General features: G+C 70.5%; 40 protein-coding genes. 22 read left to right on the top strand and 18 right to left on the bottom strand.

Translation table 11 applies throughout. From position 1 onward, the window contains the following. From FAF44_RS25750 to FAF44_RS25730, 5 genes are all read right to left on the bottom strand, one after another. On the bottom strand, positions 1 to 642 hold a 642-nt coding region (locus tag FAF44_RS25750; RefSeq protein WP_308193373.1), incomplete at its 3' end, for a thiamine pyrophosphate-binding protein. After that, positions 629 to 1,408 (bottom strand): ABC transporter ATP-binding protein, encoded by a 780-nt coding sequence (locus tag FAF44_RS25745; RefSeq protein ID WP_237105827.1) that lies wholly within the window; start codon positions 1,406 to 1,408, stop codon positions 629 to 631. The genes FAF44_RS25745 and FAF44_RS25750, both read right to left, overlap by 14 nt. Continuing rightward, complete coding sequence (locus FAF44_RS25740) at positions 1,401 to 2,126, bottom strand: ABC transporter permease (RefSeq protein WP_237105828.1); 726 nt, start codon at positions 2,124 to 2,126, stop codon at positions 1,401 to 1,403. The genes FAF44_RS25745 and FAF44_RS25740 overlap by 8 nt, the downstream gene beginning before the upstream one ends. Positions 2,127 to 2,164: 38 nt before the next feature. Continuing rightward, positions 2,165 to 2,953 carry an ABC transporter permease gene (locus FAF44_RS25735; protein WP_237105826.1) on the bottom strand — a complete coding sequence of 263 codons (789 nt, stop codon included), beginning with the start codon at positions 2,951 to 2,953 and terminating at the stop codon, positions 2,165 to 2,167. Then, positions 2,950 to 3,891 carry an ABC transporter substrate-binding protein gene (locus FAF44_RS25730; RefSeq protein WP_237105825.1) on the bottom strand — a complete coding sequence of 314 codons (942 nt, stop codon included), beginning with the start codon at positions 3,889 to 3,891 and terminating at the stop codon, positions 2,950 to 2,952. The genes FAF44_RS25735 and FAF44_RS25730 overlap by 4 nt, the downstream gene beginning before the upstream one ends. A gap of 105 nt (positions 3,892 to 3,996) precedes the next feature. Here FAF44_RS25730 and FAF44_RS25725 point away from each other — a divergent pair, with 105 nt between their 5' ends. Next, the gene (locus FAF44_RS25725) at positions 3,997 to 4,767 is read left to right on the top strand and encodes an IclR family transcriptional regulator C-terminal domain-containing protein (protein WP_237105824.1); all 771 of its coding nucleotides are present in this window, start codon (positions 3,997 to 3,999) and stop codon (positions 4,765 to 4,767) included. Between the two features lie 28 nt (positions 4,768 to 4,795). Here FAF44_RS25725 and FAF44_RS25720 read toward each other — a convergent pair whose 3' ends face one another. Together FAF44_RS25720 and FAF44_RS25715 are read right to left on the bottom strand one after the other, a co-directional pair. Beyond that, positions 4,796 to 5,656: a MurR/RpiR family transcriptional regulator gene (locus FAF44_RS25720; protein WP_237105823.1), complete on the bottom strand. Its 861-nt coding sequence runs from the start codon at positions 5,654 to 5,656 to the stop codon at positions 4,796 to 4,798. Beyond that, positions 5,653 to 7,083, bottom strand: coding sequence for a glycoside hydrolase family 3 protein (locus tag FAF44_RS25715; RefSeq protein WP_237105822.1), 1,431 nt, complete (start codon positions 7,081 to 7,083; stop codon positions 5,653 to 5,655). Before FAF44_RS25715 ends, FAF44_RS25720 begins: the two co-directional genes overlap by 4 nt. An 89-nt stretch (positions 7,084 to 7,172) precedes the next feature. On the opposite strand from FAF44_RS25715, the gene FAF44_RS25710 reads away from it, so the two are divergent. Further along, a complete protein-coding gene (locus tag FAF44_RS25710; RefSeq protein ID WP_237105821.1) occupies positions 7,173 to 8,717 on the top strand; it encodes a glycoside hydrolase family 10 protein in 1,545 nt (514 codons plus the stop codon). Between the two features lie 240 nt (positions 8,718 to 8,957). Here FAF44_RS25710 and FAF44_RS25705 read toward each other — a convergent pair whose 3' ends face one another. Then, positions 8,958 to 9,605 (bottom strand): FHA domain-containing protein, encoded by a 648-nt coding sequence (locus tag FAF44_RS25705; protein WP_237105820.1) that lies wholly within the window; start codon positions 9,603 to 9,605, stop codon positions 8,958 to 8,960. A 181-nt stretch (positions 9,606 to 9,786) separates the two neighbouring features. Between FAF44_RS25705 and FAF44_RS25700 the strand changes: the two genes are divergently transcribed. From FAF44_RS25700 to FAF44_RS25685, 4 genes are all read left to right on the top strand, one after another. Continuing rightward, positions 9,787 to 10,908 carry a citrate/2-methylcitrate synthase gene (locus FAF44_RS25700; protein ID WP_237105819.1) on the top strand — a complete coding sequence of 374 codons (1,122 nt, stop codon included), beginning with the start codon at positions 9,787 to 9,789 and terminating at the stop codon, positions 10,906 to 10,908. Then, positions 10,905 to 11,207: a DUF3017 domain-containing protein gene (locus tag FAF44_RS25695; protein WP_237105818.1), complete on the top strand. Its 303-nt coding sequence runs from the start codon at positions 10,905 to 10,907 to the stop codon at positions 11,205 to 11,207. The genes FAF44_RS25700 and FAF44_RS25695 overlap by 4 nt, the downstream gene beginning before the upstream one ends. Positions 11,208 to 11,260: 53 nt before the next feature. After that, a complete protein-coding gene (locus FAF44_RS25690; RefSeq protein WP_237105817.1) occupies positions 11,261 to 12,475 on the top strand; it encodes an NADP-dependent isocitrate dehydrogenase in 1,215 nt (404 codons plus the stop codon). Positions 12,476 to 12,649: 174 nt separating this feature from the next. Beyond that, entirely contained in the window at positions 12,650 to 13,678 is a 1,029-nt protein-coding gene (locus FAF44_RS25685; RefSeq protein WP_237105816.1) for a polysaccharide deacetylase family protein, read from the top strand. Between the two features lie 27 nt (positions 13,679 to 13,705). On the opposite strand, the gene FAF44_RS25680 is transcribed toward FAF44_RS25685, so the two are convergent. Continuing rightward, on the bottom strand, positions 13,706 to 14,833 hold the full coding sequence (locus FAF44_RS25680) for a trans-acting enoyl reductase family protein (protein WP_237105815.1): 1,128 nt from the start codon (positions 14,831 to 14,833) through the stop codon (positions 13,706 to 13,708). Between the two features lie 162 nt (positions 14,834 to 14,995). On the opposite strand from FAF44_RS25680, the gene FAF44_RS25675 reads away from it, so the two are divergent. Together FAF44_RS25675 and FAF44_RS25670 are read left to right on the top strand one after the other, a co-directional pair. Further along, positions 14,996 to 17,146: a serine/threonine-protein kinase gene (locus tag FAF44_RS25675; protein ID WP_237105814.1), complete on the top strand. Its 2,151-nt coding sequence runs from the start codon at positions 14,996 to 14,998 to the stop codon at positions 17,144 to 17,146. A 59-nt stretch (positions 17,147 to 17,205) separates the two neighbouring features. After that, positions 17,206 to 18,192, top strand: coding sequence for a malate dehydrogenase (locus FAF44_RS25670; protein WP_237105813.1), 987 nt, complete (start codon positions 17,206 to 17,208; stop codon positions 18,190 to 18,192). A 78-nt stretch (positions 18,193 to 18,270) separates the two neighbouring features. On the opposite strand, the gene FAF44_RS25665 is transcribed toward FAF44_RS25670, so the two are convergent. Continuing rightward, positions 18,271 to 18,423, bottom strand: a complete 153-nt coding sequence (locus FAF44_RS25665; RefSeq protein WP_237105812.1) for a hypothetical protein — start codon at positions 18,421 to 18,423, stop codon at positions 18,271 to 18,273. A 37-nt stretch (positions 18,424 to 18,460) separates the two neighbouring features. Then, entirely contained in the window at positions 18,461 to 19,408 is a 948-nt protein-coding gene (gene galE / locus FAF44_RS25660) for a UDP-glucose 4-epimerase GalE (protein ID WP_237105811.1), read from the bottom strand. Positions 19,409 to 19,494: 86 nt separating this feature from the next. On the opposite strand from galE, the gene FAF44_RS25655 reads away from it, so the two are divergent. Both FAF44_RS25655 and trpS read left to right on the top strand, forming a co-directional pair. Further along, on the top strand, positions 19,495 to 20,808 hold the full coding sequence (locus FAF44_RS25655; RefSeq protein ID WP_237105810.1) for a hemolysin family protein: 1,314 nt from the start codon (positions 19,495 to 19,497) through the stop codon (positions 20,806 to 20,808). Positions 20,809 to 20,822: 14 nt separating this feature from the next. Beyond that, positions 20,823 to 21,827 (top strand): tryptophan--tRNA ligase, encoded by a 1,005-nt coding sequence (gene trpS, locus FAF44_RS25650; RefSeq protein ID WP_237105809.1) that lies wholly within the window; start codon positions 20,823 to 20,825, stop codon positions 21,825 to 21,827. A 28-nt stretch (positions 21,828 to 21,855) separates the two neighbouring features. Here the strand turns inward: trpS and FAF44_RS25645 are convergent, their stop codons facing one another. From FAF44_RS25645 to FAF44_RS25635, 3 genes are all read right to left on the bottom strand, one after another. Continuing rightward, positions 21,856 to 22,122 carry a hypothetical protein gene (locus FAF44_RS25645; protein ID WP_237105808.1) on the bottom strand — a complete coding sequence of 89 codons (267 nt, stop codon included), beginning with the start codon at positions 22,120 to 22,122 and terminating at the stop codon, positions 21,856 to 21,858. Next, positions 22,119 to 22,313 carry a hypothetical protein gene (locus FAF44_RS25640; RefSeq protein ID WP_237105807.1) on the bottom strand — a complete coding sequence of 65 codons (195 nt, stop codon included), beginning with the start codon at positions 22,311 to 22,313 and terminating at the stop codon, positions 22,119 to 22,121. Before FAF44_RS25640 ends, FAF44_RS25645 begins: the two co-directional genes overlap by 4 nt. A gap of 110 nt (positions 22,314 to 22,423) precedes the next feature. After that, positions 22,424 to 23,614: a helix-turn-helix domain-containing protein gene (locus FAF44_RS25635; protein WP_237105806.1), complete on the bottom strand. Its 1,191-nt coding sequence runs from the start codon at positions 23,612 to 23,614 to the stop codon at positions 22,424 to 22,426. Positions 23,615 to 23,827: 213 nt separating this feature from the next. On the opposite strand from FAF44_RS25635, the gene FAF44_RS25630 reads away from it, so the two are divergent. Further along, on the top strand, positions 23,828 to 24,889 hold the full coding sequence (locus FAF44_RS25630; RefSeq protein ID WP_308193372.1) for a YhjD/YihY/BrkB family envelope integrity protein: 1,062 nt from the start codon (positions 23,828 to 23,830) through the stop codon (positions 24,887 to 24,889). Here FAF44_RS25630 and FAF44_RS25625 read toward each other — a convergent pair. Beyond that, on the bottom strand, positions 24,878 to 26,014 hold the full coding sequence (locus FAF44_RS25625) for a D-alanyl-D-alanine carboxypeptidase family protein (protein ID WP_237105805.1): 1,137 nt from the start codon (positions 26,012 to 26,014) through the stop codon (positions 24,878 to 24,880). The genes FAF44_RS25630 and FAF44_RS25625 overlap by 12 nt on opposite strands. A gap of 83 nt (positions 26,015 to 26,097) precedes the next feature. Between FAF44_RS25625 and FAF44_RS25620 the strand changes: the two genes are divergently transcribed. Continuing rightward, positions 26,098 to 26,337, top strand: a complete 240-nt coding sequence (locus tag FAF44_RS25620; RefSeq protein WP_237105804.1) for an SCO4848 family membrane protein — start codon at positions 26,098 to 26,100, stop codon at positions 26,335 to 26,337. Here FAF44_RS25620 and FAF44_RS25615 read toward each other — a convergent pair. Then, positions 26,309 to 27,661 (bottom strand): peptide ligase PGM1-related protein, encoded by a 1,353-nt coding sequence (locus FAF44_RS25615; RefSeq protein WP_237105803.1) that lies wholly within the window; start codon positions 27,659 to 27,661, stop codon positions 26,309 to 26,311. The genes FAF44_RS25620 and FAF44_RS25615 overlap by 29 nt on opposite strands. A 539-nt stretch (positions 27,662 to 28,200) precedes the next feature. On the opposite strand from FAF44_RS25615, the gene FAF44_RS25610 reads away from it, so the two are divergent. After that, positions 28,201 to 29,424, top strand: a complete 1,224-nt coding sequence (locus FAF44_RS25610) for a M20 family metallopeptidase (protein WP_237105802.1) — start codon at positions 28,201 to 28,203, stop codon at positions 29,422 to 29,424. A 44-nt stretch (positions 29,425 to 29,468) separates the two neighbouring features. On the opposite strand, the gene FAF44_RS25605 is transcribed toward FAF44_RS25610, so the two are convergent. Then, entirely contained in the window at positions 29,469 to 31,367 is a 1,899-nt protein-coding gene (locus tag FAF44_RS25605; protein ID WP_237105801.1) for a Xaa-Pro dipeptidyl-peptidase, read from the bottom strand. A gap of 287 nt (positions 31,368 to 31,654) precedes the next feature. Here FAF44_RS25605 and FAF44_RS25600 point away from each other — a divergent pair, with 287 nt between their 5' ends. From FAF44_RS25600 to FAF44_RS25575, 6 genes are all read left to right on the top strand, one after another. After that, positions 31,655 to 32,722, top strand: a complete 1,068-nt coding sequence (locus tag FAF44_RS25600) for a BMP family protein (protein ID WP_237105800.1) — start codon at positions 31,655 to 31,657, stop codon at positions 32,720 to 32,722. 80 nt (positions 32,723 to 32,802) lie between these two features. Next, positions 32,803 to 34,347: an ABC transporter ATP-binding protein gene (locus tag FAF44_RS25595; protein WP_237105799.1), complete on the top strand. Its 1,545-nt coding sequence runs from the start codon at positions 32,803 to 32,805 to the stop codon at positions 34,345 to 34,347. Next, positions 34,347 to 35,489 (top strand): ABC transporter permease, encoded by a 1,143-nt coding sequence (locus FAF44_RS25590; RefSeq protein ID WP_237105798.1) that lies wholly within the window; start codon positions 34,347 to 34,349, stop codon positions 35,487 to 35,489. Before FAF44_RS25595 ends, FAF44_RS25590 begins: the two co-directional genes overlap by 1 nt. Then, the gene (locus tag FAF44_RS25585) at positions 35,486 to 36,754 is read left to right on the top strand and encodes an ABC transporter permease (protein WP_237105797.1); all 1,269 of its coding nucleotides are present in this window, start codon (positions 35,486 to 35,488) and stop codon (positions 36,752 to 36,754) included. Before FAF44_RS25590 ends, FAF44_RS25585 begins: the two co-directional genes overlap by 4 nt. Continuing rightward, the gene (locus tag FAF44_RS25580; protein ID WP_272895004.1) at positions 36,751 to 37,146 is read left to right on the top strand and encodes a cytidine deaminase; all 396 of its coding nucleotides are present in this window, start codon (positions 36,751 to 36,753) and stop codon (positions 37,144 to 37,146) included. Before FAF44_RS25585 ends, FAF44_RS25580 begins: the two co-directional genes overlap by 4 nt. Then, positions 37,146 to 38,426, top strand: coding sequence for a thymidine phosphorylase (locus FAF44_RS25575; protein WP_237105796.1), 1,281 nt, complete (start codon positions 37,146 to 37,148; stop codon positions 38,424 to 38,426). Before FAF44_RS25580 ends, FAF44_RS25575 begins: the two co-directional genes overlap by 1 nt. A 25-nt stretch (positions 38,427 to 38,451) precedes the next feature. On the opposite strand, the gene FAF44_RS25570 is transcribed toward FAF44_RS25575, so the two are convergent. Continuing rightward, positions 38,452 to 38,838 carry a MarR family winged helix-turn-helix transcriptional regulator gene (locus FAF44_RS25570; RefSeq protein ID WP_237105795.1) on the bottom strand — a complete coding sequence of 129 codons (387 nt, stop codon included), beginning with the start codon at positions 38,836 to 38,838 and terminating at the stop codon, positions 38,452 to 38,454. 232 nt (positions 38,839 to 39,070) lie between these two features. Here FAF44_RS25570 and FAF44_RS25565 point away from each other — a divergent pair, with 232 nt between their 5' ends. The 3 genes from FAF44_RS25565 to FAF44_RS25555 all read left to right on the top strand — a co-directional run. Then, on the top strand, positions 39,071 to 39,451 hold the full coding sequence (locus FAF44_RS25565) for a YbaB/EbfC family nucleoid-associated protein (protein ID WP_237105794.1): 381 nt from the start codon (positions 39,071 to 39,073) through the stop codon (positions 39,449 to 39,451). Next, positions 39,448 to 39,759: a hypothetical protein gene (locus FAF44_RS25560; RefSeq protein WP_237105793.1), complete on the top strand. Its 312-nt coding sequence runs from the start codon at positions 39,448 to 39,450 to the stop codon at positions 39,757 to 39,759. The genes FAF44_RS25565 and FAF44_RS25560 overlap by 4 nt, the downstream gene beginning before the upstream one ends. Beyond that, a partial coding sequence (locus FAF44_RS25555; protein ID WP_237105792.1) for a hypothetical protein occupies positions 39,756 to 40,627 on the top strand: 872 nt, incomplete at its 3' end. The genes FAF44_RS25560 and FAF44_RS25555, both read left to right, overlap by 4 nt.

Below are 40,627 nucleotides of genomic sequence, written 5' to 3'. Positions count from 1 at the left end.
ACCACCACCACCACCGACGACGCCCGCGCCCGCCACGACGCCCGGCCTGCGCGCCCCGGCCAGCAGCTCCACCAGCGGCGCGAGGTCGGCGTCGGCCACGCCGGATGGCCGTACCAGCCGCGCGGGCGCGGCCATGGTCTCCTCGCCGAAGGGCGCCTCCCAGTCGTCCATCGGCACCACGACCAGCGCCGGCCCCCCGAACGTGGTCGCCTCGTGCCAGGCCCTGGCCACCGCGCCCGGCACGTCCTGCGCCCGCACCGGCTGATCGACCCGCACCGGGTACTCGCCGGCCAGCCCGGACAGCCGCCCGGCCAGGAACGGCTCCAGCGCCAGGTGCCGGCGGTCCTGCTGCCCGACGAGGATCACCAGCGGCACCCGGTTCTCCCTGGCGGTGGCGATGGCCCCGACCGCGTTGCCCAGCCCGGCCGTGGTGTGCAGGACGGCCAGCGCGGGCGCCCCGCGCCCGATCGCCCACCCGGTGGCCATGCCGACCACGGAGCCCTCGTGCAGGGCCAGCACGAACCGCAGGTCGTCCGGCAGCCCGGTGAGCAGCGACACCTCGGTGGAGCCGGGGTTGGCGAAGATCGTGGTCAGCCCGCAGCGCCGCAGGACGTCGAAGACCGCGTCCCTAACGGTCCGCACCGTGCCCCCTCGCCCGCTGGATCTGCCGGTACACGTGCCCGCGCAACTCCCCGAAGCGGGGCAGCGACCGGGTCGTGAGCTGGTCCCGCCCGGCGGGCAGGTCGATCTTCAGGTCCTCCATGACCGTGGTCGGCGACGAGGACAGCACCACGACCCGCTGGCCCAGGTAGACGGCCTCGTCGATGTCGTGGGTGACGAACAGCGTGGTGATCCGGGAGTCCCGCCACAACCGCAGGATCAGGTCCTCCAGGTCCGCCCTGGTCTGGGCGTCCACGGCGGCGAACGGCTCGTCCATCAGCAGCACCTCCGGCTCGTACGCCACCGCGCGGGCGATCGCCACCCGCTGCTGCATGCCGCCGGACAGTTGCCACGGATGCGCGCCGGCGGCGTCGGAGAGCCCGACCGACTCCAGCGAGCCGGCCACCAGCTCGCGCCGCCGCGCCGCCGGCACCCGTTTCTCCTTCAGCGGCAGCTCCACGTTCTGGCGCACGGTCATCCACGGGAACAGGCTGCGGCCGTACTCCTGGAAGACGACGGCCATGCGCGGCGGCGGCCCGGTCACGGGCACGCCGTTCACCCGCACCTCGCCGCCGCTGGCCGGCAGCAGCCCGGCCACGCAGCGCAGCAGCGTCGTCTTGCCGCAGCCCGAAGGGCCGACCACGCAGACCAGCTCGCCCGCGCCGACGCTGAGCGTGACCGAGCCGATCGCCTCGACCCGGCGTCCCGGGCTCACATAGACCTTGTGCAACTCGGAGATCTCAAGCACGGGCGGCTCCACTGCCGTAGTACCAGGCCAGCACCCACCGCTCCACGCGGCGGAAGAGCAGCGACAGCACCAGCCCGAGCAGCCCGAGCAGGAGGATCCCGCTCCACATCTCGGCGATCTGGAACTGCCGCTGGAACAGCACGATCGTGAACCCCAGCCCGCTGGAGCTGGCGAACATCTCGCTGATGACCATGAGGATGATCCCGATGGACAGCGCCTGCCGCAGCCCGGCCATGATCTGCGGGGCGGCCCCGGGGAGCACGAACCGGCGCAGCCGCGCGACGCCCCGGACGCCGTACATGCGGCAGGTGTCGGCGAGCACCCCGTCCAGCGCCCGCACGCCCTCCACGGTGTTGAGCAGCACGGGCCACACGCAGCCCGAGACGATGACCAGCACCTTCATCGGGGTGTCGATCCCGGCCAGCAGCATGATCAGCGGCACCAGCACGGGCGGCGGGACGGCCCTGAAGAACTCCAGCACCGGCTCCAGCGTGGCGCGCAGCCGCCGCGACAGCCCGATCGGCACGCCCAGGCCCACGCCGAGCAGCCCGGCCAGCGCGTACCCGGCCAGCAGCCGGCCCGCGCTGGGCAGCACGTCGTCCACGAGCCGCTCCGACAGCCACGTCTCGGCGAACGCCCGCGCCACGGCGGCGGGGCTCGGCAGGTAGAACGTGCTCCCGCTGACCGCCCACCACGCCAGCACCAGCAGCGCGGGCATCGCCAGCGCCCTGAGCACCTTCAGCGGACCGGACGCCGTCACGCCGCCACCTCCGAACGCACGGCCGGATGCCAGGCCAGCACCCGGCGCTCCAGCAGCCGCACGGCGGCGTTCACCGCGATGCCGACCAGCCCGGCCACCACGATCAGCGCGTACACGGAGGACACCGCGCCGCTGCTCTGCGCCACCTGGATCTCGGCCCCCAGCCCGGGGCTGCCGATGACCAGTTCGGCCGTCACCGCCAGGATGAACGCCACCGCCGCCGCCAGCCGCAGCCCGGTCATCACGTACGGCAGCGCGCTCGGCCACACCAGGTGCCGCACCCGTGACCAGGCCGACAGCCCGTACGACCTGGCGGTGTCGAAGGCGACCGGGTCCACGGCCGCCACGCCGTACAGGACCTGGATGAGCACCTGCCAGAACGCCGCGTAGACGACCAGCATCAGCGTCGAGCCCAGCGAGGGGCCGAACAGCAGCGTGGCCAGCGGCACCAGCGCCACCGACGGGATGGGCCGCAGGAACTCGACGGTCGAGTTCGTCAGCGCGCGCAGCCCCGGCACGATCCCGATGACCACGCCGAGCACGACCGCCGCGCCGAACGCCAGCGCCAGCCCGATCGCCCAGCCGCGCAGGGTCTCGCCCAGCGCGACCCACAGCTCGGGTGTGCCGAGCTGGGTGGCCAGCGTGGCGAGGATCTCGGAGGCGGGCGGCAGGAACCGCCCGTCCACCAGGCCGAGCCGGGGCACGGCCTCGATCAGCAGCAGCAGGCCGCCGAGCCCGGCGGCGCCGTACCCCAGTCTGGACAGCCAACCGTCGCGCCGGGTCACGGCATCAGCGTCGACACGTCGATCTTCTCCTTGAGCACGCCGTCCGCCGCCGCGAGGTCGGCGATGGTCTGGACGGACGCCTTGTTCACCTCCGCCGGCCACTTCGGCAGGTAGATCTTGGCGATCACCTCGGGGGCGATCTTCGTGTACGTCTTCAGCGCCTCGCGCACCTCGTCGGGATGGGCGTCGGCGTACTCCAGCGACTTGCGCAGCGCCGCCGTGAACCGGCCGGTCAGGTCGGGGTCGGTCCTGCCGGTGGTGAAGTACATGGCCACGGTCAGGTCGTCGGCGGCGTCGGCGAAGTTCCAGGCCACCGGACGGGCGCCCTGGCTGACGGCCTGGCTGACGAACGGCTCCACCACCCAGATGGCGTCCACCCGGCCGCTCTGCAGCGCGGCCGGCGCGTCGGGGAAGGGCAGTTCGACGAACTCGATGCCGGTCGGGTCGCCGCCGGCGTTGCGCACCGAGGCGCGCACGGTCGTGTCGCCGATGTTCTTGAGCTGGTTGACGGAGATCTTCTTGCCCGCCAGGTCCTTGGGCGCCTTGATCGGGCTGTCGGGCTTGACCAGCACCGCGCTGAAGTCCTTGCCCTGCTGCCCGGTGGAGGAGACGCCGTTGGCGACCACCTTCACGTCCAGGCCCTGCTGCTTGGCGGTCAGCAGCGATGTCACGTTGGCGAAGGCGAACTGGAACTGACCGCTCACCGCGCCGGAGATGGCCGCCGCGCCGCCCTGGACGGGCGTGATGGTGAGGTCGATCTTCTGCTCGGTGAAGAAGCCCTTGGCCTTGCCCAGATGGATCGGCGCGGTGTCGACGATGGCGATCACACCGGCGTTGACCTTGGACAGCCCTGAGCCTTGGGTGGACGCCGCGTTCTGCGTGCCGCCGCAGGCGGTCACGAGCAGTGCAGCGGTGAGGATCACGAGAGCGCGACGCACGGCTGGCTCCTCTTTCTGTTCGCGATGCGCACATGTATTCTCTGACCGAACAACCCCGTATCGCGGAAGCTACGCTTTTGTCGGCTCCTGTCAAGGGGATCACCCATGGTCGATCATGTGCAGTCGCTCGCCCGCGGGCTCGCGGTGATCCGGGCGTTCAGCGCCGCCGAGCCTGAGCTGACGCTCAGTCAGGTGGCCCGCGCCACCGGGCTCAGCAGGGCGGCGGCCAGGCGGTTCCTGATCACGCTGACCGACCTCGGATACGTGCGCAACGACGGCCGGCTGTTCGCGCTCACCCCGCGGGTGCTGGAACTCGGGTACGCCTACCTGTCCAGCCTGTCGCTGCCCGAGGTGGCCGACCCGCACCTCGAACGGCTGGCGGCCGAACTGCGCGAGTCGGCCTCGGTGGCGGTCCTGGACGGCGAGGACGTGGTGTACGTGGCACGCGTGGCCACCGCCCGGATCATGCGCGTGAGCATCAGCATCGGCACCCGCTTCCCGGCCTACTGCACGTCGATGGGGCGGGTGCTGCTGGCGGGGCTGCCTCAGGAGGAACTGGAGGCGTACCTGTCACGGGCCGGTCTGCGCCGGCTCACCTCCCGCACGATCGTGCTGCCCGCGGCGTTGCGCGCCGAACTGGACGAGGTACGGGCGCGCGGCTGGGCGATGGTGGACCAGGAGCTGGAGGAGGGGCTGCGCTCGATCGCCGCCCCGATCCGCGACCGGCTGGGCCGTACAGTGGCGGCGGTCAACGTCTCGACCCACGCCACCCGTACGAGCGTGCAGGCCGTGCACCGCGACCTGCTGCCGCCGCTGCTGGCCACCGCCGCCCGGATCGAGTCCGACCTGGCCTCGGTCGCCACCCCCCACCCCTGACGGGACACACCCGGCGGGAGACACCCGGTCAGCGCGCCCGGTAGCGGTCGGTGGCCTGGCGGGTGGCGCGGATGGCGGCGTCGGCGGTGTCGTAGCGACGCTGGGCCAGCCCGACGAACAGCACGTCCACGATCAGCAACTGGCTGATCCGGCTGGCCAGCGCGCCCGGCCGGAACGCGGTCTCGCGCCCCGCCGACACCAGCGTGTGATCGGCCAGCTCGGCCAGCGACGATCGCGGGTTGTTCGTGATCCCCACGACCTGCGCCCCCGCCTCGGCCGCCGTCCGGGCGGGCACCAACACGTCGGGCGTCTCCCCGCTGCAACTGATCGCCACCGCCACGTCCCCGGGACGCAGCAGCGCCGCGCTGGTCAGCGCCAGGTGGGCGTCGCTGAACGGGTGGCTGGACAGCCCGATCCGCAGCAGCTTCTGCGACATGTCCGCGGCCACCAGCCCGGACGCCGCCACCCCGTACACGTCCACCCGCCGCGCCTCCGAGATCGCCGAGACGACCTCGGCGAGCTGGACGGGGTCGAGCTGGGCAGCGGTGTCGGCGAGCGCCTCGGACTCGGCCCGCGCGACCTTGGCGATCACGTCGGTGAGCGGGTCGTCGGGCGCGAGGTCGCCGGGCACCAGCCGCTCGGGCTCCTTGGCCACGGCCGCCGCCAGCGCGAAGCGGAGCTGCGAGTAGCCGGAGAAGCCCAGCGCACGGGCCGTGCGCACGATCGTCGCCTCGCTCGTCCCGGACACCGAGCTGAACTCGGTGATCGTGCTGCGCACGACCACGCGGGGGTCGTCCAGGATGAGCCGGGCGATGGACTGCGCCGCCGGCGTCAGCGAGGGCAGCACGGCGCGTACGGCCGCGACGGGGTTCGCGGGTTCGACGCTCACTGGACCAGCCATTCCGCCGCCGCCTGCGCCGACACCCGGGAGATGCCGTGGGTGGCGACGTGTGTGGCCCCTTCCGGCGGGGCGGGTATGCCGGTGTCCACCACGATCGCGTCGGGCCGCACCGCGAGGGCCTTGGCCACGACGTCGCGCACCCAGTCGTGCCGGGCGGCGTCGTGCACGACCAGCACCACCGGCCGGTCGTCGAACGCGGGCAGATCGCCGCCGGGGCCCAGCCGCACGCCGGCCGTGTCCGGCAACAGGGCGGCCAGCGCGGCCGCGACGCCGGTCCGCACGGCGGGGTCCACGGCCTGGCTGAGCCGGGTGTTGACCTCGACGACCAGCGGCGCGCGGTCGAGCCCGGCGGTCCCGGTCGTGCTCAGCGCGGCGCGGGCGGCACGCAGGCCCACGCCCTCGTCCACGTCGTCGTGGGCCTGCGCGCGTGCCTGCGCCTGGCCCGCGTACCAGCCGGACAGCGCCCGCACCCGCGCGGCGGCCTCCGCGAGCCGCTCCTCGGGCAGCCGGCCCGCGCGGACGGCGGCCACGACGGCCTCGCGCAGCTCGCGCAGGCCGTCCTCCGTGGTCAGCCCGACGCAGATGGCGTCCACACCCGCGGCGAGCGCGCGCACGGCGATCTCGCCGGGGGTGAACATGGCGGCCACCGCCTGCATCTCGATCGCGTCGGTGACGAGCATCCCGTCGAAGCCGAGCTCGCCCCTCAGCAGCTCGGTCAGGACGGTACGGCTCAGCGTCGCCGGCAGCGACGGGTCGAGCGCGGGCACGAGCAGGTGGCCGGACATGATCGAGCGCACCCCGGCCTCGATCGCGGCCCGGAACGGCGGCAGGTCGCGCTCGGCGAGCACCTCGCGCGCGGCGTGCACGGTGGGCAGCGCCAGGTGGGAGTCGGTGACGGTGTCCCCGTGGCCGGGAAAGTGCTTGGCGCACGCGGCCACGCCCGCGCCCTGCACGCCGCGCACGTACGCGACGGTGTGCCGGGCGACCAGCTCCGGCGTCGGCCCGAACGAGCGTACGCCGATGACCGGGTTGGCCGGGTTGGCGTTCACGTCGGCGGAGGGGGCGTAGTCGAGGGTGATGTCGAGGTCGGCGAGCATCCGGCCGATCTGGCGGCCCACCTGTTCGGTGAGCGCCACGTCGTCCACGACGCCCAGCGCCCGGTTGCCGGGGAAGGAGCTGCCGGCCGCGACCTCCAGCCGGGTGACCGTGCCGCCCTCCTCGTCGATGGCGATCACCGCATCGGGGTTTCCGGCGCGGATCTGCCGGACGAGCCGGCCGTCCACGGCGTTGCGGGCGAACAGCACCACCCCGCCGAGTCCCTCGTCCAGCGCACGGCGCAACCAGTCGGGGACGGAGGTCCCGTCGAACCCTGGGTGCAGCGCCGTCATCGCCAGTCTGTCCAGGTCACCGCTCATCGGCATTTTCCTTCACAGTTGTTGATCTGAAGGTAATTTTCTGTCATTGTCGGCTTCGATACAACCACCTCCGAGAGGCCACCCCCCCCATGCACAGCCGCAGGACTCTCCTGAAGGGCCTCGCCCTCGCCGCCGCAGCCACCGCCGTCCCGATGCCCGCGTTCGCCCTCTCCGCCTCCCCGCAGGCGGACCAGATCCCGCCGCTGCGCCAGATGCGCGGCATGTGGATCGCGTCCGTGGTCAACATCAACTGGCCGTCCAAGCCCGGTCTGAGCGCCGACGAGCAGAAGGCCGAGTACCTCGCCTGGCTGGACGTGGCCGTCCAACGCAAGCTCAACTCCGTGTTCGTGCAGATCAGGCCGACGGCCGACGCGTTCTGGCCGTCGCCGTTCGAGCCGTGGTCACAGTACCTGTCCGGCACGCAGGGCAAGGACCCCGGCTACGACCCCCTCGGGTTCGCGGTCGAGGAGACGCACAAGCGCGGCCTGGCCTTCCACGCCTGGTTCAACCCGTACCGCGTCTCGATGCAGGCCGACCCGGCCCAGCTCCACCCCGACCACCCCGGACGGCGCAACCCCGAGTGGATCCTGCCGTTCGGCGGCAAGCTGTACTACAACCCGGGCATCCCGGAGGTCCGCAAGTTCTGCCAGGACGCGATGATGGACGCGGTCACCCGCTACGACATCGACGGCCTGCACTTCGACGACTACTTCTACCCGACCAACACCACGGCCTTCGACGACGCCGAGGAGTTCGCCAAGTACGGCGCCGGCTTCCCCGACCTGGCCGCCTGGCGGCGCGACAACGTCGATCTCATGGTGCGGGAGATGCAGCAGCGCGTGCTGGCGGCCAAGCCGGAGATCGCCTGGGGCATCAGCCCCTCCGGCATCTGGCGCAACAAGGGCACCGACCCGCTCGGCTCCGAGACCAGCGGCGGGCAGTCCTACGACAACCTGCACGCCGACACCCGGGGCTGGGTCAAGAAGGGCTGGCTGGACTACATCGCGCCGCAGCTCTACTGGTACATCGGGCAGCCGCCGGCCGACTACTCCAAGCTCGTGCCCTGGTGGTCGGACGTGGCGAGCGGCACCGGCACGCTGCTGTGGATCGGGCAGGCCGCGTACAAGGCCGGCGACCCCGCGCAGGCCGCCGAGTGGCAGGTCCCGGACGAGCTGTCCAAGCACCTGACGCTGAACCGGGCGCACCCCGAGATCGGCGGCGACATCTGGTACAACGCCAACGACGTCAAGGTGGACCGGCTCGGCTCCATCTCCACCGCGGTCAAGGATCACTACGTGCGGCCCGCGCTCGCTCCCGTGCTGCCCAGGCTGGCCGACGGGGAACCGCCGCGCCGGCCGGTGGTGGCGTACGCGCTGCGCCGCCCGGGCGGCGTCGAGGTACGGGCGGTCGCCACGGGCCGGGACGAGCCGTTCCTGTTCGCGATCTTCCGCTCCGACCGGCACGCGGACGCCGCCGCCTTCGCCGACGCGCGCAACCTGGTCGCGGTCGTGCCCGGCGACCGGCAGGTCCGCTGGACCGACCCCGACGGCAAGCGCGGCGACCACTACTACGCGGTGGCGGTGGACCGGGCGAACCGGACCAGCAAGCCGAGCAACGGCTTCCGGGTGGTGTGAGGGCGCCGCCCCGGACCGATCTGCCGGATGAGCTGAACGTGCTCTGAGGGCGTGCTACGCCTGCGCGCGTCGCCGGCCGTTTTCCTGACCGGTGACGAGCCCGGCGTGCGCCCCTCAGGTGCGCGCCGCTGCTCGGATCCGTGCCGGAGGACCGGCACGGATGGGGCGGAAGGTTCCGATGCTGCCGGAACCCCTCGCCGTAGTTCCGGTCGCGATCTCAGAAGCCCTGGTGCGGACCCGTCACGAGGCCCTTCGCCCGGCAGCCGACGGCTGCTCGGCGGAGGTTCCCGACGCCCGTTGTGGCGGAACCACCGGGGTCGGGCGCACCAGACCGAGCGCGACGACCTCGTTGGCCAGCCGGGTGCGCCGGTTGGTGCCCTCGGGAATCCTGAACTTCTGGTACAGCCGCAGCAGATGCTGCTTGACCGCGGCCTCGGTCACGACCAGGTCGTCGGCGATCTCACGTGCCGTCGCCGGAGCGACGAACGCCTCGTCGGACAGCGCCGGCCGGCAGAGCGAGGTCAGCACATCGACCTCGCGTCTGGTCAGCTCGGGCGCGGCAGCCCTGCGCAGTTCGACCTCAGGGGTGAAGTCCTCTCGGGGGACTCCACCGATGCGACCCCGCGCCGCGCCGAAGGAGACGACGTCGCCGTCGTCGAGCACCCTCCGGGCGATCGGCCTGCCGTTCACCCGTGTGCCGTTCCTGGACAACCCCAGGTCGACGACATACAGGTAGGGTCCTCGTCTGACGAACTCGGCATGGAGTCGAGACACGCTGGGATCGGTGAGCCGGATGTCTGCGCCCCGGCCCCTTCCGACCGTCGTGATCTCGGGGCGCAACGGGACCACCTCGCCAGTGTCCTCGATGCGTATGAACGGCCCCTCCACGGCAGTTCCTCCCCAGGTAGCCCGCCGTAACTATTACTACAGCTCCGGCTTACCCAACCGAGGGGATGCGGAATCTCCTTTGCCGAAAGGAGAATCCGGCGTGAAATTGGTTTGGGGCTTTGCGGCCGGTTTTACCTGCTCACGGGTAGACTTCGGGCCAGGATAAGCGGAGGAAACACTCATGGCGGACAAGCCCACGAAAGGTCTGGCCGATGTCGTAGCGGCGTCCACAGCGCTGAGTGACATCGACGGAAAGGCCGGTCGCCTCTTCTACCGTGGATACGACATCCACGACCTGGCCGGCCGCGCGACGTTCGAGGAGACCGCGCACCTGCTCCAGCGTGGCAAGCTGCCCTCCCGCTCCGAGCTGGGCGCCTACCGCGCCGAACTCGCTCAGGGCCGGGAACTGGGCGCCCTCGTGTCCGCGAACATCGCCGAGATCGCCGAGAAGCAGAAACCCATGGAGGCGCTGCGCTCGCTGGTCTCACTGGCAGGCGCCGACGACCCGGACAAGAGCTCCATCGCCCCCGACGCCAACCTGCGCAAGGCGGCCCGGCTGGTCGCCCAGCAGCCGCTGCTCGTCGCCCGCTACCACGCCGCCCGCACCGGCTCCGAGGTCCCCGAGGCGGACCCGTCGCTGAGCATCGCCGCGAACTTCCTGCTCCAGATCACCGGCCGCACCCCCGCACAGCGCGAGGTCGAGATCCTCGACGAGTGCCTGGTGCTGCACGCCGACCACACCATGAACGCCTCCACCTTCGCCGCCCGCGTCTGCGCCGCGACCCTGTCGGACATGCACTCCGCCATCGTCGCCGCCATCGGCACCCTCAAGGGCCCGCTGCACGGCGGGGCGAACGAGCAGGTCATGAAGACCCTGGAGTCGCTGTCGCCGTCAGGTGTGGCGCAGGCCGTACGCGACAAGCTCGCCGCCGGCGAGAAGATCATGGGCTTCGGCCACCGCGTCTACAAGACCGAGGACCCGCGCGCCACGCATCTGCGCAGGATGTCCGCCGAGCTGGGCGAGGCCACCGGCGACGACACCTACTACCGGATGTCCAGGGAGATGGAGGAGGTCGTCCTCGAGACGAAGGGCCTCTTCCCGAACGTCGATTTCTACGCGGCGTCGGTTTACCACTACCTTGGCATTCCGACTGACCTGTTCACGCCGGTCTTCTCCATCAGCCGCATGTCCGGCTGGACCGCTCACGTCATCGAGCAGCACGCCGACAACAGGCTGATCCGCCCCGACAGTGAGTACATCGGTGAGACCGACCAGAAGTGGAAGCCGATAGAGGAGCGTTGAGCCAACAGAGGACCGAACACGAGAGCTGGGGGCCGTACCCGCTGATCCTGGCGGGCGCGGTCGTCGGCGTGCTCGTGATTCTGCTCGTGAACCCGCGCTGGGGCGGGTTCGTACTGGGCGCCGCCATCATGGTCGGCGCCGCGCTGCGTTTCGCCGGGTACGGCGGCCAGCTCGCGCTGCGGAGCAAGAGGAACGACGTCATCACGCTGTCCGTGTTCGGATTCGTGCTGGTCCTGACCTCGCTGCTGCTCTACAACAACGAGCTGAAAGCGCTCATCCTCTCCCTTTTCGCACCGTGACCGGACGGTCCGATAGCCTCAACGCATCAATTCATTGAAGGGGAACCATTCGCATGCCCAAGATCAAGGTGGAGGGCCCCGTCGTCGAGCTTGACGGCGACGAGATGACCCGGATCATCTGGCAGTTCATCAAGGACCAGTTGATCCTTCCCTACCTCGACGTCGACCTGAAGTACTACGACCTCGGCATCGAGTACCGCGACGCCACGGACGACCAGGTCACCATCGACGCCGCCAACGCCATCAAGAAGTACGGCGTCGGTGTGAAATGCGCCACCATCACCCCTGACGAGGCGCGGGTCGAGGAGTTCGGACTCAAGAAGATGTGGAAGTCCCCCAACGGGACCATCCGCAACATCCTCGGCGGCGTCATCTTCCGCGAGCCGATCATCATGTCGAACGTGCCGCGGCTCGTGCCGGGCTGGACCAAGCCGATCGTCGTCGGCCGTCACGCCTTCGGCGACCAGTACCGCGCCACCGACCTGAAGATCCCCGGCGAGGGCACACTGACGCTGACGTACACGCCGAAGGACGGCTCCGAGCCGATCGAGCTCGACGTGTACGACTTCCCCGGCGGTGGCGTCGCGATGGCGATGTACAACCTCGACGAGTCGATCCGCGACTTCGCCCGCGCGTCGATGCGCTACGGCCTGAACCGCAACTACCCGGTCTACCTCTCGACCAAGAACACGATCCTCAAGGCGTACGACGGCCGCTTCAAGGACATCTTCGCCGAGGTCTACGAGAGCGAGTTCAAGAGCGAGTTCGAGCAGGCCGGCCTGACCTACGAGCACCGCCTCATCGACGACATGGTCGCCGCGGCGCTCAAGTGGGAGGGCGGCTACGTCTGGGCCGCGAAGAACTACGACGGCGACGTCCAGTCCGACACGGTCGCCCAGGGCTTCGGCTCGCTCGGCCTGATGACCTCGGTCCTGATGACCCCCGACGGCCAGACCGTCGAGGCCGAGGCCGCGCACGGCACCGTGACCCGCCACTACCGCCAGCACCAGCAGGGCAAGCCCACCTCCACCAACCCGATCGCCTCGATCTTCGCGTGGACGCGTGGCCTGGCCCACCGCGGCAAGCTCGACAACACCCCCGCGGTGAGCGAGTTCGCCGGCAAGCTGGAGCAGGTCTGCATCGAGACCGTCGAGGGCGGCCAGATGACCAAGGACCTCGCGCTCCTGGTCGGCGGCGACGCCAAGTGGCTCACCACCCAGGACTTCCTCGCCGCGCTCGACGAGAACCTCAAGAAGAAGATGGCTTGATCGCCGTTCTTCCCCCACACGCTGAGGGCCGCTTCCCCGTGGAGCGGCCCTTTTCGGTTCATGGCGCGTCCGGGCGGCCCTTTCCCATGTCTTGACGCGCAGGGCGGCGTGGCGCTGTTGATCACATGGGTATGAGGCAGCTCAGAACAGTCGTACGCGTTTCGGGGGGTTCGGATGCGACTGCGTTTTCTGTGTGGGCTGGGGGCGCTCACCGCCGCCGCGATCCTGACGGGCTGCGACTCACAGCCGGAGACCACCAAGCTGGCTGAGACCAAGGTGGACGCCGCTGCCAGGCTCAAGGCGGCCAAGGCCGCCAAGCTCAAGAACGCGGCCAACGTCAAGGCGAACGAGCTGGGCCAGATCCCGGTGCTCATGTGGCACCGCATCGTGCCCAAGCCGCAGACGACCGACGACAGGTCGCCGCAGCAGTTCAGGAGGGATCTGGAACGCCTGATCAAGGAGAACTACGTGCCGGTCAGCGCCGGCGACTACGCGGCCGGCAAGATCGACATCCCGGCCGGGAAACATCCCGTGGTGCTGACCTTCGACGACTCATCTCCATCACAGCTCACCCTGAACGAGATGGGCGTCCCGCAGAAGGACACCGCGATCGCCATCCTCAAGGAGGTCGCCGCGGCGCACCCGGGCTGGAAGCCGAAGGCCACCTTCTTCGTCACGCGTGACATGTTCGGCAAGACCGTGCGCGAGGAGCAGGCGCAGGCGCTGCTCTGGCTCAAGGACAACGGCTTCGAGATCGGCAACCACACGCGCGACCACCTCAACCTGCGGGGCCGCTCGCAGAAGGAGGTCGAGGAGCAGATCGGCTCGATCGGCAAGACCATCAGCTCGCTCTCCTTCACCGACCCGACGACGATCGCCCTGCCCTACGGCAACCAGCCGACCAAGAAGGACTGGGCGCTGCACGGCAAGCAGTACAAGCACAAGGGCGCGTTCCTGGCCGGGTACACGCCCGCGCCGGCGCCGTTCAGCAAGTCGTTCGACGCGGCGGGGATCCCGCGGATCAAGGCCATGGAGAAGAAGGGCGACTGCGCCCAGTTCTGCTCGGAGGCCTGGCTCGACTGGCTGCAGAAGAACCCGGACATGCGCTACACCTCCGACGGGGACGTGAGCACGGTCGCCTATCCGAAGTACAAGACGCCGTACCTGCGCAAGTCCTTCGCGAACTGGAGCCTGCCCTACTGACGGCCGGCCGATCGCGAGGAGGGACCGTCAGGATCTCCGGTCGAAGGTGATCCCGGCGCGGTGCAGGCGGTCGATGAGCGGCTGTCCCATGGCCGAGGCGGTGGTGAGCTGGCCCGCGCGTTCGGGGACGTCGTCGAAGGCCAGGCACAGCGCCGACTCCGCGAGCATCTTGGCGGTCTCGTCGTAGCCCGGGTCGCCGCCGGAGACCTCCGTGACCACCCGCTCGCCGCCGCCCTCGCCCAGGAACGTGACCTTGAACCAGCTCCTGGCCCGCCGCGCCGGTGACGGCCCCTCCCCGGGCCGGATCCGGCCCTGCAGCCAGCGCCGCGCCGGCGGGACCTGGGCCAGCGCGACGACCGCGCCCGCGCCCGCCACCGTGGCGAGCGCCCGCGGCAGGGTGCGCACCGCGTAGTGCTGGCGGTAGGTGAAGTCCGGGCCGTAGCGGTCGAGCAGACGGGCGGAGTAGCCGACGATGCGCGGGTCGAGGGTGGGCATGGGCAGCGCCCAGCCGCCCACGTGACGCAGCCCGCCCGGCAGCGCGCTGACCGTGCGGCCCGCGGGCACGGGCTCGGCGGAGCGACGCCGGGCGGCCTGCTCGGCGGTCTTGCGGGCGCGGCCGGCGGCGGTCAGCAGGGTGGCCGTCGTGCCACCGGACGGGCGTCCGTCACCCCGCAGGAAGCCGCTGACCTTCAGCGGGACGTCCTCGGGCAGCCGGGTGACGGTGAACAGGACGCCGAGGTCGTACGGGATCGAGTCGAAACCGCAGGCGTGCACGAGCTTCGCGCCGCTGCCGAGCGCCCGGTCGTGGTAGTGGACGTACACGCGGTCCACGAACTCCGGCTCTCCCGTGAGGTCCAGGTAGTGGGTGCCCGCGTCGGCGCAGGCGGCGACGAGCGGCTCGCCGCGCAGCACGTACGGGCCGACCGTGGTGGCCAGGACGCGGGTCTGGCGGGCGAGCGCCGCGAGCGAGGCCGCGTCGGCGGCGTCGGCGACCAGGATCGGCACGTCGAGTCCGAGCCGCTCCAGCTTGGCCCGGTCGCGCCCGGCCAGCGCCCAGCGGGTGCCGGGGCCGGCCGCCCTGGCGAGGTAGGCGGCGGTCAGCGCGCCGGTGAACCCGCTCGCGCCGAACAGCACGATGTCATAGGGGCGATCCATGGTCTCGAGGCTTCACCGGATGGCGTTCGGGCGCAAGGCATCGCGCGCGCGTGGCGTGGAAGACCTGAATCGTGACGTAGCCAAACCTTAAGCGATCCCTGAGAAGTTGCTGAGCGTCGTAAAGTTTGCGTCGATGGGGTTCTGTACACGTGGGGATGACGAATGCCGCAAATCTCGCCGCTGGTCGCCGGCGATCCCACCGAGCTGGGGTCCTTCCGGCTGTCCGGACGGGTCGGGGAAGGTGGCCAGGGCATCGTCTATCTGGGGGTCGACGACAAGGGCGAGCGGGCCGCGATCAAGCTGCTGCACGTCAAGTTCAGCGGTGACACCATCGCCAGGTCGCGCTTCGCGCGGGAGCTGAAGGCGGCGCAGCGGGTGGCGTCGTTCTGCACCGCCCGCGTGATGGAGGCCGACCTCGACGGCGACACGCCCTACATCGCCAGCGAGTACATCGACGGACGTCCGCTGCGGGAGATCGTCGAGACCGACGGGCCGCTCACCGGCACGGTCCTCGACCGACTGGCCATCGGCACCGCCACCGCGCTCACCGCCATCCACCACGCCTCGATCGTGCACCGCGACTTCAAGCCCGACAACGTGCTCATCGCCGCCGACGGGCCGCGCGTGGTGGACTTCGGCATCGCCCGGATCATCGACTCCACCGGCACGATCACCAGCCGCGCCATCGGCACCCCCGCCTACATGGCCCCCGAGCAGATCGCCGGCGACGACATCGGGCCCTACACCGACGTCTTCTCGTGGGGGGCGACCATCGCCTTCGCGGCGACCGGCCAGGTGGTCTTCGAGGGCAAGTCCATCGCCACCGTGCTCAACCGCATCCTCAACCACGAGGTCGACGTCAGCATGCTGGACGAGCCGTTGCGCGGTGTGGTGCGCGAGGCGCTGGCCAAGTCGCCGGCCGAGCGGCCGTCCGCCGACCAGATCCTGCTGCGCCTGCTGGGGCAGTCGTCCTCGGTGGGGGCCTCCACCGCGGTGCTCACCAAGGGCGTGCAGGTGGCCGGCGACGACACCACGCCGTTCATCCGGGTGTCGGCCGGATCCATCACCGACCAGCCGGGACGCAAGACCGGCGCCTCGCCGGTGCCGTCCCCGCCGCAGGGTGGCGCCACGGCGGCGGGCCAGACGGGTGGCTCCGGTGCGCAGGGCCACCACCGCACCACGGGCACGCCGGGCCCGATGACAGGACCGGCTCAGGCGCCGGTGACAGGACCCGCGACCGGACCCGCGACCGGACCCGCGACCGGACCCGCGACCGGACCCGCGACGGGGCCCCCGACCGGATCCGCGGCCGGACGGACGGCCATGACGGCTCCGGCGGCGGGCGTGGGGCAGCACTCCGGCACGGCCCCGCCGGACGGGGGCGCGCCGCCGCCGTACCCGGCGGCCGAGCCGATCGTGCCCGAGCGGCGCAGGCGGGCGAAGGTATGGCCGGCGCTGCTCGTCGCCGTCGCGCTGATCGCCGCGGCGGCGATCGCGCTGGTGACCGACGGCGGCCTGGAGCGCCTGACGTTCTTCGGCGGAACAGGCCAGGTCGAGCCGACCCGCGAGCCAGAGCCCGCCACCAGCTTCGCCACCGTGGTGGACAAGGTGGCGCGCACCGGCAAGATCGTGATCGGCGTGAAGGGCGACCTGCCGGGCGTCGGGCTGCAGAACGGCAACGCCTTCCAGGGCTTCGAGATCGATATCGCCCAGCGGCTCGCGACGGAGCTGGGGGCCAGGCAGACGGAGTTGATCTGGGTCGCCAGGGAGGAGCGCGACGACGCGCTCGCGGACGGCCGGGTGGACCTGGTGGTGGCCACGTACTCGATCGACAAGAGCGAGACGCGCTTCGCGGGGCCGTACTACCTGGCCCACCAGGATCTGCTGGTCCGCGCGGGCAGCGGCATCGAGAAGATCGCGGACCTGAAGGGCAGGCGGATCTGCGCGCCGGACAACTCGTCGGTCGGCAAGGTCCAGGACCGGGTGGCGGTCGAGCCGGTCGCGGCCAGCGACTACGCGGTCTGCATGGACATGCTCAGGAGCGGGAAGGTGGACGCGGTGCCGGGCGACGACCTGATCCTCGCCGGGTTCGCGGCCAGGGAGAACCTGCGCTACAAGATCCTCGGGGCCAAGCTCACCAACGAGCGTTACGCGGTCGGCATCAGGAGCGGCGACGTGCGCACCTGCCGCGCGGTGCAGGCCGTGATCGCCGATCTCTACGCCAAGGGCGCCGTCGAGCAGCTTCTGACCAGGCATTTCTCGAAGGTCGCCTTCGATGCGGAGCTGAAGGTGCCCGCGATGGAAACCTGCTGATGACGAGCGGGTAACATCCCCAAGGTCAACCGAATTTCGCTGCGAGTTAGGGGAAGGCCATGGCGTCGTCAGCCACTGTGCCCGTCAAGGTGACCGTCACCGGAGCCGCCGGCCAGATCGGCTACGCATTGCTGTTCCGCATCGCGTCGGGGCAGTTGCTCGGCGCCGACGTGCCGGTCAAGCTCAGCCTGCTGGAGGTCCCGGGGGCGGTCAAGGCGGCCGAGGGCACCGCGATGGAGCTGGACGACTGCGCGTTCCCGCTGCTGTCCGGCATCGAGATCACCGATGACCCCAATGTCGCCTTCGCCGGCGCCAACGTCGCGCTGCTGGTCGGCGCGATGCCGCGCAAGGCCGGCATGGAGCGCGGCGACCTGCTCGGCGCCAACGGCGGCATCTTCGGCCCGCAGGGCAAGGCCATCAACGACCACGCGGCCGACGACATCAGGGTGCTGGTCGTGGGCAACCCGGCCAACACCAACGCGCTCATCGCCCAGCAGCACGCGCCCGACGTGCCGGCCGACCGCTTCACCGCGATGACCAGGCTCGACCACAACCGCGCGCTGTCCCAGCTCGCCGCCAAGCTGCAGGTCCCGGTCGCCGAGATCAAGAAGATGACGATCTGGGGCAACCACTCCGCCACGCAGTACCCCGACCTGTTCCACGCCGAGGTGGGCGGCAAGATCGCAGCCGAGCAGGTCGACACCGAGTGGCTGAGCGGCACGTTCATCCCGACGGTGGCCAAGCGCGGGGCCGCCATCATCGAGGCCCGCGGCGCCTCCTCGGCGGCCTCGGCCGCCAACGCCGCGATCGACCACGTCCACGACTGGGTCAACGGCACCGACTGGACGTCCGCGGCCGTGGTCTCCGACGGCTCCTACGGCGTGCCCGAGGGCCTCATCTCGTCGTTCCCGGTGCGGGCGGCGGGCGGCCAGTTCGAGATCATCCAAGGTCTCGAGATCGACGCCTTCTCCCGCGAGCGCATCGACGCCAGCGTGCGCGAGCTGGAGGAGGAGCGTCAGGCGGTGAAGGAGCTGGGCCTCATCTGAGCCCCGCGCCCGCTGCCTTCGTGAACGCGCGCCGCCCGCTCGATCGGGGGGCGCGCGTTGCGCGTTCGGGCCGCCGGCTCACGGGGGCACCACCTCGGGGCAGGAGGTCGGCCGGATGGCGGGGTCGGGCCCCGGGGTGGCGAAGATGACGCCCGCCGCGGCCAGCGCGCTGCAGACCACGATGAGGGCACCGAAGATCAGCTTCGTGACCCTTGGTGAAAAGCTCCTCACATTTCGGTATCACAGCACACATTCCCGCTCCGCATGGTCATTTCCCGGAAAGCGCTCCCCAGGCGTCGGAAACGATGTCGCGCAGCGCCGCCCGCTCGGGCTTCCAGCCCAGCTCACGCTGGATCCTGGCGGAGGAGGCGACCAGGACGGCCGGATCGCCGGGCCGCCTGTCCCCGACCACGGCGGGGATCTCGTGCCCGGTGACCTCGCGGCAGACCGAGATCACCTCCTGCACGGAGAAGCCGGTGCCGCTGCCCAGGTTGTAGACGCGGTGCTCGCCGGGGGTGGCCGCGTCGAGTGCCAGCAGGTGGGCCCTGGCCAGGTCGGCGACGTGGATGTAGTCGCGCACGCAGGTGCCGTCGGGCGTGGGGTAGTCGGTGCCGAACACGCTCACCGACTCGCGCTCGCCGGTCGCCACCTTCAGCACGTTGGGGATGAGGTGGGTCTCGACCGCGTGCCGCTCGCGGTAGCGCCCGTACGCGCCGGCCACGTTGAAGTAGCGCAGGCTCACCGCGCCCAGGCCGCGCTGGCGGGCGTACGCGCTCAGCGCGGTGTCCACGGCCAGCTTGGAGGCGCCGTACGGGTTGGTCGGCCGGGTGGGGTCGCCCTCCTCGATCGGTGAGCGCTCCGGCTCCCCGTACGTGGCCGCCGTCGAGGAGAACACGATCCGGTGCACGCCCTTGTCGCGCATGGCGTCGAGCAGCCCCAGCGTGCCGCCCAGGTTGTTGGCCCAGTACCGCTCCGGGTGCTGCACCGACTCGCCCACCAGCGACTTGGCCGCGAAGTGCAGCACCGCCTGGACGCCGTCGAGCGCCTGGCCGGCCTCGGTGATGTCGGCACGGACGAAACGGGCGCCCTGCGGCACCGCGTCCTCATGCCCGGTTGACAGGTCGTCGAGTACGGTCACCTCGTGTCCGGCCTCGATGAGCTGCGCCGACACGACACTGCCGACGTATCCGGCGCCTCCGGTGACCAGCAGCCTCATGTTCACTCCTGTGGAAATATGTTTGATTTTGTACGGCTTGCCGTTCAGCATACGCGGGAAAACCGACGAGTACGCTGCCAACCACAATGTTTGACACCCTTGCGGCCAACATCGCCCTGGTCCTGCTGTTCATCTTGATCGGGGGGTTCTTCGCCGCCGCGGAAATCGCGATGGTCTCCCTGCGGGACAGCCAGGTCCGCAAGCTCTCCAAGCAGGGCCGCCGCGGCGAGCGCGTGGCCAAGCTGGCCCACGACCCCAACCGGTTCCTGTCGGCCGTGCAGATCGGCGTGACCGTGGCCACCATGTTGTCGGCCGCGTTCGGCGCCGACCGGCTGGCCACCCACCTCGTGCCCGCGCTGGAGCTGGTGGGGGTGCCGCGGGCCGTGACGCCCGTGCTGTCGCTGGTGCTGGTCACGCTGGCGATCTCGTACGTGTCGCTGGTGCTGGGCGAGCTGGCCCCCAAGCGACTGGCGCTGCAGCGGGCCGAAGGGCTGTCGCTGTTCGTGGCGCCGTTCCTCGACCGCATCGCCGCCCTGTCCCGCCCGATCATCTGGACGTTGTCGAAGTCCACCGACGGCGTGGTCAAGCTGCTCGGCGGCAACCCGGAGGCCGACCGCGAGGAGGTCACCACCGAGGAACTGCGCGACATGGTGGTGGGCCACACCGACCTGACCGCCGACGAGCGCAAGCTCATCGCCGAGGTGTTCGCCGCCGGCAAGCGGCAGCTCCGGGAGGTGATGCTGCCGCGTACCGAGGTGGAGTTCATGGAGGCCGACACCCCGCTCGACCAGGCCGCCCGCCTGGCCGCCACGCTCCCGCACTCGCGCTTCCCCGTCTACCGCGACACCTACGACGAGGTCATCGGCTTCGTACACGTCCGCGACCTGCTGGACCCCGAGCTGATCGGGCGCACCGAGCCGATCAGCGCGGTCGTGCCGATCAGGACGGCCAAGTTCGTGCCCGCCTCCAAGCGCCTGCTCACCACGCTCAACGAGATGCGCGCCGAGGGCCAGCACCTGGCCATCGTGGTGGATGAGTACGGCGGCACCGCCGGCATCGTCACCATGGAGGACCTGGTCGAGGAGCTGATCGGCGACATCAGGGACGAGTACGACGTCGAGGAGGACGTCGTGGTCCTGCCCGCCGGCGAGATCGAGATCGACGGCCTGACCAACCTCAACGACTTCGCCACCGAGACCGGCATCCGCCTGCCCGACGGCCCCTACGAGACGCTCGCCGGGTTCGTCATGGCCATGCTGGGCCACGTGCCGGACATGGGGGAGCGGGTGGAGTTCTCCGGCTTCGAGCTGACCGTCACCGAGCTGGACGGCCGCCGTATCGCGAGAGTGAGAGTGAAACGCCGAGCGCCCGCCGAGTCGCTCCCCGAGCAGGATTCCTGACACAATTGCCTGCTATGGCCAGACCTCGTGTACTCTCCGGCATCCAGCCCACCGCGGACTCCTTCCACCTGGGCAACTACCTGGGTGCGGTCCGCCAGTGGGTCACCATGCAGGAGACTCACGACGCCTTCTACTGCGTGGTCGACCTGCACGCGATCACCGTGCCGACCGAGCCCGACGCGCTGCGCCGGCGCAGCCGGGTGGCCGCCGCGCAGTTGTTCGCCGCCGGGCTCGACCCCGAGCGGTCCACCGTCTTCGTGCAGTCGCACGTACGCGAGCACACCGAGCTGGCCTGGGTGCTGATCTGCCTCACCGGCATGGGCGAGGCGGGCCGGATGACGCAGTTCAAGGACAAGTCGGCCAAGTTCGGGGAGAGCGCGGCCAGCGTCGGCCTGTTCACCTACCCGATCCTCCAGGCCGCCGACATCCTGCTCTACCAGGCCGACCGCGTCCCGGTGGGGGCCGACCAGAAGCAGCACCTCGAGCTCACCCGCGACCTGGGCCAGCGCTTCAACCACCGCTTCGGCGACACGTTCAGGCTGCCCGAGCCGTACATCCTCAAGGAGGTCGAGAAGATCACCGACCTCCAGGACCCGACGGCGAAGATGTCGAAGTCCTCCTCCAGCCCCGCGGGCATCCTCGACGTGCTGGAGCAGCCGGGGCCGCTGCGCAAGAAGGTCATGCGGGCGGTCACGGACACCGGTTCCGAGGTGCTGTTCGACGAGGAGAACAAGCCGGGCATCTCCAACCTGCTGCGCATCCAGTCGGCGCTGACCGGCACGCCCATCCCCGAACTGGTCGCCCGTTACGAGGGCCAGGGCTACGGCACCTTCAAGAAGGACGTCGCCGAGGCCGTGGCCGAGACGTTCACGCCGATCAGGGAGCGTACGGAGAAGCTGCTGGCCGATGAGAAGGAGCTCGACCGCATGCTGGCGGTCGGCGCCGGGCGGGCGTCGGCGGTGGCCAAGGAGACGATGGCGCAGGTCCGCGACAAGGTGGGCTTCCTGCCGACCCTGTGAGACCCCCGGTCCGCGGCGGGCCGGGCCGTCAGGCGCCGGCCCGGCCGTTGTGCAGGAGGCAGCACTGATGGGAGAGGGCGGAGGCGAGGGTGAAGGCGTCCTGGCAGCCGATCCGCGCCCGCACCCCGCCGGCCGACAGCCGCGCCGTCACCGGTCGCCGCAGGACGGCCGTCCACCGGGTGGTCGCGGGCGCATCGGCGCGGAAGTCGATCTCCCACGCCGGGTACGTGGTGCGCAGGACGTCGAGTTGCCGTCCCAGCAGCGGCCCTTCACCCTCGGACGGCGTCGCCGTCATCCTCTCCTGGCCGTCCGGTGCACGCGGAGGATGGCGCGCAGGGCGGCCAGGCTGGGTCTGGTGAACCGGGTCTCGTCGCGGGTGGCGGTCCAGCCGGAGCGATGGCGTTCGAAGGACCACTCGGGAAACTCCCGCCCGGCCTCCTGAAGAAGACGTTCCATGACGAAGTCGGCATTCGGCGCTCTACTCATGGACGCAGAGTCGCACGGGTACGCCGGTACGTGACGAACTCGGGCGCGGGATCTCCCAGTTCGCAACGACCGAACTCAGAGTTCGGCGAGGGCGGGGCCGGGGCGCGGGTTCAGATGGGGATGTCGTGCCGCTCGGCGAGGTAGCGTACCTCGGGCGCCCACGACGGCCTGGCCCGCCGCGCCAGCGAGCGCACCATCTCGCGCAGCAGCAGCTTGTGGTCGAGCTCCTCCGGGCACTCGCGCTCGATCCGCAGCAGATGGAGCAGGCTGGCGGCGTCGTCGCCCAGGTCCTCGCAGGCGCGGGCGACCTGCGCCAGATGGGTGGCGCGGCGTTCGATGGACGGCGTGCGGCGCAGGTCGATGTCGTCGGCCAGGTGCAGCACCGCCTCGGGGCGGCCGATGTCGTTCTCGATGCTGGCCATGTGGATGGCGACGTTCGTGGGCCCGAAGAAGGCCAGGTCGTAGACGCCCGAGCAGTCTTCGACCCGTTCGGCCAGGCGCGCCGCCGGGCCGCGTACCCGCTCCTTGGCCGCGTCGTCGGCGCCCATCCGGGCCTCGCCGATGGCGGCGAGCAGGTGCAGGGCTCCGAGTGCCTTCACGTGCCGCTCGTCGCCGTCGGCCACGTGCGGTTCGAGCTGCTCGATGGCGCGCCGCGCGACGTCGTACGCGATCTGGTGCATGTCGTCCGACAACATCGACTGCCCCAGGTTCCAGTACGCCCACGCGATCATGAGCGGATCGCCGGACATCTCGGCGAAGCGCATCGCCCGGTCGGCGGCGAGGTGCGCGAGGTCCACCCGCCGCAGGTGTTTGAGCACCCCTCTGGCCAGCAGGTACGCGTCCGTCGCCACGCTGTGCGAGCGCGGCGTCTGCTCCAGCGCCAGGCTCTCGGCGTCGGTGACCAGGGACGGCAGGGCCGCCATCAGGATCGAGTAGCGGCGCGTCGAGGTGAACCAGGCGTTGCGGGCGGCGGCCACCCGTTCCGAGAGCTGTTCGGCGTCGGGCGGCTCGATGTCCGGCTCCAGCGACCGGCCGGCGAACAGGGCCCGCTCGATGTCGCTGATCTGCGGCCTGCTGGGCTCGTGCGAGTCGCGCGGCGCCTCGCCCAGGAGGATGGCGGTGCGTACCCCCAGCACCTTGGCGATCTCGCGCAGCAGGGGGAGCGAGGGTGTGCGTTTGCCGTGCTCGATCAGCTCGATGTGCCTGGGGGTGCAGCCGGACTGGGTGGCCAGTGCGGTGGTGCTCATGCCCCTGCGCTCGCGCTGGAGCCTGACCATCTGTCCGGTGCCGGTTTCGGCCATAGGCGTGCCGCCTCCTGGATCGGTCCCAACTCCCCACAGGCTAGGGCTCCCGGCACCCCGCTGCCATGGTTTCCGCCCTGCTCAGGCCATATCGGGGGGTGGCCGACAGCCCACGCAGAAGGGAGAATCATTCATGTTTCGGTCGGGCTGTGGGCGCGAGCAGGGCGTCCGCAGCCCGGGGACCGGGGGCGTGCGGCCGTACGTGGTGGGCAGGTGCTCCATCACGACCTGGCGACGGTCCCCGCGACCCGGGCGACCGCCGCCGCGGGAAGAGGGATGGTGATGGCCAGAGTCGCCGAGCGCGTCGAGTCGGTACGGTCCTGGGGGCGCGGCAGGCTGGACGACTGGCGGGTGCGCAGGCCGTCGCTCGACCATCTCATCAGGGCGGTGCGGCGCTACCAGCTCCAGTTCGGCGACCGGCTGGCGGGCGCGGTCACCTACTTCACGTTCCTGTCCTTCTTCCCGATCGTGGTGCTGGGCTACTCGGTGCTCGGCTTCGCGGTGGCCACCAGCGAGGCCACCCGGCACGCCCTGGACCAGGCGATCTCCGAGCGGCTGCCGGGCCTCATGGAGCAGCTCAACCTCGACCAGATCGCCCAGGCCAAGACGGCCGCGGGCATCATCGGCCTGCTCGGCCTGCTCTACGCCGGGCTCGGCGCGCTCGACGCGCTGCGCGGGGCGCTGCGGGAGATGTCGATGACCACGACGCCGCCGCTCGGCTTCGTCCCCGGCAAGCTGCGCGACCTCGTCTCGCTGGTGCTGCTGGGCGTCACGGCGGTCACGTCCGTGCTGGTCGCGGGGTTCGCGACGACCGCCACCGACAAGGTCATGGGCCTGCTGTTCGGCGCCGAGTCGGCGGTGGGCACCCTCACGCTGCGGGTGGGCGGGGTGGCGGCGAGCGTCGGGGCCGACTGGCTGCTGTTCGTGATCCTGCTCGGCTGGGTGGAACGGCCGACCCGGCCGTTCCGGATGATCGCCAAGGGCGCCCTGCTGGGCGCGCTCGCGTTCGGCGTGCTCAAGCAGGTCGCGACGCTGCTGCTGGCGACCACCCTGGGCAACCCGGTGTACGGCGCGTTCGCCGTCACCGCCGGGCTGCTGGTCTGGATGAACCTCTCGGCCCGGCTCGTGCTGTTCGTCGCGGCCTGGACGGCCACCGCGGGGCTCGGCCCGCCGCCCACCCCGACGCCGATCCCCTGGGCGGGAGCGGGCGGCCCCGCGGCGGCCGGCCCGGAGCCGGACCGGTCGCCGGGGGCGGGACGGCCGTCAGACGCGTGAGCGTCCGCGCCGGCGGCGGATGCCGTACCCGAGCCAGATCATCCCGAACAGCAGGCCCCCGCCGATCACCAGCGAGCCGATCGTCCTGGTCTCGTCGGTCTGCTTGGCGGCGGCGGTGTCCAGCAGCGGCGGCTGGGCCGCCTGGGTGACGGACACGCCGGGCGAGGCCGCCGCCGCGCTCGGGACGGCGGAGGGCCCGGGAGCGGCGAGCGCCGCGGCCGGGAGCGGGTCGACCAGCCGCCCGACCGGGGCGGCCTTGCCCCGTACCGAGAAGCCCCAGTCGAGGAGCTGGGAGACCTCCTCCCAGAAGAAGCCCTCGTGCTTCATGATGCTGACCACGATCGTGTGGCCGCCGCGGGTGGCCGCGCCGACGAAGCTGGCCTGGGCCTTCGACGTCCAGCCGTTCTTGACGCCGATCATGCCGTCGTAGCGCCAGAGCAGCTTGTTGTGGTTGCTGATCTCGTAGTGCCCCTTGGGCGCGGGGAACTTGGAGGTCTTGGTGCTGATGTAGCGCTTGAAGTCGGGATTGGCCAGGCCCGCGCGGGCGATCAGCGCCAGGTCGTACGCCGAACTGCTCTGGCCGGGCTTGTCCAGCCCGCTGGGCGTCTTGGCCACCGTGTCGAACGCCTGCAGCCGTTTGGCCTCGGCGTTCATGTCGGCCATGGTCTTGGCCAGGCCGCCGTTCGTCTCGGCCAGGGCCATGGCGGCGTCGTTGCCCGACGACATCATCAGCGCCTTGAACAGGTCCTCGACCTTGTACGTGGTCTTGGGCGACAGGCCGACGGCGCTGCCCTCCTGGTTGCAGGCGTTCTGGCTGGGCCGGATTCGGCGTTCCTTGTCCAGCTTCGGGATCAGGGTGACCGCGGTCAGCGTCTTGAGTGTGCTGGCAGGCAGGTAACGCCCGTGGGCGTCCTTCGCGGCGAGCACCTCACCCGTGTCGGCGTCCGCGATGACGTACGAAGTAGCCTTGCTCTTGGGCGGCTTCTTGACGCCTGTGGGGGCGACCAGACCGTGGCCGCCCAGCGCCTCGCCGCCGACCGGCGACGTCGGTTCGGCGTGTGCGGTCGCGCCGGTGAGCGTGACCGAGGCGATGAGTGCCGAGACCGGCAAGATTTTCGTCCACATGGCGGTCTCAGCGTAGCTCCGTGATAGTGCGCATGTGGCGACACATCCCCCGAAGATCCACCTTCGATGCAAGAGAGGTACATGTGTCACGAAAGATCGCCGGATTCCTCATCGTCCTCGGCGCGTTCATGATCTTCGAGTGGATGAATCTGGGGTTTAACTTGGCCGATGGGCACCCCACGAGCTTCTATGTGGTGCACGGCATCCTGGTCGCGGTGAACGTGGTCCTCGGGGTGGTGCTGGCGGTGATCGGCTGGCGGGGCCTGCGCGGCTCCCGGGGCGGGGCTCCGCAGGTCAGGGACCGCACAGGAGGCGGCGGGTGAGGGCGTGCAGTTCGTCGGCCTCCTCGCGGGAGTCGCCGATCGAGGTGAAGCCGAGCTTGCCGTGCTCGGGGATGGCGCCGAGCAGGTGGAAGACGTTCCCGGTACGCCGCTCGGAGTCGAAGCCGATCCCGAGCCGTTCCGCGGTCCGCATCACCTCACCGGGAGTACGGCCGAGCAGGCAGCCGGAAGAGCAGTTATCGGTCGCCGTATAGAATTTCGGCTGATTTCCGGACATGAGAAGGCCCGTCGCGGGGTCGTAGACGGCCTCCGTCGTCAGCACGGCGGCGCCGAACGGATGCGTGGTGCCGCCGATCCGCAGGTTGATCTCGCACAGCAGCGCCGCGTACCCCGAGTCGCCCTTCAGCGCGAAGAAGTCCATCCCGAAGATCCCGGTCACGCCCCGATCCGCCAGCACCTGCGCGATCCGCGCGGCCGACTCGCCGACCTCGGCCCGGTACTCGCTCGCCGCCGGGAACGTGCAGCCCTGGTAGACGTGCCCGTTGACGCCGCCGAGCACCTGGTCGTGGGTGGCGAGCACCTGGGCCTCGCCGCCGGGCGTGATCTGGGCCAGCGCGCTCGGGAAGTAGAGCGGGCTGTGCTCGATGAACTCCTCGACCACCGCCCCCCGGTCGCGGATCTTCGAGGTGAAGCTGCTCCAGGTCTCGCCCGCCGCCGAGAAGCTGGTCAGCGACCTGTCGGCCTTCGTGACGATGGCGTTGCCGAGGCCCGAGTAACCGTCGTTCAGTTTGACGATCACGCGTTCGCCGGGCAGGGCCTCGATGGCCTCCTCGATCTGGAGCGCCGAGCGCACGTCGCCGAAGCCGCGCGCCATCGGCACGCCGGCCTCGTGTCCCACCTCCCTGGCCCCGCTCTTCGAGCCGTAGTAGGACAGCGACGTGGCAGGCCCGTAGAGCGGGACGCCGAGCAGCGCGGCCAGCTCCTCCTCCGACTCGCTGAGCACGAACGGGACCAGCCAGGCGTCGCCGTCGATCGCCGCGCGCAGCCGCTCGACGGCGTCGGGCCGGTCGAGCAGGTTCCTGGTCAACGGCTGGGACCAGGGGTCGTCGAGGCTGATCAGCGTCAGACGCTTGGCGGCGTCGTCGGGATCGGGCAGGAAGCCGAGGTAGTAGTCGACGATCTCGGGATCGATGGGTACGGAGGTGAGGTAGACCACCTTGACCCGGGGCTCGCGGAGCGTGAGCAGTAAGAACAGCAGGCGTTCCTCGTACGACCTGACTCCCGCGATCCGGCGGAGCTCGTCCTGCGGAAGCGAGAGCGAGGGCACGACCACCAGGGTCCCCTCACTCGGCTCGAAGATGCTCAACCCAGCACTCTTCTCCCCGAACGGGATATTAGTGATCATATAGCGAGTGAAACACGCATTCTTCTCAGATGCAGCCACCGCTAAAGTGTGATGACCATGACATAAGGTGACAGGATTCGAAATCGCTGACCACGTTTGAACTGACAGCATCGGGTCACGATCTACTGATCCCTTGTGACTATTTCCGGATCAGCCGTATGTGTACGGAACGTGACTTACCTGCGGTTTCGGGCCTGCAGTCGGGCAACTTTTGGTGTATCTGCCATCGCGCACCGGCGGGGGAGCGATAAAGTCGAATCATCGCCATCGGGGTCACGGCCGACCGCTGTGCTCCCGGCTGCAGCGGCACTCGCGACCGGACGACCGCGAAGCCCCGTGCTGACGATCTCGCGCACCGAACCCAGCAGGTGTGTCTTTTGATTCGCCGAGCGGCCGCTCAACCGGGTGGCCGCGGTGGGGATGGGGACTTTTTCAAGAGCGCAGGAGCCACGACGGCCGGTACGTTCGGGCCGCGCGGCACGGGACGGGACGGTGACACAATGCGGGGACGTGAGCTGCGGGGGGAACTCGACGCGTTCCTGGCGGAGACGGAGCAGGAACTCGTGGCCTTCCGCCGCGACCTGCACATGCACCCGGAGCTGGCCTTCGCCGAATACCGCACGACGCAGCGGATCGCCGAACGCCTCACCGCCGCCGGTCTGACACCCACGGTGCTGCCCAAGGGCACCGGGCTCATCTGCGACGTGGGCAGCGGCGACGGGCCGACCGTCGCGTTGCGCGCCGACATCGACGCACTGCCGCTGCAGGACGAGAAGGACACGCCCTACCGCTCCACCGTGGCCGGGGTCTGCCACGCGTGCGGGCACGACGTGCACACCACGGTCCTGCTCGGCACCTCGATCTTCCTGGCCCAGCAGGCGGCGGCGGGGCTGTTGCCCGGCCGGGTGCGGCTGATCTTCCAGCCCGCCGAGGAACTGCCCGGCGGCGCGCTGGAGGTCATGGCCCACGGCGGCATCAGCGGCGTCGACCGCATCTTCGGCCTCCACTGCGACCCGCGCGTGGACGTGGGGCAGCTCGGGCTCAGGAGCGGCCCGATCACCTCGGCCTGCGACCGGATCGCCGTCCGCGTCTCCGGCCCCGGTGGGCACACCGCCCGCCCGCACCTCACCGCCGACCTCGTCTTCGCCCTGGCCAAGATCCTCACCGAACTGCCCGCCGCGCTCTCGCGCCGCGTCGACCCGCGCTCGTCGCTCAGCCTCGTCTGGGGCCGGGTCGAGGCCGGCTCCGCCGCCAACGCGATCCCCGACGACGGGGTGGCCGAGGGCACGGTGCGCTGCCTCGACGAGAACGCCTGGCACGCCGCGCCCGACCTGATCAAGTCGCTGCTGGAGTCGGTGGCCGGCGCCTACGGCGTCGAGGCCACCCTCGACTACACCCGCGGGGTGCCGCCGGTGGTCAACGACGAGGTCAGCGTCGAGATGCTGGCCGAGGCGGCGGAACGGGCGCTGGGAGCCGGCGCGGTCGTCCCCACCCAGCAGTCACTGGGCGGGGAGGACTTCGCCTGGTACCTGGAGTCGATCCCCGGGGCGTTCGCCCGGCTGGGCACCCGCTCGGCCGACGGGGTGACGTACGACATCCATCAGGGCACCTTCGACGTGGACGAGCAGGCCATCTCGATGGGCGTGCGGGTGATGGCCACCACGGCGCTGACCGCGCTGTGGGAGGTCGGGCCGCTCGACCCGATCACCTCCGCCATGGCCTGACGGCCCGGACGGCGGGCGGGTGACCCCCGCCGTCCGGGCCTTCGTCACGGCAGCCGGCCGAGCACCACGGGCAGCCGCACGGACGACTTGCCCGGCGAGACGGTGATCCGCGTCCCCGCCGGGTAGCGCAGGGTGTAGTCGTGGTCGGTCGAGATGATCACCAGCCCCAGCCGGTGGCCCTTCTTGAACAGGTAGTCCGTCGGCTGGAAGTCCCAGGTGAAGGTGTAGTCCTTGCCGGGGCGCAGCGCCTCCGTCCGGTCCGGCCGGTGCCGGTTGCGGACGTCCAGCCAGCCCCTGGTGACGATCTTGTACGGGGTGGTCGCGGTGCCGAGCGTGCGCAGGACGGTGCAGCCCGTGTCACCGGGGACCCCCTGCCCGTAGCAGTAGTTCTGGCCGGTCGAGACCAGCGCGCCGGTCGGCCGGACGTCGGAGCCGTAGTCCACCAGCAGCGCCGTCAGGTAGGGCGAGGCCCCGCCGTCGAACGCGGCCCGCACCGAGACCGTGGGCGTCCCCGAGACGCGCACGTCGGAGGGCAGCACGCCGGTCGTGTACGCCAGCCGGTTCGGATCGCTCCCCACGGCCTCCACGAGTTGCTCGGCCGTCCTGGTCTTCTGGTCGGTGAACGTCTCCGCGGCCGTCCGCGGGCGCGGGAGCAGCCCGAGCGAGGAGCTGGGGCCGAGGTGCAGCGGGACGGCGGCCGAGCCCGGCAGCGGCCACGAGGCGTGCTGCCCCCACTGGCCCGGGGCGATCTCCACGTCCGCCTGCGGCTCGCGCATGATGCCCGAGTCGATGCCGTGCAGCCAGTGGTCGAACCAGCCGTGCAACTGCCGCAGCCACTCGGCCGTGCGCAGGTTGAACGGGCTCATGTGGGTGCCCTGGTGCAGCCAGATCTTGCGCGGGACGTGCCGCTTGGCCAGCGCGTACCACCATTGGGCGAACTGCTTGGTCTTGACGTTCCAGTCGTTGAGCCCGTGCACGAGGAAGACGCTGGCCTTCACCTTGCGCACGTCGTTGAGGTAGTTGCGCTCGTCCCAGAACGGGCTGTAGTCGCCGGTGACGCGGTCCTGGGCGGCGGTGATGCCGTCGATCAGGGCGCCGCAGGCCGCCTGGCCGTTCTGGCGGGTCAGCACGTACTTGGCGAGCACGTCGAGGTCCTCGCCCTGGAAGCCGCCGGGCGCGAGGACGCCGCCGTTGGCGCGGTAGTAGTCGTACCAGCTCGAGATGGCCGCGATGGGCACGATCGTCTCCAGGCCCGGCACGCCGGTCGCGGCGACCGCGTTCGGCAGCGTGCCGTTGTACGAGACGCCGATCATGCCGACCTTGCCCGTGGACCAGGTGGCCTCGACGGGGGCGCCCGCGGCGTCGAAGCCCCTGGCGCGGCCGTTCAGCCAGTCGATGGCGGCCTTCGGGCCCGCGGTCTCGTTCGGGGCGCCCGAGGTGGGGCAGCCGGTGGCGCGGGCGCTGCCCAGGTTCTCCACCAGCGCCACGGCGTAGCCCCTGGGCACGAAGTAGTTGTCGTAGTAGCCGTCGAAGGGGCCGGCTTCGAGCCGGCCCGCCGCCGCGGTCATGGCGGGCAGCGGGACGCCGTTCTCGTCCACGTCCACGGGGTGGTTGGCGACGTCGTTGCCCGGGGCGTAGTACGGGCTGGCCTCCATGATCACCGGGACCTTGAGTCCCTGGTCGGTCTCCTTGGGGCGCAGGATGTCCACGGCGACCCGGTCGTCGGCTCCGTCGCCGTCGCTGTCGGTGCCATCGACCTCGACGAACACCGTCTGTAGGATGGCGTCCGCCCGGGAGAAGACGGGCTGGGTCGCGTTGTGCTCCACCTTGATCGCCGGAGTGGCCGGGGCGGCGGGGGTCTCAGGGGTGGCGGACGCGGTGCCGGTCAGGGCCGCCACGAGCAAGGCGGCCAGCGGAACGGAGAGGGGTCTCCACGGGTGCATGCGGGGCTCCGATACGAAGATTTCCACCGTCTGTCGGAATCTCCGTCATGATCGGCCTCCAGGGCAAGAGGGGATCGGCCACCGAAGTCGAGAAATCCTGCGGGAGTGTCCGAAGTGCCGGAATCCCGGCTCAGGTCACAGACGCGACTGATGTCGATAACGGAGCGGTTGCGACCTTGTGTCCCAGTTTGGTTGTCCCTGGTCAAGCAACTATCTTCCGTGCAGGTGCCGTACGTTTCTTCGCGCCTGCGATGAGATTCGGCGGCGGGGAAATGGAAGGAGTCGCCTTGCTCGGCAAGCGATTCAGCAGTGTGGCGCTCGGCTCGGTCGCAGGCGTCCTGCTCATGGCGGTGGCCGCATGCGGTGGCGGCGGTGGGGGGACCACGGCCAGCCAGGAGCCGACCGGTGCGGCGAGCAGCGAGGCGCCGAAGAGCGACCTCAAGGTGGGGCTCGCGTTCGACGTCGGCGGCCGCGGTGACAAGTCCTTCAACGACGCGGCCTACGCCGGTCTGGAGAAGGCCCAGACGGACCTCAGCGCGGAGATCAAGGAGCTGAGCCCGGCCTCCGACGGCTCCAACCGCGGCGACCTGCTGCGCCAGCTCGCGGACGCCGGCTTCAACCCGATCATCGGTGTCGGCTTCGCCTACGCCGAGGACATCAAGAAGGCGGCCGAGGAGTACCCGGACATCCAGTTCGCGGTCGTCGACTCCGCCTCCAACGCGCCCAACGTGACCGGACTGCTGTTCGCCGAGGAGCAGGGCTCCTACCTGGCGGGCGTCGCGGCGGCGACCAAGTCGGAGTCCGGCCACGTCGGCTTCGTCGGCGGCGTCGAGAGCGACCTGATCAAGAAGTTCGAGGCGGGCTTCGTGGCGGGCGTGAAGTCGGTCAAGGCGGACGCCAAGATCGACGTCAAGTACCTCACCCCCGACGGTGACTTCTCCGGCTTCAAGGCCCCCGACAAGGGCAAGGTCGCGGCCGAGAAGATGTACCAGGACGGCGCGGACATCGTCTACCACGCCTCCGGCGACTCCGGCCTCGGCGTCTTCCAGGCCGCGTCCGCGGCCAAGAAGAAGGCCATCGGCGTCGACTCCGACCAGCGCCAGACGGTCAAGGAGACCGAGCTGCAGTCGGTGATCATGACCTCGATGCTCAAGCGCGTCGACGTCGGCGTGTTCGAGTTCATCAAGGCGTTCCAGGGTGGCGCCAAGGGCGGCTCGAACGTCACCTACGACCTGAAGGTCGACGGCGTGGGCCTGTCCACCACGGGCGGCGAGATCGACGACATCAAGGACAAGCTCGACGCTGCCAAGAAGGACATCGTCGACGGCAAAATCACGGTTCCTGCCAAGCCGTAAACAGGGTAGGAGAGACACCTGAGGGCCCGGAGTCCCCACTTCGGGCCTTCTGTCTATCCGCCCCCCGTAGGAGAGGCGAAATGAGTGCTGACACCCTGGCCACGGCGACCCCGGCCGTAGAGCTGGAGGGCATCACCAAGCGTTTCCCCGGTGTCGTCGCGAACCACGACATCCGCATCACCGTCCAGCCCGGCACGGTGCACGCCATCGTGGGGGAGAACGGCGCGGGCAAGTCCACCCTGATGAAGATCCTCTACGGCATGCAGAAACCGGACGAGGGCACCATCAGGGTCAACGGCACGGAGGTCAGCTTCCGCACGCCGAGCGACGCCATCGGGGTCGGGATCGGCATGGTGCACCAGCACTTCATGCTCGCCGACAACTTCACCGTCCTGGAGAACATCATCCTCGGCGCCGAGCCGAGCAACGTCGGCGTGCTCGACACGGCGGCGGCCCGCCGGCGCATCACCGAGCTGGCCGAGGCCCACGGCCTGCGGGTCGATCCCGACAAGCTCGTGGAGGGACTGGGCGTCGGCGACCGGCAGCGCGTCGAGATCCTCAAGGTGCTCTACCGGGGCGCCCGCATCCTCATCCTCGACGAGCCGACCGCCGTGCTCGTGCCGCAGGAGGTCGAGGAGCTCTTCCAGAGCCTGCGCGAGCTGAAGGCGGAGGGCCTGACCGTCATCTTCATCTCGCACAAGCTCGACGAGGTGCTCGACATCGCCGACGCGATCACCGTGATCCGGCGCGGCACCACGGTCGCCAGCGTGGACCCCGACAACGTCACCGCGCGCCAGCTCGCCGAGCTGATGGTGGGCAGCGAACTGCCCACGCCCGAGACCCGCGAGTCCACCGTGACCGACACGGTGACGCTGACGGTCTCGAACCTCACCATGCAGGCCGAAGGTCAGCGCCTGCTCCTCGACGACGTGTCGTTCGCGATCCACCAGGGTGAGATCCTCGGCATCGCCGGCGTCGAGGGCAACGGCCAGTCGGAGCTGATCGAGGCCATCATGGGCATCCGCTCCGCGCACGGCCGCCTCGAACTGGCCGGCCAGGACATCACCGGCTGGTCCACGCTGAAGCGCCGGGAGGCCGGCATCGGCTACATCCCCGAGGACCGCCACCGCCAGGGCCTGCTCCTGGAGGCGTCGCTGTGGGAGAACCGGGTGCTCGGCCACCAGACGAGGAAACCCGCGCGCAGCGGCATCTGGGTCGACCGGCGGGCCGCCAAGGCCGACACCGAGCGCATCGTCGAGGAATACGACGTACGCACGCCCGGCGTGGACACCCTCGCCCTCGCCCTGTCCGGTGGCAACCAGCAGAAGCTGATCGTGGGCCGCGAGATGAGCGGCGAGCCCGCCTTCCTCATCGCCGCCCACCCCACCCGAGGCGTGGACGTCGGCGCGCAGGCGGCCATCTGGGGCCACCTGCGCGACGCCCGCGCCGCCGGGCTCGCGGTGCTGCTCATCTCCGCCGACCTCGACGAGCTCATCGGCCTGTCCGACTCGATCCAGGTCATCTACCGGGGCCGGCTCGTGGCCGCGCTCGACCCTTCCGACATCACGCCCGAGCGCTTGGGCGGTTACATGACCGGCGCCATCGCCGGTAACGAGGAGACGTGATGCCCGCCGGGCTCAACCGGGCGCTGCTCACCCTCGCCGGCGCCGTCGTCGCCGTCCTGCTGGCGATCGCGATCTGCAGCGTGGCGATCATCGTCGCGGGCGGTGAGCCGCTCGCGGCGCTGACCGCCCTGTTCGACTTCGGCGAGTCCGCGCGGGCGCAGTCGAACTCGATCGCCGTCTTCCTCAACCGCGCGGTGCCGCTGTTCATCGCGGGCCTTGCGGTGGCCGTCGGGTTCCGGATGAACCTCTTCAACATCGGGGTGGAGGGCCAGTACCGGATCGCGGCCGTCTGCGCCGCGTACGTCGGCTCCACGTTCACCGCCCCCGCCCCCATCCAGATCACGGTGATCATCCTGGTCGCGGCGCTGGTCGGCGGCCTGTACGCGCTCATCCCCGCCGTCATGAAGGTGACCAGGGGCGTGAACGAGGTCATCGCCACGATCATGTTGAACTACATCGCGATCAACCTGTCCTCCTTCCTCGTGCGCGGCCCCTTCGCCGGGCAGCGCGCGGAGGGCGAGCTCAACGTGACCACGCCGAAGCTGCCCGAGTCGGCCATGTTCCCCGACCTGAACTTCCTGTTCGAGGGGTTCGGCATGCTGCCGCCGACCCGCAACGGCGGCCTGTGGGGCTTCATCGTCGTGGCCATCGTGCTCGGCGTGCTGGTCTGGGTGGTGCTCGAACGCACCCGGTTCGGCTTCAACATCAAGGCCAGCGGCCTCAACGGGCCCGCCGCCCTCGCCTCCGGCGTCAACCCGAAGACCATGGTGATCTCGGCCATGGTGCTGTCCGGGGCGATCGCCGGGCTCATCGGCCTGCCCGAGATCCTCGGCGACCGAGGCGCGTTCAACTCCAACTTCACCGCCGGCCTGGGCTTCCTCGGCATCGCGGTGGCGCTGCTCGGCCGGAACAAGCCGGTCGGCATCGCGATCGCCGCGCTGCTGTTCGCGTTCCTCGACCGGGCGCAGGGCGCGCTGCAGTTCGCCGGCATCCCCCCGGCGGTCATCACGATCATCCAGGGCGCGATCGTGCTGCTGGTCGTCGTGGCCAACGAGGTGACCGGCCGGTTCGCGCGCAGACTCGAAGAGCGGCGGGCCGCCCAGCAGCTCGGCAGGAACACACCGGTTGAGGTGACCGCATGACCAGGATCGGCAAGTACCACCTGGCGCTCATCGGCGTCGCCGTGCTCGTCCTGCTGATGTCGCTGGTCCGGATCCTCTCCGGCCAGGACGACATCACCTCCTCCGGCACATTCGCCGCGGCGCTGCAGTTCGCCGTGCCGATCGGCCTGGCCGGGCTCGGCGGCCTGTGGGCCGAACGCGCCGGCGTGGTCAACATCGGCCTCGAAGGCATGATGGTGCTCGGCACCTGGTTCGCGGGCTGGGCCGGCTACCAGTGGGGCCCGATGGCGGCGCTGGCCGCCGGGCTGCTCGGCGGCGCGCTCGGCGGGCTGCTGCACGCGATCGCGACCGTGACGTTCGGCGTCGACCACATCATCAGCGGCGTCGCCATCAACCTGCTCGGCCCCGGCATCACCCGCTTCCTGTCGGAGGTGCTCTACAAGGAGGGCACGCCGGCGGCCGAGGCGGGCGCGGGCATCACGTCCTCGCCCGCGATCGGCAAACCCTGGGACATCAGCCTGCCGGTGTTGTCCGACGGCCCCGATCTGCTCGGCAGGCTGGAGGCCACCCACTGGTTTCTGCTGTCCGACGTGGCCGGCATCCTGCGCGGGCTCACGCATGGCGTCAACCCGCTGGCGGTGCTGGCGGTGCTGCTGCTGCCGCTGACGTTCTTCGTGCTCTGGCGGACGGCCTTCGGGCTGCGGCTGCGCTCGGTGGGCGAGAACCCGTGGGCCGCCGAGTCGCTGGGCGTGAACGTCTACCTGACCAAGTACGTCGCCGTCATCATCTCCGGCGCGTTCGCCGGGCTCGGCGGCGTGTTCCTGGTCTACGGGGCCACCAAGTACGTCGAGGGCCAGACGCTCGGGCGCGGCTTCATCGGCCTGGCCGCCATGATCTTCGGCAACTGGCGTCCCGGCGGCCTCGCGGTCGGCGCCTCCCTGTTCGGGTACGCCGACGGCCTGCAAGTGCGCAGCTCCGGCGCGATCACCTCGTTCTTCCTGTTCGGGGCGGTGCTGCTGCTGATCTACCTCGGCCTGCGGGTGCGCCACCTGACCTCCGCCGCCACGCCCGACAAGCCGGCGCTCAAGCAGTACACGCTGATGGCCGTGGCCGCCGCGGGTATGGTCGTGCTGTTCTGGCTCTGGCTGACCGTCGATCAGCTTCCGAACGAGTTCGTCTACATCACGCCACACGTGCTCACGCTGCTCGTGCTCCTGGTCGCCTCGCAGAGTTTGCGGATGCCCAAGGCCGACGGCGTCAGCTACCGCCGAGGGGAACAACATTGAACATCGACTGGGACGGCCTGCGCGACGAGGCGGCCGAGGCCATGCGGCACGCGTACGCGCCGTACTCCAAGTTCCCCGTCGGCGCGGCGGCGCTGGTGGACGACGGGCGGGTGGTCACCGGCTGCAACGTCGAGAACGCCTCCTACGGGGTGGGCCTGTGCGCCGAGTGCGGCCTCGTCTCGGCGCTGCAGCGCTCCGGCGGCGGCCGGCTGGTGGCGTTCACCTGCGTGGACGGCCACGGTGAGCTGCTGATGCCGTGCGGGCGCTGCCGTCAGCTCCTGTACGAGTTCGGCGGCGAGGACCTGCTGGTCGAGACCGAGGACGGGCCGAAGCGGATGGCCGAGATCCTCCCGTACGCGTTCGGGCCGCAGGACCTCAGCAGGAGCGCGTGATGGACGCCATCGAGGTCATCCGCGCCAAGCGGGACCGGGGCGAGCTCACCACGGCCCAGATCGACTGGGTGATCGACGCCTACACGCGTGGCGACGTGGCCGACGAGCAGATGTCGGCGCTGGCCATGGCGATCCTGCTGAACGGCATGAACCGGCGCGAGATCGCCTCCTGGACCCAGGCCATGATCCGCTCCGGCGAGCGCATGGACTGGTCGGCCCTCGACCGGCCCACGGCCGACAAGCACTCGACGGGCGGCGTCGGCGACAAGATCACCCTGCCGCTGGCTCCGCTGGTGGCGGCGTGCGGCGCGTACGTGCCGCAGTTGTCCGGGCGGGGGCTCGGGCACACCGGCGGCACCCTGGACAAGCTGGAGTCGATCCCCGGCTGGCGGGCCTCGCTGTCCAACGCCGAGATGCTGGCGGCACTGCGCTCCGCCGGCGCGGTGGTGTGCGCCGCCGGGTCGGGGCTGGCTCCGGCCGACAAGAAGTTGTACGCGCTGCGCGACGTCACCGGGACCGTCGAGTCGATCCCGCTGATCGCCTCGTCGATCATGTCGAAGAAGATCGCCGAGGGCACGGGGTCGCTGGTCCTGGACGTGAAGGTGGGCTCCGGGGCGTTCATGAAGACGGTCCGGGAGGCTCGTGAGCTGGCCGAGACCATGGTCGCGCTCGGCACCGACGCCGGGGTGCGCACCGTCGCGCTGCTGACCGCCATGGACCGGCCGCTGGGGCGGGCCGTGGGGAACGCGCTGGAGGTCGCCGAGTCGGTCGAGGTGCTGGCCGGCGGCGGGCCCGCCGACGTGGTGGAGCTGACTTTGCGGCTGGCGCGGGAGATGCTGGAGGCGGCCGGGGTCGCGCCGGTCAAGGACCCTGAGAAGGCGCTGGAGGACGGGTCGGCCATGGACGCGTGGCGGCGCATGATCTCCGCCCAGGGCGGTGACCCGGACGCGGCACTGCCCAGGGCCGCGCAGACCCTGACGGTGGACGCGCCCGCCTCCGGGGTGCTGGCCCGGCTGGACGCCTACGCCGTGGGCCTGGCCGCCTGGCGGCTGGGGGCCGGGCGGGCACGCAAGGAGGACCCGGTCTCGTTCGGGGCCGGGATCGAACTGCACGCCAAGCCCGGGGACGTGGTGCGCGCGGGGCAGCCGTTGCTCACCCTGCACGCCGACGACGCCGCGCGCTTCCCGCGGGCTCTGGAGGCGCTGGACGGCGGGTACGCGGTGGGGCCGGCGGCCGGGGAGCAGTTGCCCCTGGTCATCGACCGCGTCACCGCGGCCTGACTGGTCGCCCGCTCCGGCGATGGCCTCAGGTGGCCAGGACCGGGGCGTCGGCGAAGACCTCGGCCAGCACCGCCCGCTGGGTCGGCAGGGCTTCGGCGTAGCGCGCGCGGCCTTCGTCCGTGATGTGCACGAACACCCCTCGCCGGTCTTCGTCGCACACTCCCCGCGAGACCAGCGCGGCCCGCTCCAGGCGGGCGACCACCCGCGACAGCGCGCTCTGGCTCAGGTGCACCTCGTCGCAGAGCTCCTGGATGCGCAGCTTGCGGTTGTGATGGACGATCCGGTCCAGCACCTCGAACTCGCTGGGGCCCAGCCCGTGCCGATCTCCGAGCACCCGCTCCAGCATGCACATGGTCCTGGCGTGTTTCGCCAGGACGTAATGCCAGGTGTCCACCACCGACTGCTCCTCCATGTCGCGGAGGTTACCACTTCGTGAAACTTCATGCCAGGACATTAAATGTATGTGCATCAAAGTTGCATGCATGGGGTTGTCGTCCTCAAATGAGAAGTTTTTCGGCTCGGATGGGCCGACAACTTGGTTAACGCCGCGCAAACACCGGTGAATGAACGCGGAATCCAGACAAAGCGTTTATATGATGAGATTTAGTATTAGGTGTGCTGGATGGGCGGAGGGTACTGCCGGGGTGGACGCGTTCGAGTCGGAGATCGAGGACCTGGCGGGGGAGATCAACCAGCAGATCGCGCGCGTCCGGCGGACCTACGAGGAGTTCGCCTCGCTGGAGCACACGGCACGTTCCAAGGATGGGCTGGTCAGCGTGACCGTCGGCCCGCACGGGCGGCTGCTCCGCATCGATCTGAACCCCCGGGTGTACCGCACCCTGTCGCCGACCGAGCTGTCCGACGCGATCATGCGGCAGGCGGCCCAGGCCACCGCCGCCGTCTCCGAGCGGAGCAAGGAGCTCATGACGCCCCTCATGCCGGACGGCGTCCCGGTCGAGGAGGTCTTCGGGGAACGCGCCACCCTCGACGCCTTCCTGCCCGGCCCCGTGGAGCCGGCCCCGTGAACGACGGCTACTCCGTGACGCCGGAGGCGCTGCGCCGCCGCGCCGCCGTCTACCGCGACCTCAAGAGCAACGCCGAACAGGCGCGTGACAGCCTGCGCGACGCCTTCGACCGGGACAGGAAGACGCTCGGCAACGACGCCTACGGCGCGGAGATGGCCAAGCAGTTGCCCGCGATCGAGCGGCGCATCTTCGACGACCTGGAGAGCTACCTGGACGAGCTCGACGGTCTCGACTCGGGCCTGCACGCCACGAGCCGCAACTACGAGTGGGCGGAGGACCCACCCGGCAGCACGCCCCGGCGCTCGTGAGCTTCGACGGCTTCCTCGTGCCCGACTGGGCCAAGCCGTACGTGGGCTGGGTGGTCGGCATGGACTGGCCGGAAGGGGACGAGACCGGCTGCTTCCGGCTGGCCGACGCCTGCATCCTCGCCGCGCACCGGCTCGTCGAGGGCACGGACGCCGACCAGCCGTGGGGCGTGACCCAGATCGGGGCCAGATGGGACGGCGAGGCCCACCTCGCCTTCGCCTCCCACGTCAAGACCGTGGCCAACGAGCGGGTCGCCTCCCTGGTCGAGCGGCTGGTGAACACCGCCGTCGCGCTCAACGGCGTGGGCGTGCAGATCCAGTACGCCAAGTACATGATCGAGGTCACCGTCTGGCTGCTGATCGCGCAGCTCGCGTACCTGCTGGCGATGGCCATCGTCAGCGGCGGGCAGAGCCTGGGGCTCATCCCGCCGCGCGTGCAGCTCGCGCGGATGACGGTCGCGCAGATCGCCAAGCGGTGCCTGCAGAACATCGCGCTGTTCGCCGGCATCGTGGCCGGCATGGACCTGGGCGTGCAGGTCCTGCAGATGGTGAAGGGCCGCAGGGACGAGATCGACATCCAGCAGCTCGCGATCTCCGCGCTGAGCGGCGGCGCCATGGGCGGCCTCATGGGGCTGCTCAGCGGCGGGCTGTCCAGGATGGCCACGCCCGCGCTGCGGGCCGGTCTGACCAGGGCCGAGATGAGCACGGCCGAGAAGCTGATCGCCGCCGCCACGTCGTCCTTGTACGGCCAGGCCGCCCAGTACGCCCTCACCGGCGGCATCACGACCGCGGGCACCATGCTGGCCCAGGGCCACTTCGACTGGGACCTGCTGGCCAAGGGCGTCACCTCCAGCGCGCTCGGCGCCGACGG

Source organism: Nonomuraea sp. MG754425 (assembly GCF_021699195.1).
GTDB lineage: Bacteria > Actinomycetota > Actinomycetes > Streptosporangiales > Streptosporangiaceae > Nonomuraea.
Note: the sequence above shows the minus strand (reverse complement) of the source record. Positions and strands in the feature narration are given on the sequence as shown.

Bases quoted from the DNA above. Each gene is read 5' to 3' on its own strand.
- FAF44_RS25740 (WP_237105828.1), bottom strand. From the start codon at position 2,126: ATGCCCGCGCTGCTGGTGCTGGCGTGGTGGGCGGTCAGCGGGAGCACG.
- FAF44_RS25725 (WP_237105824.1), top strand. From the start codon at position 3,997: ATGGTCGATCATGTGCAGTCGCTCGCCCGCGGGCTCGCGGTGATCCGG.
- FAF44_RS25715 (WP_237105822.1), bottom strand. From the start codon at position 7,083: ATGAGCGGTGACCTGGACAGACTGGCGATGACGGCGCTGCACCCAGGG.
- FAF44_RS25710 (WP_237105821.1), top strand. From the start codon at position 7,173: ATGCACAGCCGCAGGACTCTCCTGAAGGGCCTCGCCCTCGCCGCCGCA.
- FAF44_RS25700 (WP_237105819.1), top strand. From the start codon at position 9,787: ATGGCGGACAAGCCCACGAAAGGTCTGGCCGATGTCGTAGCGGCGTCC.
- FAF44_RS25690 (WP_237105817.1), top strand. From the start codon at position 11,261: ATGCCCAAGATCAAGGTGGAGGGCCCCGTCGTCGAGCTTGACGGCGAC.
- FAF44_RS25685 (WP_237105816.1), top strand. From the start codon at position 12,650: ATGCGACTGCGTTTTCTGTGTGGGCTGGGGGCGCTCACCGCCGCCGCG.
- FAF44_RS25680 (WP_237105815.1), bottom strand. From the start codon at position 14,833: ATGGATCGCCCCTATGACATCGTGCTGTTCGGCGCGAGCGGGTTCACC.
- FAF44_RS25675 (WP_237105814.1), top strand. From the start codon at position 14,996: ATGCCGCAAATCTCGCCGCTGGTCGCCGGCGATCCCACCGAGCTGGGG.
- FAF44_RS25670 (WP_237105813.1), top strand. From the start codon at position 17,206: ATGGCGTCGTCAGCCACTGTGCCCGTCAAGGTGACCGTCACCGGAGCC.
- galE (WP_237105811.1), bottom strand. From the start codon at position 19,408: ATGAGGCTGCTGGTCACCGGAGGCGCCGGATACGTCGGCAGTGTCGTG.
- FAF44_RS25655 (WP_237105810.1), top strand. From the start codon at position 19,495: ATGTTTGACACCCTTGCGGCCAACATCGCCCTGGTCCTGCTGTTCATC.
- trpS (WP_237105809.1), top strand. From the start codon at position 20,823: ATGGCCAGACCTCGTGTACTCTCCGGCATCCAGCCCACCGCGGACTCC.
- FAF44_RS25645 (WP_237105808.1), bottom strand. From the start codon at position 22,122: ATGACGGCGACGCCGTCCGAGGGTGAAGGGCCGCTGCTGGGACGGCAA.
- FAF44_RS25640 (WP_237105807.1), bottom strand. From the start codon at position 22,313: ATGAGTAGAGCGCCGAATGCCGACTTCGTCATGGAACGTCTTCTTCAG.
- FAF44_RS25635 (WP_237105806.1), bottom strand. From the start codon at position 23,614: ATGGCCGAAACCGGCACCGGACAGATGGTCAGGCTCCAGCGCGAGCGC.
- FAF44_RS25625 (WP_237105805.1), bottom strand. From the start codon at position 26,014: ATGTGGACGAAAATCTTGCCGGTCTCGGCACTCATCGCCTCGGTCACG.
- FAF44_RS25610 (WP_237105802.1), top strand. From the start codon at position 28,201: ATGCGGGGACGTGAGCTGCGGGGGGAACTCGACGCGTTCCTGGCGGAG.
- FAF44_RS25605 (WP_237105801.1), bottom strand. From the start codon at position 31,367: ATGCACCCGTGGAGACCCCTCTCCGTTCCGCTGGCCGCCTTGCTCGTG.
- FAF44_RS25595 (WP_237105799.1), top strand. From the start codon at position 32,803: ATGAGTGCTGACACCCTGGCCACGGCGACCCCGGCCGTAGAGCTGGAG.
- FAF44_RS25590 (WP_237105798.1), top strand. From the start codon at position 34,347: ATGCCCGCCGGGCTCAACCGGGCGCTGCTCACCCTCGCCGGCGCCGTC.
- FAF44_RS25585 (WP_237105797.1), top strand. From the start codon at position 35,486: ATGACCAGGATCGGCAAGTACCACCTGGCGCTCATCGGCGTCGCCGTG.
- FAF44_RS25575 (WP_237105796.1), top strand. From the start codon at position 37,146: ATGGACGCCATCGAGGTCATCCGCGCCAAGCGGGACCGGGGCGAGCTC.
- FAF44_RS25570 (WP_237105795.1), bottom strand. From the start codon at position 38,838: ATGGAGGAGCAGTCGGTGGTGGACACCTGGCATTACGTCCTGGCGAAA.